At 34.6% G+C, this 57,671-nt stretch carries 54 protein-coding genes and 14 pseudogenes (2 of these 68 only partly in view); 48 read left to right on the top strand and 20 right to left on the bottom strand.

Annotated features, from left to right (window positions below; all coding sequences use genetic code 11):
* Positions 1-267, top strand: partial view of a hypothetical protein gene (locus AAGD89_RS01750; protein ID WP_341808584.1) — the end only. 468 nt of this gene lie to the left of the window's left edge; the window shows 267 of its 735 coding nt (coding positions 469-735); its start codon lies off the left edge, out of view; it ends in the stop codon at positions 265-267.
* A gap of 35 nt (positions 268-302) precedes the next feature.
* Here AAGD89_RS01750 and AAGD89_RS01745 read toward each other — a convergent pair whose 3' ends face one another.
* Together AAGD89_RS01745 and AAGD89_RS01740 are read right to left on the bottom strand one after the other, a co-directional pair.
* On the bottom strand, positions 303-779 hold the full coding sequence (locus tag AAGD89_RS01745; protein ID WP_341808583.1) for a hypothetical protein: 477 nt from the start codon (positions 777-779) through the stop codon (positions 303-305).
* Between the two features lie 388 nt (positions 780-1,167).
* Positions 1,168-1,332 (bottom strand): hypothetical protein, encoded by a 165-nt coding sequence (locus AAGD89_RS01740; protein ID WP_341808582.1) that lies wholly within the window; start codon positions 1,330-1,332, stop codon positions 1,168-1,170.
* An 806-nt stretch (positions 1,333-2,138) separates the two neighbouring features.
* Between AAGD89_RS01740 and AAGD89_RS01735 the strand changes: the two genes are divergently transcribed.
* The 4 genes from AAGD89_RS01735 (at position 2,139) to AAGD89_RS01720 (ending at position 6,764) form a co-directional block, all read left to right on the top strand.
* Positions 2,139-3,377: a hypothetical protein gene (locus AAGD89_RS01735; RefSeq protein ID WP_341808581.1), complete on the top strand. Its 1,239-nt coding sequence runs from the start codon at positions 2,139-2,141 to the stop codon at positions 3,375-3,377.
* Positions 3,378-3,470: 93 nt separating this feature from the next.
* The gene (locus AAGD89_RS01730) at positions 3,471-3,689 is read left to right on the top strand and encodes a hypothetical protein (protein ID WP_341808580.1); all 219 of its coding nucleotides are present in this window, start codon (positions 3,471-3,473) and stop codon (positions 3,687-3,689) included.
* Between the two features lie 82 nt (positions 3,690-3,771).
* On the top strand, positions 3,772-6,111 hold the full coding sequence (locus tag AAGD89_RS01725; protein ID WP_341808579.1) for a hypothetical protein: 2,340 nt from the start codon (positions 3,772-3,774) through the stop codon (positions 6,109-6,111).
* A 107-nt stretch (positions 6,112-6,218) separates the two neighbouring features.
* Positions 6,219-6,764: a latrotoxin-related protein gene (locus tag AAGD89_RS01720; protein WP_341808578.1), complete on the top strand. Its 546-nt coding sequence runs from the start codon at positions 6,219-6,221 to the stop codon at positions 6,762-6,764.
* Positions 6,765-6,955: 191 nt separating this feature from the next.
* Here AAGD89_RS01720 and AAGD89_RS01715 read toward each other — a convergent pair whose 3' ends face one another.
* A complete protein-coding gene (locus AAGD89_RS01715) occupies positions 6,956-7,921 on the bottom strand; it encodes a transposase (RefSeq protein WP_341808577.1) in 966 nt (321 codons plus the stop codon).
* A gap of 297 nt (positions 7,922-8,218) precedes the next feature.
* Positions 8,219-8,773, bottom strand: a complete 555-nt coding sequence (locus AAGD89_RS01710; RefSeq protein ID WP_341808576.1) for an XRE family transcriptional regulator — start codon at positions 8,771-8,773, stop codon at positions 8,219-8,221.
* Between the two features lie 291 nt (positions 8,774-9,064).
* Between AAGD89_RS01710 and AAGD89_RS01705 the strand changes: the two genes are divergently transcribed.
* The 4 genes and pseudogenes from AAGD89_RS01705 (at position 9,065) to AAGD89_RS01690 (ending at position 12,083) form a co-directional block, all read left to right on the top strand.
* Positions 9,065-9,736, top strand: coding sequence for a RadC family protein (locus AAGD89_RS01705; RefSeq protein WP_341808575.1), 672 nt, complete (start codon positions 9,065-9,067; stop codon positions 9,734-9,736).
* Between the two features lie 25 nt (positions 9,737-9,761).
* Positions 9,762-10,748: a hypothetical protein gene (locus tag AAGD89_RS01700; protein ID WP_410541860.1), complete on the top strand. Its 987-nt coding sequence runs from the start codon at positions 9,762-9,764 to the stop codon at positions 10,746-10,748.
* Between the two features lies 1 nt (position 10,749).
* Positions 10,750-11,088, top strand: coding sequence for a helix-turn-helix transcriptional regulator (locus tag AAGD89_RS01695; protein ID WP_341808573.1), 339 nt, complete (start codon positions 10,750-10,752; stop codon positions 11,086-11,088).
* A 161-nt stretch (positions 11,089-11,249) separates the two neighbouring features.
* Positions 11,250-12,083 (top strand): annotated as a pseudogene (locus AAGD89_RS01690) (transposase).
* A gap of 199 nt (positions 12,084-12,282) precedes the next feature.
* On the opposite strand, the gene recO reads toward AAGD89_RS01690, so the two are convergent.
* On the bottom strand, positions 12,283-13,005 hold the full coding sequence (gene recO / locus AAGD89_RS01685; protein ID WP_341808572.1) for a DNA repair protein RecO: 723 nt from the start codon (positions 13,003-13,005) through the stop codon (positions 12,283-12,285).
* A 219-nt stretch (positions 13,006-13,224) separates the two neighbouring features.
* On the opposite strand from recO, the pseudogene AAGD89_RS01680 reads away from it, so the two are divergent.
* Positions 13,225-14,511, top strand: a pseudogene (locus AAGD89_RS01680) (IS4 family transposase).
* A gap of 165 nt (positions 14,512-14,676) precedes the next feature.
* On the opposite strand, the pseudogene AAGD89_RS01675 reads toward AAGD89_RS01680, so the two are convergent.
* Positions 14,677-15,510 (bottom strand): annotated as a pseudogene (locus AAGD89_RS01675) (transposase).
* 38 nt (positions 15,511-15,548) lie between these two features.
* Between AAGD89_RS01675 and AAGD89_RS01670 the strand changes: the two are divergent.
* The 20 genes and pseudogenes from AAGD89_RS01670 to AAGD89_RS01575 all read left to right on the top strand — a co-directional run bounded on the left by AAGD89_RS01670 (position 15,549) and on the right by AAGD89_RS01575 (position 30,034).
* Positions 15,549-15,719 (top strand): hypothetical protein, encoded by a 171-nt coding sequence (locus tag AAGD89_RS01670; protein ID WP_341808571.1) that lies wholly within the window; start codon positions 15,549-15,551, stop codon positions 15,717-15,719.
* A gap of 18 nt (positions 15,720-15,737) precedes the next feature.
* Positions 15,738-16,619 (top strand): ankyrin repeat domain-containing protein, encoded by an 882-nt coding sequence (locus tag AAGD89_RS01665; RefSeq protein ID WP_341808570.1) that lies wholly within the window; start codon positions 15,738-15,740, stop codon positions 16,617-16,619.
* A pseudogene (locus tag AAGD89_RS01660) lies at positions 16,619-18,445 on the top strand (phage terminase large subunit family protein). Before AAGD89_RS01665 ends, AAGD89_RS01660 begins: the two are co-directional and overlap by 1 nt.
* A 1-nt stretch (position 18,446) precedes the next feature.
* Entirely contained in the window at positions 18,447-18,680 is a 234-nt protein-coding gene (locus AAGD89_RS01655) for a gpW family head-tail joining protein (protein WP_341808569.1), read from the top strand.
* A 40-nt stretch (positions 18,681-18,720) separates the two neighbouring features.
* Entirely contained in the window at positions 18,721-18,981 is a 261-nt protein-coding gene (locus AAGD89_RS01650) for a hypothetical protein (protein WP_341808568.1), read from the top strand.
* Positions 18,972-19,247, top strand: coding sequence for a type II toxin-antitoxin system RelE/ParE family toxin (locus tag AAGD89_RS01645; protein ID WP_341808567.1), 276 nt, complete (start codon positions 18,972-18,974; stop codon positions 19,245-19,247). Before AAGD89_RS01650 ends, AAGD89_RS01645 begins: the two co-directional genes overlap by 10 nt.
* A gap of 132 nt (positions 19,248-19,379) precedes the next feature.
* A pseudogene (locus AAGD89_RS01640) lies at positions 19,380-20,803 on the top strand (phage portal protein).
* On the top strand, positions 20,800-21,894 hold the full coding sequence (locus AAGD89_RS01635) for a S49 family peptidase (RefSeq protein ID WP_341808566.1): 1,095 nt from the start codon (positions 20,800-20,802) through the stop codon (positions 21,892-21,894). Before AAGD89_RS01640 ends, AAGD89_RS01635 begins: the two are co-directional and overlap by 4 nt.
* Before the next feature lie 66 nt (positions 21,895-21,960).
* Positions 21,961-23,427: an AAA family ATPase gene (locus tag AAGD89_RS01630; protein WP_341808565.1), complete on the top strand. Its 1,467-nt coding sequence runs from the start codon at positions 21,961-21,963 to the stop codon at positions 23,425-23,427.
* A 110-nt stretch (positions 23,428-23,537) separates the two neighbouring features.
* On the top strand, positions 23,538-23,912 hold the full coding sequence (locus tag AAGD89_RS01625; protein WP_341808564.1) for a head decoration protein: 375 nt from the start codon (positions 23,538-23,540) through the stop codon (positions 23,910-23,912).
* A gap of 53 nt (positions 23,913-23,965) precedes the next feature.
* Positions 23,966-24,967, top strand: a complete 1,002-nt coding sequence (locus tag AAGD89_RS01620) for a major capsid protein (RefSeq protein ID WP_341808563.1) — start codon at positions 23,966-23,968, stop codon at positions 24,965-24,967.
* A gap of 87 nt (positions 24,968-25,054) precedes the next feature.
* Positions 25,055-25,369, top strand: a complete 315-nt coding sequence (locus AAGD89_RS01615; RefSeq protein ID WP_341808562.1) for a hypothetical protein — start codon at positions 25,055-25,057, stop codon at positions 25,367-25,369.
* Position 25,370: 1 nt separating this feature from the next.
* The gene (locus tag AAGD89_RS01610; RefSeq protein ID WP_341808891.1) at positions 25,371-25,886 is read left to right on the top strand and encodes a phage tail protein; all 516 of its coding nucleotides are present in this window, start codon (positions 25,371-25,373) and stop codon (positions 25,884-25,886) included.
* Entirely contained in the window at positions 25,883-26,356 is a 474-nt protein-coding gene (locus AAGD89_RS01605; protein WP_341808561.1) for a hypothetical protein, read from the top strand. Before AAGD89_RS01610 ends, AAGD89_RS01605 begins: the two co-directional genes overlap by 4 nt.
* On the top strand, positions 26,343-26,807 hold the full coding sequence (locus AAGD89_RS01600) for a phage baseplate assembly protein V (protein ID WP_341808560.1): 465 nt from the start codon (positions 26,343-26,345) through the stop codon (positions 26,805-26,807). The genes AAGD89_RS01605 and AAGD89_RS01600 overlap by 14 nt, the downstream gene beginning before the upstream one ends.
* Before the next feature lie 7 nt (positions 26,808-26,814).
* The gene (locus AAGD89_RS01595) at positions 26,815-27,069 is read left to right on the top strand and encodes a hypothetical protein (protein ID WP_341808559.1); all 255 of its coding nucleotides are present in this window, start codon (positions 26,815-26,817) and stop codon (positions 27,067-27,069) included.
* Positions 27,070-27,157: 88 nt separating this feature from the next.
* On the top strand, positions 27,158-27,694 hold the full coding sequence (locus tag AAGD89_RS01590) for an ankyrin repeat domain-containing protein (protein WP_341808558.1): 537 nt from the start codon (positions 27,158-27,160) through the stop codon (positions 27,692-27,694).
* Positions 27,695-27,729: 35 nt separating this feature from the next.
* Positions 27,730-28,065, top strand: coding sequence for a GPW/gp25 family protein (locus tag AAGD89_RS01585; protein WP_341808557.1), 336 nt, complete (start codon positions 27,730-27,732; stop codon positions 28,063-28,065).
* 2 nt (positions 28,066-28,067) lie between these two features.
* The gene (locus AAGD89_RS01580) at positions 28,068-28,874 is read left to right on the top strand and encodes a baseplate J/gp47 family protein (RefSeq protein WP_341808556.1); all 807 of its coding nucleotides are present in this window, start codon (positions 28,068-28,070) and stop codon (positions 28,872-28,874) included.
* Positions 28,874-30,034, top strand: a pseudogene (locus tag AAGD89_RS01575) (phage tail protein). Before AAGD89_RS01580 ends, AAGD89_RS01575 begins: the two are co-directional and overlap by 1 nt.
* Here AAGD89_RS01575 and AAGD89_RS01570 read toward each other — a convergent pair.
* Positions 30,021-30,311 (bottom strand): HU family DNA-binding protein, encoded by a 291-nt coding sequence (locus tag AAGD89_RS01570; protein WP_341808361.1) that lies wholly within the window; start codon positions 30,309-30,311, stop codon positions 30,021-30,023. The pseudogene AAGD89_RS01575 and the gene AAGD89_RS01570 sit on opposite strands and share 14 nt — an antisense overlap.
* Positions 30,312-30,485: 174 nt before the next feature.
* Here AAGD89_RS01570 and AAGD89_RS01565 point away from each other — a divergent pair, with 174 nt between their 5' ends.
* The gene (locus AAGD89_RS01565; protein WP_341808555.1) at positions 30,486-30,851 is read left to right on the top strand and encodes an ankyrin repeat domain-containing protein; all 366 of its coding nucleotides are present in this window, start codon (positions 30,486-30,488) and stop codon (positions 30,849-30,851) included.
* 35 nt (positions 30,852-30,886) lie between these two features.
* Here AAGD89_RS01565 and AAGD89_RS01560 read toward each other — a convergent pair.
* Positions 30,887-31,720 (bottom strand): annotated as a pseudogene (locus AAGD89_RS01560) (transposase).
* A gap of 113 nt (positions 31,721-31,833) precedes the next feature.
* Here AAGD89_RS01560 and AAGD89_RS01555 point away from each other — a divergent pair.
* The 9 genes and pseudogenes from AAGD89_RS01555 to AAGD89_RS01515 form a co-directional block, all read left to right on the top strand.
* Positions 31,834-31,953 (top strand): annotated as a pseudogene (locus tag AAGD89_RS01555) (ankyrin repeat domain-containing protein); the annotation flags it as partial.
* The gene (locus tag AAGD89_RS01550; RefSeq protein WP_341808890.1) at positions 31,951-32,163 is read left to right on the top strand and encodes a hypothetical protein; all 213 of its coding nucleotides are present in this window, start codon (positions 31,951-31,953) and stop codon (positions 32,161-32,163) included. The pseudogene AAGD89_RS01555 and the gene AAGD89_RS01550, both read left to right, overlap by 3 nt.
* Positions 32,164-32,287: 124 nt before the next feature.
* On the top strand, positions 32,288-32,464 hold the full coding sequence (locus AAGD89_RS01545; protein WP_341808554.1) for a hypothetical protein: 177 nt from the start codon (positions 32,288-32,290) through the stop codon (positions 32,462-32,464).
* A 4-nt stretch (positions 32,465-32,468) separates the two neighbouring features.
* Complete coding sequence (locus AAGD89_RS01540; RefSeq protein WP_341808553.1) at positions 32,469-32,744, top strand: hypothetical protein; 276 nt, start codon at positions 32,469-32,471, stop codon at positions 32,742-32,744.
* A pseudogene (locus tag AAGD89_RS01535) lies at positions 32,737-33,275 on the top strand (DUF2924 domain-containing protein). Before AAGD89_RS01540 ends, AAGD89_RS01535 begins: the two are co-directional and overlap by 8 nt.
* 641 nt (positions 33,276-33,916) lie before the next feature.
* Positions 33,917-34,576, top strand: a pseudogene (locus AAGD89_RS01530) (reverse transcriptase domain-containing protein); the annotation flags it as partial.
* Between the two features lie 180 nt (positions 34,577-34,756).
* Positions 34,757-35,197 carry a group II intron maturase-specific domain-containing protein gene (locus AAGD89_RS01525; protein ID WP_341808889.1) on the top strand — a complete coding sequence of 147 codons (441 nt, stop codon included), beginning with the start codon at positions 34,757-34,759 and terminating at the stop codon, positions 35,195-35,197.
* Between the two features lie 7 nt (positions 35,198-35,204).
* The gene (locus AAGD89_RS01520) at positions 35,205-35,906 is read left to right on the top strand and encodes a recombinase family protein (protein WP_341808552.1); all 702 of its coding nucleotides are present in this window, start codon (positions 35,205-35,207) and stop codon (positions 35,904-35,906) included.
* Entirely contained in the window at positions 35,876-36,829 is a 954-nt protein-coding gene (locus AAGD89_RS01515; RefSeq protein ID WP_341808551.1) for a recombinase zinc beta ribbon domain-containing protein, read from the top strand. Before AAGD89_RS01520 ends, AAGD89_RS01515 begins: the two co-directional genes overlap by 31 nt.
* 831 nt (positions 36,830-37,660) lie before the next feature.
* Here the strand turns inward: AAGD89_RS01515 and AAGD89_RS01510 are convergent.
* Positions 37,661-37,960, bottom strand: coding sequence for a transposase (locus AAGD89_RS01510; RefSeq protein WP_341808550.1), 300 nt, complete (start codon positions 37,958-37,960; stop codon positions 37,661-37,663).
* Between the two features lie 38 nt (positions 37,961-37,998).
* A complete protein-coding gene (locus tag AAGD89_RS01505; protein WP_341808549.1) occupies positions 37,999-38,580 on the bottom strand; it encodes an IS110 family transposase in 582 nt (193 codons plus the stop codon).
* Between the two features lie 229 nt (positions 38,581-38,809).
* Between AAGD89_RS01505 and AAGD89_RS01500 the strand changes: the two genes are divergently transcribed.
* Both AAGD89_RS01500 and AAGD89_RS01495 read left to right on the top strand, forming a co-directional pair.
* The gene (locus AAGD89_RS01500) at positions 38,810-39,676 is read left to right on the top strand and encodes an ankyrin repeat domain-containing protein (protein ID WP_341808548.1); all 867 of its coding nucleotides are present in this window, start codon (positions 38,810-38,812) and stop codon (positions 39,674-39,676) included.
* A 56-nt stretch (positions 39,677-39,732) separates the two neighbouring features.
* Positions 39,733-40,566 (top strand): annotated as a pseudogene (locus AAGD89_RS01495) (transposase).
* A gap of 22 nt (positions 40,567-40,588) precedes the next feature.
* Here the strand turns inward: AAGD89_RS01495 and AAGD89_RS01490 are convergent.
* Together AAGD89_RS01490 and AAGD89_RS07245 are read right to left on the bottom strand one after the other, a co-directional pair.
* The gene (locus AAGD89_RS01490; protein ID WP_341808547.1) at positions 40,589-41,314 is read right to left on the bottom strand and encodes a hypothetical protein; all 726 of its coding nucleotides are present in this window, start codon (positions 41,312-41,314) and stop codon (positions 40,589-40,591) included.
* Positions 41,315-41,391: 77 nt separating this feature from the next.
* A complete protein-coding gene (locus AAGD89_RS07245) occupies positions 41,392-41,811 on the bottom strand; it encodes a hypothetical protein (RefSeq protein ID WP_410541869.1) in 420 nt (139 codons plus the stop codon).
* A gap of 434 nt (positions 41,812-42,245) precedes the next feature.
* On the opposite strand from AAGD89_RS07245, the gene nuoE reads away from it, so the two are divergent.
* Complete coding sequence (gene nuoE, locus AAGD89_RS01485; RefSeq protein ID WP_341808546.1) at positions 42,246-42,746, top strand: NADH-quinone oxidoreductase subunit NuoE; 501 nt, start codon at positions 42,246-42,248, stop codon at positions 42,744-42,746.
* A gap of 279 nt (positions 42,747-43,025) precedes the next feature.
* Entirely contained in the window at positions 43,026-44,255 is a 1,230-nt protein-coding gene (gene tgt / locus AAGD89_RS01480; protein ID WP_341808545.1) for a tRNA guanosine(34) transglycosylase Tgt, read from the top strand.
* Positions 44,256-44,313: 58 nt separating this feature from the next.
* Here the strand turns inward: tgt and AAGD89_RS01475 are convergent, their stop codons facing one another.
* The 4 genes and pseudogenes from AAGD89_RS01475 to AAGD89_RS01460 all read right to left on the bottom strand — a co-directional run.
* Positions 44,314-44,937: a Maf family nucleotide pyrophosphatase gene (locus AAGD89_RS01475; RefSeq protein ID WP_341808544.1), complete on the bottom strand. Its 624-nt coding sequence runs from the start codon at positions 44,935-44,937 to the stop codon at positions 44,314-44,316.
* Entirely contained in the window at positions 44,915-45,178 is a 264-nt protein-coding gene (gene infA / locus AAGD89_RS01470) for a translation initiation factor IF-1 (RefSeq protein WP_341808543.1), read from the bottom strand. Before infA ends, AAGD89_RS01475 begins: the two co-directional genes overlap by 23 nt.
* 88 nt (positions 45,179-45,266) lie before the next feature.
* Positions 45,267-45,484: pseudogene (locus AAGD89_RS01465) on the bottom strand (IS3 family transposase); the annotation flags it as partial.
* Between the two features lie 72 nt (positions 45,485-45,556).
* Positions 45,557-45,973, bottom strand: a pseudogene (locus AAGD89_RS01460) (transposase family protein); the annotation flags it as partial.
* Positions 45,974-46,221: 248 nt separating this feature from the next.
* On the opposite strand from AAGD89_RS01460, the pseudogene AAGD89_RS01455 reads away from it, so the two are divergent.
* A pseudogene (locus AAGD89_RS01455) lies at positions 46,222-47,386 on the top strand (Bcr/CflA family efflux MFS transporter).
* A gap of 371 nt (positions 47,387-47,757) precedes the next feature.
* Here AAGD89_RS01455 and AAGD89_RS01450 read toward each other — a convergent pair.
* The 3 genes from AAGD89_RS01450 to AAGD89_RS01440 all read right to left on the bottom strand — a co-directional run bounded on the left by AAGD89_RS01450 (position 47,758) and on the right by AAGD89_RS01440 (position 52,126).
* Positions 47,758-48,285, bottom strand: coding sequence for a CPBP family intramembrane glutamic endopeptidase (locus tag AAGD89_RS01450; protein WP_341808542.1), 528 nt, complete (start codon positions 48,283-48,285; stop codon positions 47,758-47,760).
* Between the two features lie 489 nt (positions 48,286-48,774).
* On the bottom strand, positions 48,775-49,767 hold the full coding sequence (dusB, locus tag AAGD89_RS01445) for a tRNA dihydrouridine synthase DusB (RefSeq protein ID WP_341808541.1): 993 nt from the start codon (positions 49,765-49,767) through the stop codon (positions 48,775-48,777).
* 19 nt (positions 49,768-49,786) lie between these two features.
* Positions 49,787-52,126, bottom strand: coding sequence for a hypothetical protein (locus AAGD89_RS01440; protein ID WP_341808540.1), 2,340 nt, complete (start codon positions 52,124-52,126; stop codon positions 49,787-49,789).
* Between the two features lie 241 nt (positions 52,127-52,367).
* Here AAGD89_RS01440 and serS point away from each other — a divergent pair, with 241 nt between their 5' ends.
* On the top strand, positions 52,368-53,645 hold the full coding sequence (gene serS, locus AAGD89_RS01435) for a serine--tRNA ligase (protein ID WP_341808539.1): 1,278 nt from the start codon (positions 52,368-52,370) through the stop codon (positions 53,643-53,645).
* Between the two features lie 34 nt (positions 53,646-53,679).
* The gene (gene purD, locus AAGD89_RS01430; RefSeq protein WP_341808538.1) at positions 53,680-54,951 is read left to right on the top strand and encodes a phosphoribosylamine--glycine ligase; all 1,272 of its coding nucleotides are present in this window, start codon (positions 53,680-53,682) and stop codon (positions 54,949-54,951) included.
* Between the two features lie 112 nt (positions 54,952-55,063).
* On the opposite strand, the gene AAGD89_RS01425 is transcribed toward purD, so the two are convergent.
* On the bottom strand, positions 55,064-55,714 hold the full coding sequence (locus tag AAGD89_RS01425; protein WP_341808537.1) for a hypothetical protein: 651 nt from the start codon (positions 55,712-55,714) through the stop codon (positions 55,064-55,066).
* A 290-nt stretch (positions 55,715-56,004) separates the two neighbouring features.
* On the opposite strand from AAGD89_RS01425, the gene AAGD89_RS01420 reads away from it, so the two are divergent.
* A protein-coding gene (locus AAGD89_RS01420) for a DEAD/DEAH box helicase family protein (RefSeq protein ID WP_341808536.1) crosses the window boundary here: on the top strand, positions 56,005-57,671 show its start. 3,940 nt of this gene lie beyond the right edge of the window; only the first 1,667 of its 5,607 coding nucleotides appear in the window; its start codon is at positions 56,005-56,007; its stop codon lies beyond the right edge, outside the window.

Below are 57,671 nucleotides of genomic sequence, written 5' to 3'. Positions count from 1 at the left end.
TGTAGTCTCATAATAGAGCTTGGTACAAATAACAATGTAAAAGTTATAGATAATAATGGTGTGACTATAGAAGATCTAGAAGCACATAATGATGTAAGAATAGGAAGTAGACCACTTGCTAATTCTAAGGAAGATTATTCTCTGTCTTTAGTTGAAGCAGTAAAAAAATCACAAATGAAGAGTGATGAAACGATATCACTACCACAATCAAAATTATCTGGGTTAAAGGAGCCAGAGCAAGCACAACAGCAGCCTGTAAGCAAGTAAAGTTGCAAGAAGTTATTAAAAGAGAAATTGGATGGTTATAGCCTTTTTGCAGAACAGAATTCCTCAACTTTGGTATTAGTGAATAGTGAACTAAGTTTTGTGCTTCCAGCTTCTATTAGCAGAGCTATTCCATAAACTGGAGCAGATATCATTAAAACAATTGCACCAATAATATAATTTTGAGCCTTCAATAGCTGATCTGGAAAGCAATCATCCAATTTTTTGTAATCGTTGATTTCTGGTTGTATATACAAATTTTCTTGTTTAGTAAAAGGATATACGATGGTAGATATTATTTTATGAATCATAAAAATTGGCATCGTGATAACTGCAACCAAAGCTGAAATCATGTGAAGTACCGGATAGATAAATAAATTATCAACAACATCATTTGTAAATCGATGATTATGTTTACTGCATCTTTTACCTTCATGTCCTTTTACAAGGCTTCCCAATCCTCGTATTATACAATAAGGTATAGAAAGGATATGCATTATAATGTCAGAAAGCAAAGTACAAAAAGTTCCAATTATTTGATCAACATAATAAGCTACTTTTTTACCTTTTTAAATCATTAAACAAGAAATAAGACCTTCTACCAATCCAATTCTGAATAAATAGTAAGCCTTTTATGAATATCAGAAAGAAAACGTCTCATACTTATGTCTTAAATGATATATCCTAATACTAGCATCCTAAAAGTCAAGAAAAATAAGAACATTCTATGCAAAGAGCCAAAAATTAAGATATGCTAATCTTGAAAACGAAGGTTTGAGTAGGAGAATGTAAGCTCCTTAATAAAGAGAAAGACCTTACGATAAAAGAGAATATAAAATTGCTAACCAACCAATGTTTACATTGAATTATCAAAAGTAATTAAAGAAGTAATCACTATCATCTCTATAGCATTATACCTTTATCCATAATATATCTTACTATGTCTAGATGGCCATATTCAGCTGCTAACAGTAGAAGAGTTAGGTTATTATTTTCAATACTACCTTTGCTAATAAATTCCCTAACTTTTTTTATAGCACGAAGCAATTCATCATTACATAAAGCCATACTTATTATTATTAGATATGCTCAATTTAGTATTTTCAAAATTCATTTACAAAGCAACATTTTTTTTGAATAAAATATTTTTTAAAAGAACCATTATCTTTAGGGCTATCTTAAATTCTTTTATTTACTTATTTACTTTTAATTTTCTCAAAAAAGGGCAAAAAAGATACAATACGCTGAGAACATTTTACATAAAATATGCATTATGAAAGCACTGTTAATAGATTACGGAAAGAAAATCACCCTATGTGGCTAAAGTATATTGGGGGAAAGTAGGCCAATGGCGCGGGTTTTAGGACTATGTTAAATTTGGTATAGATAAGTTCGTGAAATAACGTGGCTGGGGTGACCTTTCAAATAAAACTAGTTCTCACGGGCATTATGTAAAATGACTGAAATAGGCTATATTCCTTAAGTTTTTGATAACATCTATTTACATAAAAATACCTACCTACTTGAGAACTGAGATCAAAAAATAAAGTGAATCTATAATAAAACCAAAATTACAGATAAAATAGTAAATATGATATTTTCAGCTGACTCTAACCTTACAGCCTTTATCAAGGTAAATCATTCACATTACCATCTCCTAATCCATATCTACTACACGAAAAACATTTAAATATGGCATCTAATAATCTTCATCAGTAATGCGTTTATACCCTCTACGTTATTCGTCACTATCTAGTTTGCGCTTTTAATTATCAAATTATTAGGCGATACAAAAACGATGGTTGAAACTTCTATATTTCTATATTATACATAGCATATACAAATAATGTTAGTTGGTATCAATTGGAGGAGTTATGGATTGCAAAAATGTAGAGAGGGTATTATTAACTGCTGTGAAAGAAGATGATCTTCATAAGGCATCTAAAGAACTGGAGATTAAAAGGTGGTGTATTACATATCAAACGTTATTGCGTGAATGGGACAGAACAATAATACCGCCTTTTCTTAAGAAGATTTTAGAGGATGAAACTTGTTGGCAAATACCAATAGGAGGTACTTCGGATCAGGTTAGGCTCAACAGGTATACTGTGGGGAGAAAATTGTTAACTTTGAAGTTTGAGGGTGGGCAAAAAAACCTCCTTGATAGTTCTGATCGCTATAGAATTGCTTGCTGGTGTTGTTTTGAAGAAGAGATAAAATCTATTTTTGAGGAGTTTAAATCAATATTAGGTAATAAACCAGTAGAAAATTTGATAAAAGGATGTGGTAAAGGAGCTTTAATGATTTACTGGTCACATGCTATAAATAATCAGGAACATCAGTTAGAGTTAAATAATGAGCATCAATATGTTTATGCTTTTAGGTGTGCAATGGTGGAAAAACACATAGAAGCTTTGGAGTTCTTTTGGAACAAATTGCAATCAATTGATTCTGTATCTTCAGAAAGGAAAGAAGATTTATTAATGCAGGCAGCATATAATAAAGGACATTTTTCTACTGATGATGTTGGTATGGTTGACTTTTGTCTACGTCATCTTAACCCTAGTAGATATTCTGAATTATTGAAAAGAGATTCTGGGCAAAATGGATGCCACTATACTTTAAGCATATTGAGAAGAAATTACTCTTTTGAAAGTGCTAAAAAGCTATTTAAACATTTAAAGCCAGAAGATTTATCTCCTGAAGCTTATAGTACATCAATGTTTTCAGCATTAGACTCGCTTGTTTCTGCGCCAGATGATAATTTTGTTAAATCTGGTAGTGATATGCTTACCTCTATGTGGAATAGTTCCGGCTTTGATGCTCATAGACAACACTATTTACATAATTTAAGCATAAGGTTGTCATCTAGAGATTTAATTGTTCGTCTTATTAAGGAGAATAAAGCTGTTAAAGTATTATCAGAAATTATCAATTCTCTTAGTCAAGAGCAAATGCAATCTATTATGGAACTCGATAAGTCAGAATATGAGGTATTTATTAAAGTTAGAAACAAGCAATTAGATGGTGGAGGTGATAGTCAGTTACTAAGTTCATTACTAGATGTAGAAACTATACAGCAGAAGGTGACTGATGTTAGAAGCAAAGTGTAGTGTTTCTATTTTGGAAAATTCAGTTACTTAGACTTAAGCAAAAGTAGGCAAAGAGTTTAGGTAAGAGTAAAAGGTTAAAATAAGGAGGCAGTTATGGTTAATAGTGATCAACAACAAGAAAAACCGCAGGATTTTGAGTTAATAGAGTTACTTTTCCAGAGAGTGGACTCTACAGGTTCTAATGCAGCAGACCTACTAGATAAATCGTTCAAAGCAAGATTTCAATCACTGGTTGATCAAATACAATCTTATCTGCACTCTAGTGAAAAGCCTGGCTTTTTTCCTCATCGGTTTTTTAGGTTGGTTTTCTAGTGTGTTGGACACTAGGCTTAATCAAAAACTAGGTATAGAGAAATTACACTTTTGCTTTAAGGGAGCAAGAACTTTAAAAATCGTGGCCCAAACAAAACTCAAAACGCATGTTTTTATCTTCACTGAAGATGTAGAAGCTCAACATTCTGACTCTCCAATAACACGCACTAGAAATTTTGAATTCACTAAGGGTGAGTGGAAGAATGTAATGGGTAAAGATTATACTGAATTAGATGCACGTAAGCTTCAAATTGATGTAATAACAATTTTGAAAGATAAGTATGAGCTAGTGAAGCGCAGGCCGGAATCAATAACTAATCCTGAATCAAAAAAATTATACTTATACCTTAAGAGGGATGGTGTGTTAGAGTATGTAGCTAAGGACGTGCATGGACGCATTCGAACAATACAAATTAGTCGTGGTGAAGTAAAAGGTAATTATGCGTTTCAAAGTACGTTTTTTAATGAAATTAAGGAGTTTCTGGGTCGATCAGGTAAAGATCTTAGTGGTAATGTTAGAAATGAATTATTAAGAATTACATCAGCAAAGGGATATACTTTAAAGAGTGGTGAAGAAGATGAAAAAATAAATATTGAAGTAGAAAATAACAAGAAAATCAAAAACGAACCTGCCACTTCTCCAGAAAAGTTTTCATTTGAAAAAGTGACAAAAAAGCTAGATAAATCTGTCTATCTAGAGGATTATATAGAAAAGCTTGCTAATCCAGATACAGAAATAGATCAGGTTCAGGACAATCTTAAAGAAATTCTAACTTACATTAAAAAAATTCATACTGATCTAAAATTAAAAGATAATGTTTATGGCATTGAAGCTCGTGAAGCTGATCAACATGGTTTTACAGCAGGAATATTTGATCATTTTCGATATCGTGACAATACTAAGATCTACCTAGAACAATTTTCTGGTAGGGGTTATGCTGATGTTATTTTGCTCGTTCGTGGGCCTGATCGTGCTGTTGATTCAGTGCCAATTCTTATTGAACTTAAAACTGGCACTGAAGGGAAGAAAATAACTCCAAGTTATGCACTGGAGGAAGCTAAAGACTATGTTAAAGGTTTTAGATCAAATAAGATGCGGATTTTAACCAATGCAAATAATGTCGTTGTTGTTGGGTTAAATTTGGATTTCAAAGAATCATTTGAAGTTAAGGTAGAACCTATTAAACAACCATCTTCTCCTTTGATGGAGGAATTTATAAAATTAGCTAACAGATGGAATAATCAACAAGTTTCTGAAGAAGATTTTAAACAAAAGATAGTAGATTTGTTATCGAGCGAATACTATACTTTTCCAGGAAATAAAGAAACAAGGGACATTTTCTATTTTAGCAGGTACATTCTAGGCCAATCAATCTTAGTTAACGAACTTGATCGAACTGATGTTAAAAAATATGTATTTTCTTATAACGAGTATCCATTAGAATCCAAGACAAAGGGCAGAGCGCAATCAAAAGAAAAACCTGTAACTACCTTAGTATTTATAAAGGGTAACAAAGAACAAGATAAAATAGCATTTGTTTTTCATATAATTGAACAAGAAACACAAATAAAAAACCTTAATTCCAAAAAAATTCCAGTTATAGATATACCTGAAGTGGGAAAAATAGAAAATGTCATAGAAATTCAAATGAGTTTAAAAAAATATAAAACAGGTTTGTCTTTTAAAGATCTTTTTCAAATAGAACAAGTAAGTCAATATCGTACAAGTGATACTAATCAGCAGTTTACAGGTGATTTTTCTGAGATACCTAATTCTGATGAATTAAAGAAAAAATTCAACCAAACAATAACTTCTCAATATATTAATTCTTCTGACAGTGACTCATTGAAACAAGCTTACAGAGAGTTGTTTGCTGCAATAGCTGATGCAATTTACCCTATCAGGGGTCTAATTACTAATGAGGCCAGGTTACAGGCTATTCTTAATGGCTTATTTAGTAGTTACAGTGATTTAAAATTACAAGAGACTTCTAGTTCACCATCTAATTCTGCAAAAGTTGTAATTATACCTGAATTTCAAGTAGGAGCAGGTGGTCGTGTTGATATGGTAATTCAAGGTATTGGTCCTTCGCTTCAGGGCACTAAAGAATATACTCCTATAGCGCTAGAATTTAAGCTTATAAATAAAAACTTAAATCAAGATCAGCTGAAACAGGAAGTTAATAAATTAACAGAAGAACAAAACACTAGATATGCTAAAGGGGCGGCACTGAAAGCAATCACAGATAGTGACAAAATGTTTTTCATGGGTGTAGTCGTTAATGTGGGAGCTAAAGATAAAAATTCTTTAATATCAACGAGTGATGAGCTTATTTCTGCTAAAGTGAGCCATAGTTCTATTCACGTAGTTAAGGATGTAAAAGTGGAGAAAGTGCAGCAACAAGAACTGTATCATAAATAAATGATTTATTTGGACGAAAAAGTTCTATAGATGGGTTATTTAACTCTAAAACTGCTTTACCTGAAAACAATACAACCCAAAGCTCACTATCACAAGTAGATGCGCAAGTGAATGTTGATGGTACAATAATGTTACTTGATTTATTGATTAGAAAAGTTACAGATCAAAAGCACATCTCTATAGAAGGTCAATCTATATCCTTACTAGAAGCACAAGGCTATGCGTCAAGTATTACCCTAGGATTCGATACATTACTAAAGCGTACAGCAAGGAGTTGTGGTATACAAGATAACAGTTCGAATTTCAATCCTATAGAAGTACAATCAACTATAGTTGGACAAATAATGAATGGTAAGTTTTCTGAAATATCAAAGACTTTATACTCACCTGCAAAAGAAGCATGTCCAGAGTTTAAACAAACTGATAAATTTCTCAATTGTTTAGATGGTCGTCTAAAAGAGGTCTTAGCTGAAAAAGAAGTTGAGTTGTTTGTAGGAAAACAAAAAAGCTCGCCTAAGGCAATAACTAATAACAGGTTAGTGGAAAAATCAGTACCTCAAGTTAATGAAGATAAACCTAACACTTTCTTAAATGATACATCAACATCTAAACGATTAAGCTATGCTGAAAGCAGTTGTGTTAAAAGTCAATAGAAAAATGAAAAATACTAAAAATAATTTTTACTTGATGGGCTATAAAACCAAAGATGTTTTTAACACATTTTACGTAATTTAAGTTGTAGTATCTGGTTTAAATTCTTTTAAAAAGTGTGGATGTGGATAAGTGCTTTCAGTCTGTGTAAGCGCACTTATCCACAACCACACTAATCTGCTAATATTTAGATCTAAACAGACTTAGGGTTATATTCCTCAATAAAAATCCTGCCATCTCTTACTAAAGAGTTAGCAAGTATAAGAAATTTTCTCATTGCAGCAGTAGAAGCAACCTTATATGGCTTTTTATATTGATCATACAATCTATCAAAGAAAATTTTTATATAAGAATTCCATTCCCTGGCGCTAAGAATGCACATATGTAAAACTTTCCTAACTTGTGATCTACCACCCTGAATACACCTTTTTCCTTTACTAGAACCACTGTCTCGATTAAATGGTGCTGTTCCGGCAAGACTAGATATTTCTTTATGTCGGATACTTCCTAGCTCTGGCATATAACAAATCATAGTAATAGCTGTGATTTTACGTGCACCTGGTATACTGGTTATTGGTATGTATTTTCTTTTAAGCTCTTCACTTTTATCAACCAATGCCATCATCTCATCTTCTAGGGCTTGGATTTGATTTTGCAAAACAACTAGCAGTTCTTCCATTTGTTTGATTATGGATATATCAGTTACCTGATGAGCTTGGGTTTTTTGTATTTTTGCTATTTCTACTAGTTGATTTCTGCGAGAGAGCTTTTGCTTCAAGCAATCAATATTATTGTTACTAACTTTTAAAGGAGTAACACGCATATCTGTATTACTAACATAACGTGAGATGATGCTACAGTCCATTTTATCAGTCTTAGTAGCAATACCAAGGCTTTTTGCATAGTCTCTCACCCATCTTGGTTGAATGACATATACTTTGAAACCATGGCTTAGTAAAGTATAAGCACATAATTTTTCGTACCCACCAGTTGCTTCAAGTCCAACTTTGGTTACGTTATGTAAACGCAAAAAGTCGAGTATTTGATCAATAGCTTGAACGTTATTTTCAAATACTTTATGATATCCAAGTGGATGAATGTGGATGTCTAGTTTATTTTTGCTAACATCAATGCCAGCAATAATATTTGATGGATTCATAATTCCTCCATAGAATAATATGTAATACTGCATTTTCCACCCTTATATACGAGCCTCAAAGCTCAATCAGTTGTTCGGAACTTTCAGTATAATAAACCAGAGAAGAGAACCTTGCTTTCAGACGGTCCTTATGACCAAGAGTTAAAACGGTTCCTCTCCTCCGTGTGTCCTTAATATTACCACTTTGTAATACTTATGAACTTATTTTTAACATATAAGAGTTAGGGCTGCATCTTCAGAGGTAAAAGCTGGAGTAAGAGCAGGATAAAACAGCTAATTTCACCGGTATTTTGGTAATCATATATTAAATGTTTCTGGTGAAGTTTTTAATCTTTCTTTTGTTTTTATTATTATCTCTACGGTACAGCCCAGTCTAGCCGTGAGGGTCAAAAGATGCTCTATGGCAAAATTGTCAGTTTTCAGCCTATTTATATTAGACACCTTAGGTTGATCAATCTTCATTGCCTTTGCTGCTTCTATTTGTGATAAGTGATATTGAGTGATTATATTGACAATGAAGCACATTATTGCTATTTTCACATCCTTAATATTGGATTGTATGTTTATAGTGGTTCTGCCTTCTAGTAAAGTTATTGCCAATTCCATATCACAGTTCAGCCTGAGTAGAAAAAGGAAAATTCGCTCCAAAGCAAAGCCATGAGTTTTCAAATGTTTAATGTAGGAAATTTTTGATTGGTCAGTACCAAGAACCCGTGCTGCTTCTCCTTGAGACCAAGAATTTCTTTCTATTATTGCATTAATTATTTGCAACAATTCTATTTTCACTTTTTTAATATCGTCAAATTGTATAGTTTGTGAAAAATGTGTTTCGGTAGTAATGCAGTTATTCATGATGTTAACCTCACCAAAAAAGCCTATATATCCATTTTATACTAACCTATTGCACTAGGTCAATTTAATTATTCTATTATTGATTGAATCAAGTTGTATTTTAACGTATTTATCCTTAATATAATTGCTAAAAGATTAATTATACTTACTATTTTTATTAATAAATAAAATTGCAAAAAAAATTCAAAAATGACTTGACCTTTTGGGAAATCGATGGCTCTATAGCGACCACTGCTAAAAAAGCAGAGTAAATAATTAAAAAGGTTTAGTCATTAATAAATGAGGAATTTTATGAATAATAGTAAAAATGAAAGAGAAAAATTAGAGACAATAGTATTATTAGGCAAAGATGGAGTAGAGGATCATGAGCTACTAGGATTAGCTATATGTTCAGGACAACGCGTGGAAAAAAGTATAGCTATTGCAGAAAAGTTAATACAGCTTTTTAGTGGTATAGGAGGAGTAATCAGCTCTGATTATCATCAACTTATAAGCGTAGACTCGGAAATGACAGACTCAATGGTTGCGATAATTTATTGCATCAAAGAAATCTTAGGCAGAATATTAAGAGGTAAGTTAAAAGAATTACCCATTATTGATAATGAAGTTATACTAAGGGATTATTTGAAATTAGTAATAGGACAATCAAGAAAAGAGCGCTTACGGGTAATGTACTTAAACCAAAGTTATCATTTAATACATGAGTATATTCAAGATTTTGGCACTGTAGACAGCACACCAATGTACTTAAGAGAGATAATTGGGAAAGGATTAAATTTTAACGCAACGTCTATTATAGTTGCACATAATCACCCCAGCCAAGATCTAAAACCTACAAAGGAAGATAAAGAAAGTACGTTAGATTTAGTTTTGACATGCACGAAATTAGGGATAGAATTTGTGGATCATATAATTGTAACAGAAACAGGTTATTTCAGCTTTAAAGAAAATAATCTGCTATAGCATAAAGAAGTGAGAAATGGAGTGTTTGTTGTATTCTGATGAGCAGCTAAAGCAGCACCGCCAAGGGTTAAATGATAAGGAAAGACAAGATCTTTATTATCAGGTACTGGCTAGAGCTAAAGAAGCAATGAGAAGTACCAAAGAAATTAACCAAATAAAAATGTTAAGCAGGGCTGCAGTTGCGATAGAGGAAATAATAGGCAAAGAGTCAATCGAATTGTCTAATGCAGACCATCCATTTCGAAACGTGAATATAGTCACTAATACTCCTGAAGGTAATGTAAATTATCTATTCAGTACATGTGACTCCTCAGAATTATATGATGTGAGAGAAGATAGGGAGAAAGCACTATATCAAGCAATAAAGTCAAATGATGTAGAAATAGTAAGACATCTACTTATGATACTTGTTCCTGAGGGTATTTGTTTAGAACGTCCAATAGAATTAAAAATATCAATTTATGGGAAATGCACTAAAACAGACAAAATAAGGGATGTAGGAACTGATGAGATCAGAGTAATAGACCTGAAATACTTGAAAAAGCTAGAAACATTATTGCAAAAGTTTTGTGAAGAGTTAAAACCGGATCTTACAAAAGACATGGAAAATTATCTTCAGAAAAAGTTAATATTTTATCATTTTTTGTATGAAGCAAGAGTTGGTGAAAAAACTACAATTGACCTAATCAAGCTATTTACTGCTCAAAGTGAAATAAACTACCAGATAGACCTGTTGTTACTGTCGTTAATAGAAGATAGTATCAAAGAAGAAGAGTTACGTGAAAAAATCAATAATATGATAGATCTACTAGGAAAATATAGAAAATTCGAAGAGCTAGAGTATAAGGTTAGAAGATTAAAATTAGAACTCGCAAATGGAAAAGCAGACAAAGACAGTTTAGAGAGACGGGAAGATGAGATGAGAGAAATAGAAGAAAAATATATCAAAGTGACCAACTTAGCTAGTGAAAGAAAGAAATTGATAAAGCAGTTACAGCAAATATTAAACTAGTATGTCAAATCTTAGTATACAGCTAGGAAGAAAAATAAAACACTTTAGGTTACTCCGTGGACTTAATCAAACTCAGCTTGGAGAAAAAGTAGGTGTTTCATATACACAAATACAGAGATATGAAAATGGCTCAAACCAGGTTTTGGTCGGTAGGCTATGTGAGCTGGCAGAAGCTTTATCAGTTGATATTTTAAGTTTCTTCACTGACAGACATATAGAGTCAACAGATCCATGGGATGAAGAGAGTGAAGATGTATTGAAAGAATATAGCAAAATTAAAAGTAAGAAGTCACGTGATTTTGTGTACTTATTAACCAAGTTTTTATCTCAGCTTTTGTAGTAACTTGCATAAAAATCGAAATTGCTTTAATATTTTTACTCTTTAGCATTTCTACTATGGCTTCAACCATTGACATACAAATAGAGACCCCCTGCGAAAAGGTAGAAAGTAGGTAAAAACGACTAAAAAGCATGTAAAATGAAAGTTTTAGGAGAGGGAAGATGGCAATAAGTTACGTAAAAATAGCAAGAACACCATATATTTTTAGACAATTGACAGGGCCCACAACATCTGAATTTGAAAAAATTGTGGCAAAAGTGCGTCCAGAGTGGGAAAAAATGGAGGCGAAAAAGAAATGTCACGGAAGAAAATCGCATGTTGAGGAGCTAGAAGACAGGATTTTATGTGTTCTAATTTATTACAGAACGTACATAACGCATCCATTTTTAGGGTTTTTGTTTAATTTGCACAACTCAAATATTTGCCGACTTTTTAAGAAAATGTAGCCATTATTGGCCAAAAAAATTACTATAAAAAAGGATAGAACGCTGACGCCAGAAAGGATTTTAAAAATTTTAGCAGACGTCACGGAGCAACCGATACAGCGGCCGAAAGACAGCAAAAAACGTAAGAAAAGTTATTCCGGAAAAAAGAAAGCAACCACAATAAAAACCGAAATTGTGATCGAGGGAAATGGGCAAATTCTGTCGATTTCGAAGTCGCATAGAGGTCGAATGCATGATTTTCGCATAAGGAAACAGGAAAAATTGTTGGCCAAAGATAGCATAAAATATGCCGATTCTGGGTATCAAGGTTGGCAAAAACTGCAGAAAAACGTTGTGATTCCGTACAAAAAACACCGTAAAAAGCCACTAACGGAGGAGCAAAAGGAGCATAATCGGAAGCTGGCATCGTTCAGGATGCGTGTGGAAAATAAGATTCGCGAGATAAAAATCTTCAAAATAATGTCAAATGTTTACCGCAATTTTCAGAAGAAATACAACATGAGATTTAATATTATAGCAGGAATTGTGAATTTGAGGCATAGTTTTTAATAATTTTTGGGCTGGGGATTTCTTACCAGATTTTATCAGCAACTTGCTTCACGTTGTTTCGCAGGGGGGCTACTGTTGGTATCTTTACATATATGCTTTCAAAGCCCAATACTTGAAACAGAAGGACAAAATGTAAATCAGCATGTATCTAAGGAAAACAAGTAGAAGTTTAATTAATTCTCGTTGCTTTTTGAGCTACTTAAAATGACAGCATGAGACTCCTGGACTCCGGGAGTTTCATCTCTAACTGCAAAAATAGATATTTATTTAGAAAATAACCAGTGACTTTTAGCCCTAGTTGAAATTCTTGAGCTGAATAACTGTTTTGCAGGTTATTATTATATACGTTGTATAGCATTTGTGGAAAAGGTAACAATTTATCTGCATAATAACTACCGGCTTCTTTTGATACTGATCTACCAGTTTTTGGGGAGATAAATTGTAAATTTTTTGTCATTCCTGTTACAGCACACTTGGACAGGTCTAATTTGAATCCCATCTGAGTAAGAAGCAAAAGTTCTAAATTGAGATAATGACTTTGCCAAGATAGATTCTCATGTTTCATTATATCGATAAAATATCGAAAGTTATCATATAACACTGGGAATCGTTCGCTTTCTGGCAGCACCTTTTCTAAAATGGAGAAAAAAGCAACAATAGCAATGTTTTTTAATCTATCATGAAAAAAATGATGAAATGAAGATTCGATTAATTCACACTTAAAAAATCCCAGATTTTCAAGTAGCTTAGCACTCCACTCAACATCTAATAGATTACTTACTTGAAATTTAAGGTTATTACTATTTGTTAATCTAATCAACCCTCTACGTTTTCCATGATTTTTCGTAAACAAAGAGAGAATTAAATTCTTATCTCCATATTTTTTAGTGGCTATAATAATGCCCTCATCTTTCCATCTCATTTTGGATAATTAACCATACCGACTGCATGGTATCACAGGACAGAAAAATTCATACAGCAAAAATTACGGTAATGCCCAACAACTCATGATAAGAAGTTTTTCGGGAGCGTCATGTCAATAGCACTGCCATTAAGTTAAGAGAAAAGGATGGACTATATTAATAAATCAAGTAAAATTCCTAAACTTAAAGGAAAAATAATATGAGTAAAAAAAACAATAATCGAATTCATAAAAAATAAATTGATAAGTTTAAACTTTATAAATGATCACAAAGTATCACCAAAAGACTTTCTACGAAAAAGAAAATTGCCTTTTATTGATGTATTCATTTTGATTTTCAGAAAAAGTGTGAAATCATTACAAGTGATGCTCAATGAATTTATTCTGTACACGATGAGAGATTATACAGTTACTGCAAGTGCTTTTACCCAAGTAAGACAGAAGCTAAAGTATACTGCATTTTCAGAACTTAATGATGATGTAGTTTCCCTATATTACCAGGATCAGGAGTTTAAAACTCACCATGGTTTCAGGGTACTTGCATTTGATGCTTCTATATTAATTCTACCAAAAAGTGATGAGGTAATAGAGTAGTTTGGCTTAAGAGCAGTATGGAATGGAGTTCAGAGGTTTGAAGATTATACAAGTGCAACCTTTGAAGCTTGTTATGATGTGCTAAATAATATTGCAATAAAATCGGTGTTAAGTAGAGGTGACAGTTATGAAGTTGATTTAGCAACCGATATGCTTGAAGGCCTCAGTTCAGATGACTTACTAATCTGTGATAGAGGGTATGTATCTTATCGATTTATTGCCGAGCTTACGGAAAGGAAAATTAATTATGTAATTCGTTGTCCAAGTTCATCTTTTAGTGAAGTAAACGATATGTTTAAGCCGGGCAGTCCCTCTAGTACAATAGCAGTAGCTACTGCACCTATTAAAGTGGCAAGGCAGCTAAGAAAGCTAGGATTACCTGATGAAATGGAATTTAGGCTAGTTAAAATCATACTTTCCTCTGGTGAAATTGAAGTGCTAATTACATCATTATTAGATGGGCAGCAATTTAAGGTTGAGGAATTTGAAGAGTTATACTACTTACGTTGGGGAATAGAAACATTTTTTTCTAAACTCAAAGGAAGGTTAGGCTTAGAGAATTTTACAGGTAAAAGTGTTGAAACTATTAAGCAGGATTTTTGGTCAACCATTTTTATTAGCAACCTAGAAAGTATTATGACAGAAGATGTAGAAGAGGCATTGAATGCAGACCTAGCTGATAGTAAGCTTGAAAAAAGCATTAATAAATCTGTTTCATTTAATGCAATTAAAAACTTAGCTTTCGATATTTTTTCTACAGAATCGGACATGGATTGCGTTATGGAGCAATTATCTAAGTTATTTTTAACAAACACTTTAGTTGTAAGGAAGGGGAGGAAAGTTGATCTTCATAAGATATCTGATGTTCGTTCACTCAATTACCAAAAAAGGGCTAGAAAACACGTATTTTGAATACTACCCTACTCATTTCTGAAAGACAGTATTCCTGGAGCAACTTTTGTCAAATCTTCTGTAAAATGACTTTTAAATAAGCTATTTCTTAACTAGACCCCCTGCGAAACAACGTGAAGCAAGTTGCTGATAAAATCTGGTAAGAAATCCCCAGCCTAAAAATTATTAAAAACTATGCCTCAAATTCACAATTCCTGCTATAATATTAAATCTCATGTTGTATTTCTTCTGAAAATTGCGGTAAACATTTGACATTATTTTGAAGATTTTTATCTCGCGAATCTTATTTTCCACACGCATCCTGAACGATGCCAGCTTCCGATTATGCTCCTTTTGCTCCTCCGTTAGTGGCTTTTTACGGTGTTTTTTGTACGGAATCACAACGTTTTTCTGCAGTTTTTGCCAACCTTGATACCCAGAATCGGCATATTTTATGCTATCTTTGGCCAACAATTTTTCCTGTTTCCTTATGCGAAAATCATGCATTCGACCTCTATGCGACTTCGAAATCGACAGAATTTGCCCATTTCCCTCGATCACAATTTCGGTTTTTATTGTGGTTGCTTTCTTTTTTCCGGAATAACTTTTCTTACGTTTTTTGCTGTCTTTCGGCCGCTGTATCGGTTGCTCCGTGACGTCTGCTAAAATTTTTAAAATCCTTTCTGGCGTCAGCGTTCTATCCTTTTTTATAGTAATTTTTTTGGCCAATAATGGCTACATTTTCTTAAAAAGTCGGCAAATATTTGAGTTGTGCAAATTAAACAAAAACCCTAAAAATGGATGCGTTATGTACGTTCTGTAATAAATTAGAACACATAAAATCCTGTCTTCTAGCTCCTCAACATGCGATTTTCTTCCGTGACATTTCTTTTTCGCCTCCATTTTTTCCCACTCTGGACGCACTTTTGCCACAATTTTTTCAAATTCAGATGTTGTGAGCCCTGTCAATTGTCTAAAAATATATGGTGTTCTTGCTATTTTTACGTAACTTATTGCCATCTTCCCTCTTCTAAAACTTTCATTTTACATGCTTTTTAATGTTTTTCATCTGTTTTTTACCTTTTCGCAGGGGGTCTAATAAAAAACTGGAAATAGTAAAATTGCTTCTGAAACTTGGAGCAGATGCTAACAGAGTACGCAAAGGCCAAGGCTCGATGGAGTTATCACCTCTTCACAACGCAGTAAATGCCAGTAATTACGATGAATGAGACTTATGCTTGGATATTGTGAAATGCTTAATAAATGCTCCAAACTCTAAAATTAACTTACAAGATTATGAAAATAAAACACCCCTACATTACGCTGATAGGCTCAAAACCATAGAAGTTTTACTAACCCGAGAAGATATTGATCCTTTAGTAAAAGACGATAGCGGCAAAACACCTTTTTGTTATGCAAAAGAAGGAAATAGACCAGAAATAATAAAAGCCTTGATAAGTAATAAATATGGATCTGAAAAAAACAGTTTATTACACCTGGCAGCAGAAAGAGGATATGTTGAGCTACTGGATGATATTTTAAAAGAAGGAATTAATGTAGATATTTTAAACGGAAAAAATCAATCACCAATCTATCTTGCTGCAGAGCGTGGAAACTTAAACGTTGTAAAATCATTGCTTAAAAAAGGAGCAAATCCTATTTCAGCAGTTGATTATGGAATAAAATCAAATAATTTAGAGCTACTAAAGATTTTGCTTGTGGGAAGAAATATATCCCTATTGGATAGAACATCTGGAATAGATTTTCCCACATTTCATGCTTTAAGCAATAGATATATAGAGCGTAGAAAAGTGGCCAATAAAAAGGTGAAAAAATGCAACAAAATTATCGGTGTTTCTGTTGCAGTAAGTGGAGTGGCAGCAGCAATATACATAGGTTTAATAACAACAACAATAAGTAGTGCTATCATTTTTGTAACAATAACGGGAGTGCTTGCACTTATTGTAGCAATAATCATCAGTGATCTTGCTAGACGTTATATCGAAAATGAATTTCAAAAGAAGATGTTTATGGAATTGGAAGAGTATAAAGAAACAGAAAGTAGCGTAACAAAAATTGATGATGTTGAAGTAGAAAGCTTACGCAGCAAGTGTTTGGGCGGAGCATAATGATATACAGTACCAGCTTTTATTCAGGATTAAAGCCAGATCCACTACTTAAAGTTTCAGAGTGGGCAAATGAATATCAAGTGCTTTCACAAACTGCATCATCAGAGCCAGGAAAATGGAGAACTGAGCGAACTCCATATCTAAAAGAAATCATGGATTCACTTTCACCGTCTTCCGCAATTGAAAAAGTAATATTCATGAAAGGAGCACAAATTGGCGGAACAGAGGCTGGAAATAACTGGATTGGCTATGTTATTGATCAAACTCCAGGTCCAATGCTAGTAGTTCAACCAACTGTAGAGATGGGAAAACGCTGGTCCAAAGGAAGATTTGCTCCACTTATTGATAGCACGCCATGCTTAAAAAGCAAAGTAAAAGATCCAAGGTCAAGAGATTCTGGTAATACTGTGTAAAGTAAAGAGTTTCCAGGTGGTATGGTAGTAATCACTGGAGCAAATAGCGCTGTTGGCCTTCGCTCTATGCCAGTAAAATATCTCTTTCTTGATGAGATTGATGCATATCCAGGAGACTCTGGTGGTGAGGGTGATCCAGTTCTTCTCAGTATTGCACGCACTAATACTTTTACTCGGCGAAAGATCTTTTTGGTATCAACGCCAACAGTCCATGGAATGAGCAGAATAGAAAAAGAATTTGAAAGCTCTGACAAACGTTACTTTTTTGTGCCATGTCCACACTGTGATCATTATCAAGTTTTAAAATGGCCACAAGTAAAGTGGGAAGATAAAGATCCAAGAACAGCACATTATGTTTGCATAGAATGTAAAGGCAAAATAGAAAATCATCAAAAGACAGAAATGCTTAGTTCTGGAGAGTGGAGAGCTACTGATCCAACAAAAGATGGAAAGACAGCAGGGTTTCATATTTCAAGTTTATATAGCCCAGTTGGCTGGTATAGATGGAGTCAAGCAGTACAAGATTTTCTCCATAGTCAAGATAACGAACAACTACTCAAAGTCTGGATAAATACCACGCTTGGAGAAACCTGGGTTGATAAAGGAGAAGTACCAGATTGGAAAAAGCTTTTTGAGCGTAGAGAATCTTACCCAATCGGTACAGTACCAGAAGGAGAAGTGGTCCTCACTGCTGGAGTTGATGTACAAAAAGACAGATTAGAAGTAGAAGTTGTTGCTTGGGGAAGAGGTCGAAGGAGCTGGTCAATTGATTATCAAGTATTTGAAGGAGACCCTGGGGCTGATGTTATCTGGAATAAGCTTTCTGAATTACTGAATCATCATTTTCTGGGGGAGAACGGTCTTGAATACACAATCAGTATGATGGCAGTGGATGCTGGGTATAGAGGACAGGAAGTATATAATTGGGCGAGAAGTCATCAAGGCTCTGGGAGAGTAATGGCAGTTAAGGGCGTAAATAAAGCCTTAGTACCGCTCAGTAGCCCAAGTAGAGTTGATATTACAGTGAGTGGGAAAAAACTACGTAGAGGAATGAAACTCTGGCCAGTTGGAGTATCAATATTAAAGTCAGAGCTTTTTCAGCTACTTAATGTGTTAAAAGATGAAGAGAAGACTCCACCGGGATATTGTCATTTTCCAGAATATGTTCCTGAATATTTTAAGCAGCTCACAGCAGAACAATTAATTACCAAAGTAGTAAAAGGATATACCAAACAAGAGTGGCAGAAGATCAGAGACCGTAATGAAGCGCTTGATTGCCGAATATATGCTAGAGCTGCATCTATTGCCCTTGGAATTGATCGTTGGTCGGAGGATAAATGGAATGGTTTAGTAGGTAAAAGGGCTGAAAATAAAAAGTCAAAGGTAGTCAAAAGTAAATGGATAGAAAAGTAAAATGTATACTGAAGATTATTTAGCCCAAGTTGAAGAAGCGATTCAAAAACTCCAAAGCGGGGAAAGAGTGGTTTCAATTGCTTATGGTGACCATGTAGTCCGTTATGCAGAAGTCCAAATAAATGATCTATTGAATTTAAGGCAACGTATTAAGACTGAACTAAAGGTTGCAGGGGTAAAACCAAAAAGAAGGATTGTTTTTTCGACAAATAAAGGGATTGACAAAATTATGTAAAAATGTTATAGTTTAAGGTTGATGTTTTGTGGTGAATAGTATGGCTCAAGAAGTGCTCAATGTTAATGTAAGTTTTGAGGGTGAATTGGCTCAATATCTTACAGATATGGCAGAAATAGAAAACAAGACTATACAAGAAGTCCTAGTGGATTTCGTAAAAGAAGAAATTGAAGCAAGAAAACTAGATGAAGAAGATGATGATGGAATAGATGAAGCGGATATAGCTTTAGCTAGACTTGCTGCTAGTCGTAATGTTCCAGGTGCAAAGAGGGTTAAATATGAAGATGTCAAGTGGAGATAAAACCATACGAAATTGAATTTTTAGATAATGTTACTAAGAATGATATTCCAGCCTTACCAGTTACAATAGAAGGGAGAATAAATAGAGCAATACGAGAACGCCTTACGGTTAGTCCAGATAAACTTGGAAAAGCGTTACATCATGAATTTAAAGGATCTTTCAGATTGCGTGTTGGTGACTACCGCATAATTTATGAGATAGAAATTCCAGAGCGTAAGGTTCTTATCACTGCAATACGGCATAGAAAAGACGTTTACGAACGTTAATTTATGCAAGAGCTTCTTGCACAATTCAAAAAAGTCAACATCTGTTGATCAAATTCTCCAGCAGCTTGCTGTAATTTTTCTATTGACTTTCAACACAACTGCTGCTGCATAATTAAAACCATCAAAGGCTCAATGTTATTAAAAACCTTCAAACAATTATTTCATAAATCACCAAAAACTAAAAGTTCAGCATGGGATGCGGCTGGCTCTGGTAGAAGATTATGTTACTGGCAACCAGAAAGAAGTAGCATAAATAGTTTGCTTGCCAGTAGCCTTGAACATCTACGCAGCCGTTCTCGTGATATGGTCCGTAAGAATCCTTATGCTGCAAATATCATTGACACCATAGTTAGCAACTCTGTTGGAACTGGAATAAAACCGCAATCAAAAGCTAAAGATGCTGAGTTTCGTAAAAAAGTTCAAGAGTTGTGGCTGCGTTGGACTGATGAGGCAGATAGCAATAATATTAGTGATTTCTATGGATTACAGGCTCTTGTTTGCAGAAGTATGGTCGAAGGTGGTGAATGTTTTGTTCGCCTACGTACTCGAAAACCTGAAGATGGATTTTCTGTACCATTGCAGCTACAAGTTCTGGAATCAGAGCACTTAGATAACAAGAGCAATCAAACTCTAGCAAATGGTAACATAATTCGAAATGGCATTGAGTTTAATAGACTGGGTCAAAGAGAAGCGTATTACTTATTTAGAGAGCACCCTGGTGAAGGCTCTTTTGGTGAGTCAGTTAGAGTTCCAGCAAATGATGTTTTGCATATTTATAAACCCTTAAGACCTGGCCAGATAAGAGGTGAACCATGGCTTTCAAATGTCCTGTTAAAACTCTACGAGCTTGATCAATACGATGATGCGGAGTTAGTGCGAAAGAAGACTGCTGCCATGTTTGCTGGATTTATTACAAGGCTCGATCCTGAAGCAAATATAATGGGTGAAGGTGAGTCAAATGAGCATGGGGTAGCATTATCGGGCTTGGAACCAGGAACCATGCAGCTCTTAGACCCCGGAGAAGACATAAAATTTTCAGAGCCATCGGATGTGGGAGGAAGTTACGAAGCATTCATGAGACAACAGCTAAGAGCTATAGCAATTGGCATGGGAATAACTTATGAGCAGCTAACAGGAGATTTAACTAATGTCAACTACTCATCAATTCATCAATTAGAGCAGGGCTAATAGAATTTCGCAGAAGATGCGCAATGTTACAACATAATATTATGGTATTTCAGTTTTGTCGTCCTATTTGGAATAGGTGGTTAGAGTTAGCCCTCTTATCAGGAAAACTTTCTGTGCCGAAAGATAATCAAACATTGAAAGATGTAAAATGGATACCACAGGGATTTGATTGGGTGGACCCGCTAAAAGACCAGCAAGCACAGCAAATGGCAGTAAGAAATGGTTTTAAAAGTCGCTCAGAAGTAGTTTCAGAAATGGGCTATGATGCTGAAGAAATTGATCAAGAAATAGCCGAAGATCAAAAGCGTGCTGATTTTTTCAACCTATTTTTTGACTCAGATACAAGGAGTACACAACAAAAATCATGACAAAACAAGCAGTATGGCTAAATAAGCCAATGATGGTAGAGACAAGAAGTTTTGAACTACTATCTTTATATAGCGGAAAACAAGCAAACTTTAAGAACTTAAAGCATAATACTATCAACTTAAAAGGAGTAGCAATTGTACCAATTTATGGAATTCTAACTAAAAACCCTGGAACTTTTGACGATATTTTAGGTATGACGTCATATGAAAGGATTCGCTTTCAAATAGAGGAAGCGTTGGGAAATGATAAGGTAGAAACCATTTTACTAGATATAGACAGCCCTGGAGGTGAGGTAAATGGTATTTTTGATCTAGCTGATTTTATTTACGAATCAAGGTCGAAAAAAAAGATTGTAGCAATAGCCAATGATGATGCGTACTCTGCTGCATATGCTATAGCTTCAAGCGCTGAAAAAGTATTCGTTAGCAGAACCTCAGGAGTAGGAAGCATTGGAGTAATTGCAAGTCATATTGATCAAAGTGGATTTGATGAAAAACAAGGTATTAAGTATACAACGATTTTTGCTGGAAGCCGCAAGAATGATTTAAACCCGCATGAACCTATAACTTCCGAGGGTCTTGCAAGTTTGAAAGGGGAAATAGATCGCTTATATGGAATGTTTGTCCAGCTTATAGCACGCAATCGAAATCTTTCTATAGAAGCTATCAAATCTACAGAAGCAGGGCTTTATTTTGGTCAAAAAGCGATTGAAACGGGTCTTGCAGATGAAATTACAACATTTTTTGAATTTATTAATCAATACAGGAGTACCACTATGACAGAGCAAACTATAGCTAATTTTAAAGAACAAGCGATAAATTCTCAAGAGGATCTAATTGGTCAGGTTGGTTATGAGGGCTACCGCAATGAAATTTTAGAGATAGCACGTTTGTGTAATTTATCAAAAATGCCAGAGAAAATAACAGGATTCATTGAGCAGGGTGTAAGTAGTAAACAAGCACAAGAAATCTTAATAGGGCTACTCGCAGAGCGGACAACAAAAGCCGAAATTTTTAGTGCATTACCACAAAACTCATCAGAAAGTCTGGTAATGAAAGCGGCTAAAGCTCGTGTACAGTTTGGCATTTAGGAGATTTAATAAGTTGCTTATTTTTTACCGCGGTATATAATGCTAACAAACTCCGCGGTAAAGTATATGAGCGAGCCAATCATAGGTAGAGAGAAAGAAATAGCCATTCTGCAAAATAAGCTTCTTTCTCAATCGGCTGAATTTATTGCAGTTTATGGTCGACGTCGTGTAGGAAAAACATATTTAATAAAACAATTTTTTAACAAACGTAATGTAATTTTATTTGAGCAAACAGGTCTTAATAAAGGTAATCTGCAGGAGCAGCTTAGAATTTTTACAGAATCATTGTCTAGTGCTTTTTATAATGGTGCTAAAATGGCTTTGCCAAAAAATTGGATGGACGCATTTCGCCAAATCAATATTGCAATTGATAATATATATAGGCATGAACAGGTTGTTTTGTTTTTTGATGAGTTACCATGGCTTGCTACGAGAAAATCTTATTTTTTAGCAGCGTTGGACCACTATTGGAATGTATATTGGACATATCGAAAAAGGCTTATATTGATTGTTTGTGGTTCAGCAGCTTCCTGGATGTTAGAAAATTTAATTTATACCAAGGGAGGATTACATAACCGTATTACTGCAAGAATACCTTTACAGCCTTTTAACTTAGGTGAAACTAAAGAATATCTAAAATATTTAGGAGTCAGCCTTAATCATCAACAGATATTACAGATCTATATGGCTATGGGAGGGATACCACATTACCTTAAGAATGTACGTAAAGGATTATCAGCAGCACAAAATATTGATATGATCTGTTTTCAGAAGAATGGTTTGTTATTTGATGAATTTGACATGCTGTTCCATTCTTTATATGAAGAGCCAGAAACATACATAAACATTATACGTGCAATTGCAAAAAAGCCAAAAGGAATCAGTAGAGAAGAAGTTATAAAAACGACTAAAATGACTGAAGGTGGTTATTTAACTACTAGACTAAGGAGTTTAGAAGAAGCTGGATTTATTGGTGGTTTTTTACCACTTAGTAAAGCAAAGAGAGGAGTATATTATAGGGTAATTGACGAATATGTATTATTTTATCTCACATGGGTTGAACCATTTAGAAAAGTAGCAAAAAGGACAATAATAAGTGATGCTCACTACTGGGAATTAGCAATAAAAAAACCAGCTTGGCTCACATGGACAGGACAAGCCTTTGAAGCAGTGTGTTTTAAACATGCCAATATAATTAGAAGAAAATTAAATATAGAGCATATAGCAGTTATATGTAGCGATTGGCAATATTACCCAGAGAAAAACAGTAAAGAAAGAGGTGCTCAGATTGACTTAGTTTTTGATCGAGAAGATGGATGTACAATACTGTGTGAAATAAAATATAGTGACAAACCTTACACAATAACAAAGGAATATATAGAACAATTAAGGAAGAAAGAGGCAATTTATAAAGAAAAGACTAAGTCTAAGAAACAGATATTTTGGGTGCTTATTGCTGCAAACGGAGCAACTGAAAACCAGCACTTGAAAGATATAATTAATGATGTGATTACATTAGAAGACTTATTTTAACTAAATCATTTAGCTTAGTAAAACGAGTAGTCTACTGCTGTAACGGCTTTTTTAAACACTAAAGTAAGTGAAAGAATTAAAATTTATAATAATTATAGGAGAAAATATTTATGACATGTATAACTGAACCAAATAATTTAGGCGATCTTCTGAAATACGAAGTATCCAATCTATACTTACGGGAACAAATTATTATTGCCAAAGGTCAGAATCTGAGCTTAGGAGCAGTAATTGCCAAAAAGACAGACGATGGTTTCATTAAAGCTTTAAATCCTGCAGGAACAGACGGCACTCAAACAGCTATAGGTGTAATTACAAGCGATGTAAATAGCAAAGACGCAGATACAAAAGCAGTAATAATTACACGTATTGCGCTGCTTGCGGGTCATGCAGTTGTTTGGCCAGCAAATATTACTGAAGAACAAAAAACAGCAGCAATAAAACAACTTGAAGAGCGCAGAATTATCGTCCGCAAGGCAGTCTAAACCTCAATCTATATTAATTTTTCTACATTAATTTTTAACAGGAGCTAAACATTATGCAAAATCCATTTTCAAATCCAGCATTCAACATGACAGCATTAACAGGTGCAATAAATATATTACCAATCAATTTTGGTCGAACTGAAAGTTTAAAATTATTTCCAAGCAAATCGGTGAGGTTTCGTCATATTGCCATTGAAGAGCAAAATGGGGTTTTAAGTTTACTGCCAACGCAAGTTCCAGGAGCTCCTGCAACGGTCGGAAAGCGTGGAAAGAGAAAGGTGAGAACGTTTACAATTCCGCATATTCCCCACGATGACGTTGTGCTACCAGAGGAAGTTCAAGGAATACGTAGCTTTGGTTCAGAAAACGAACTTGTAGCGCTTGCTGATGTTGTCACTGATCATTTACAGTCAATGCGAAACAAACATGCAATAACGCTGGAACACTTACGTATGGGAGCTTTAAAAGGGATAATTTTAGATGCTGATGGCTCTGAACTCTTAAACCTCTACAATGAATTTGGTATTACTCCAAAAGTAGTAAATTTTGCACTTGGAACTGCAACAACAGATGTAAAACGAAAATGCATGGAAGTACTTCGTCATATTGAAGATAGCTTAAGTGGTGAGTATATGACAGGGATTCATGCCCTGGTAAGTCCTGAGTTTTTTGATGCCTTAACTTCTCATGCTAAAGTGAAAGAAGCATATGAAAGATGGCAAGAAGGAGCAGCGCTAAGGAATGATATGCGTTCAGGATTTACGTTCTGTGGTATTACATTTGAGGAGTATAGAGGACAAGCAACAGACATGGATGGAAATGTCAGAAGATTTATCGAGAAAGACACCGGGCATTGTTTCCCATTTGGAACAGTAAATACATTTACAACTTACTTTGCTCCAGCAGACTTTAATGAAACAGTAAATACTTTAGGGCAACCACTTTATGCAAAACAAGAACCAAGGAGGTTTGATCGTGGTACTGATCTACATACTCAATCTAATCCACTACCTATGTGTCACCGCCCAGGTGTCTTAGTGAAGCTCACTGCTTGAGATAAGGCGAGGTAAAACTCATTACAGATTGCTTCCTACACCTGGGCACTGAGTATTATATCAATTAAAGAATATAAAACAAAAGTTATGTTTAAAAATATTCAAAAATTATTTATGGATTGCTTTGAATATCTAGGGATGGAAGCAACATATTGTAACAAAAATAAGGAAGCCATCTGTAAAATAAAAGCTCTGGTTAAACGTCCAGATAGCACGTACCACTTAGGAAATGATGGAACATTAACCCAGCAAATTGCTTCTATAGAAATACGTAGCCAAGACATTACTTTCCTTAGTGTAGGAGATTATATAAAAATTAGTGATAAATTCTATAGGATTTTTCAGCCACCACTAAAAGATCTTTCAAATAACTTATGGGAAATACAAGCGATTGAGGCTTAAAATATTTAACATTAAAACTAGCAATGTTAACCAAATTGTTAGTAGCATTGATAGCCAAGAATCAAAAGTAAGACTTGCGGCTGTAAGAGCACTAAACAAAACAGCACTTTGGCTAAAATCACAAGCTGCTAAAGAGATTAGCAAAGAAAAGCAAATAAAACTAACGGTAATGAGGAAAAGGCTGAGGATTATTAAAGCCAGAGCAAGCACGTTAGAAGTTATAATTAAAGCAAACCTTTATGATGTTAAAGCTCATTTACTTGGAAACATAAAGCAAACAAGCACAGGGTCAAAAGCCGGAAAACATATGTTCACTAATGCATTTATAGCAACTATGCCAAAAGGACACCGTGGCATTTTTAAACGAAAAGGGAAAACTGCATTACCAATTCAAGAGGTTAAACTACCACTAGAGCCTGAGGCTTCTAAAATAATTAAGGAGCTTGTAATTCATGAAGTTGAGGCGGTATTTGAAAAGTTTTTCCAGCGTGAATTGAATTATATTGCAAAAGTATGAATTGGGATGATTTACATAATGCAATTTGCTCTACGCTAAAGGCAGAAATACCTGCTATACAAACATGTGAAGTATATCCAACAATAAGGAAAGAATTAATAGCTCCAGCAGTATTCATAGAACTTAGCAGCTTTGAAAAAGGAAATGATCCTGGAACTGGTGAGTTTGCATTGAGGGCTAGGTTTGAGGCAAGGGTAGTTGTTGATTCTACGATAGAAAATGCTCCGATAGTTGTGAGATCTTTAGCTGCTGAGGTTGCAAAAGTTGTAAATAAGAACACCTGGGGAATGGGCGTCTCACCAGCAGAATTTATATCAGCAGAAATTGACGGATTTAGACCGGAATTGGATGCATATTTAGTGTGGCTTGTAGAATGGGTTCATGAAGTACACTTAGGACAATCGATTTGGGATGAAGGAAAAATAAAACCTCATGTAATTGATATAGGAAACGTACATGTTGGAAAGTAATTTTGCCATTTCAGAGTTACAGAGAAAATTAGCTAATATCGTTCGAATAGGTCTAGTCAAAGAAATAGATTATGAAACTGCAAAAGTAAGAGTGAAGATAGGAGAATTTTTAACAGATTGGATTCCATGGATAACAAGTAGAGCAGGAGAAGATAGAAGTTGGCTTCCACCGAGTATTGACGAGCAGGTAGTAGTATTATCGCCACTGGGTGAACTATCGCTTGGGATTGTATTACCTGCAATTTATCAGCAAAAGTATCCCGCGCCAGAAAGAAGCAAAATGATTAACAGTTTAGTGTTTCAAGATGGAAGCAAAGTATCATATGACAAAAAAGATCATCATTTAGAGATCACTGTAGCAGATAAAATCACTCTAAAAGTGGGAGAATCAGAAATAGAAATGACAAAGAATGGTATAAAACTTAAGGTAAAAAGAATAGATCTTAATTAGAGGAAAAATGAGCAAAGGAGTTGTACGTTTAGGAGATCATTGCACAGAAGCTTCACCACATTTTTGCATAGGTGGAAGTAATAATGTTTTTGTTAATGGAAAATCCATTTGTTGCCAAGGAGATAATTTTACGGAGGGCAAAACTTTAACAGGAGGGTCAAGGACAGTGTTTGCAAATGATTATGGAGTGGCAAGAATTGGTGATTTAGTTACCTGTGGATTCAAGGTAAAAAATGGGAGCAGCAATGTATTTGTAGGTTAGAAAATGCTAAATGAAATACATGAACTGTAAGGAAAAATTAAACAAATTTTGATTTTATATAAATTTAGGTATAAGAATAGGAGTATAAATGGCAAGTAATTTGAAAAAAGTCATACTATCTACAGTATATTGCACTCTATGTGTATTTTGCTTAAGTAGTAGTAAAGTTTTAGCCGTTTTTTGGGCAGACAGAAATCCAGTTGATAATTATGCTCATATAGCATATATTGCAGTAAAGCACTGCAACACAGAGATTCTAGAGTTTTTAGTAGGAAACTTAGTAGATGTAAATTATGGGGATACTAATAAAACAACACTTTTGCATTATTCTATGGGAAGAAGTTGTCATGAAGTAAAAGAAATCTTAATAAAGAAAGGTGCAGATGTTAATGCCATTGAATCTACAACTGGATTTACGCCATTACACAAAGCTGCGATGGAAGGTGATATAAGGGGCGTTAGACTATTACTAGAAAAAGGTGCAGATCCTTATATCAAAGAGAAATTTAATGGACTTATGCCACTAGACCTAGCGATGAGCACATTAAGGCATCTAGAAGGAAAAGAAGTAAGGCCTAATCAAGAACAAAGAACTCAGAGAAAAATAGTGGAGCTACTTTCTTAATTTTATCTTAAAAAACATCAATAAAGCTTTTACGAATGAAAGGGACGGATGCAAGAACTGGAAAGGAGTTGGAAGGGTTAGATCATCTAAAACAATCCATAGTTGATATCTTAACCACTCCGACAGGATCACGTATTATGCACAGAGATTATGGTTCAAGGTTGCTTGAGTTAGTTGATAAACCAATAAATAGAGACTGTTCTTTGGAACTCTATGCGGCTGTAGCAGAGGCTCTAGAAAAATGGGAAAGAAGATTTAAACTTGAAAAAGTAAAAATTACAGAGGTAAAAGAAGGAAGAGTAATACTGAATTTGGAAGGCATTTATCTTCCAGAAGGCAAATTCATAAATATTAGTGGAATAATTGTTTAGAAATGCAGACACCTAATGTTATTGAAAAGCTGAGCTATGAGGAGATCTTATCCAGGATGAAAGAAGAATTGATACATCGTGATCCAACGTTTTCAGCACTGACAGAAACTGATCCGGCAATAAAAATTTTAGAAATAGCGGCCTGGAGAGAGCTTTTGCTAAGACAGAGGATTAATGAAGCAGCAAAAGCAAATCTGCTCCGTTTTGCAACAGGAATTGACCTTGATCACTTAGCTGAATTTTATGGCGTTGAGCGAAAAGATGAGGAAGATGATGAGCGTTTTAGAAAAAGGGTTAAAGCTAAAATAGTTGGCTGGAGCACTGGAGGCAGTAAGGAACATTATCGCTTTTATGCACTCTCAACTGATATCAGAGTTAAGGATGCACTAGTTGAATCGCTAATACCAGGAAGTGTACAAATTTCAATATTATCTAAAGATGGAGTGCCTTCAGAAGAGCTTCTGGATACTGTAAGAAAACAAGTTAATAGGGATGATGTTCGTGTTCTAACCGATACAGTCGAAGTTGTTAGCTGCAAGATTATTCCTATAGACATTTATGCCAAAATTAGCATTCATCCTATGACACCACAAGACATTATTGAAGCAGCTAAAAGACAATTGATTGAAAAGTTTGAGTCATCCAAAGGTTTAGGTTGGGATATAACTAGATCGTGGATAATAGCCAGTCTTTTTGTGGAAGGAATACAAAATATAGAACTAGTAGAACCAAGTATAGATGTTACTGTTGAAGGCAATGAATGTTCTTGTTTAGATAACTTAAAAGTCGAATTAATGGGTAAAAATTAATGTTGTTACCTCCAAACAGATCAAAACTAGAGCAAGCATTAGTAGATGCAGTTGATTACAAAGTTGATCCAAATTGTGTAAGAGGGTTGAAATTCAGCCTTCAAGAAAAAACACTACCATGGCTAATTGAGGAATATGGGCTTGGAGAAGTTTTGTCGTGGGTAAAAGACAAAAAGAAAGCAGTAAGTGAAGGAGTAAAGTTTCAAAGATTAAGGGGAACACCTGCATCATTAAAAATAGCGCTGAAATGGGCAAATATAGAAGATATTTCGATTATTGAAGAGCCACCTGGCAAACACTTTTTTGAGCTGCAAGTAGGTATAAAGGATGTGCCAAATGATTTTTTCGTTGATACGGTTGTAGAGCTAGCAAAGCTTTCGTTGCCAGCAAGATCCAGGTTAATGAGGATTTTTAATAATCACTACAATATTCAAAGGTTCATACTGGATGAAAGTCCTTTTGGAAGTATATTGTCTGATTACTCTGGAATTCAGGTTGAAAAAGATGGGCCAGTGTTGTCGTTTGGTCGGAAGAATTCATTTGAGCTGAAAGTTTCGAATCCAACTTTTAAATTTAGTACATTTCGTTTTCATTATGAGCAAGCGTTAAGTAATGATCTGTATAGATTAGATGTTGCAATACTTGGAGAAACAGATCCACATACAAAGAACTATAATGGTATATATGAGCGAGATCACCTATAGTATAACTTTAAAGCCCTTTATCCTTTGCCACAAAGTGTATTGCCAGCAATTAAATTTTCTAAAGCACAAATAGTGTTATCTGATAGCTGGAATCTTGGAGACGTCAATGCCTGCCTACCTGTTTGCTATAATGAGGAAGTAGGAGATAAATTTACTTTAGGGAGTAGCAAGCTTTCTGAACAAATTTGGAATTTTAAATACACGCCAATTTTAGAAAGATTCAGCGTTACCTATCACTACAAGGCAGAGAATTTTACTGATCAGAAAATTACAGAATCTAATTTAACAGAATACTACGTTAGCTGTGAAAATAATTCAGATCCAAAACAAGATGATCCAATTCATGAGCTAGAAAACCATATTATAGTATTTTATCCGGGTGTAGTTTTATGGCACGAACATAAGCATTTGAATCGGCCTTGGAAAAACACACAATCAATTGTTATGTTTCGTTGATAGATTCTTTTAGTGCTTCACTTATGCTGAATTTGATTCCTTTATGTTGTGGTATAGTCATAAGCTCACCGGTCTGTGGATTACGTGATTTTCTTTCTTTGCGATCTACAGTATGTAAAGTGCCAATTTTTTGCAGATTAAGCCTATATCCGTCAGATAAAGCGCATTTCGCAACATCAAGGATAGCATCGTATATTTCATCTACAGTAGCTTTCTTGATAGATAATTTTTTTGCAACTTCATCAACAATGTAAGTTTTACCACAAATTTTACTCATAAGATCCACCAAATTTCTAGAAATAGGATATTTGTCTTCCATAGTCAAAGGTTTTTTCAGCTAAAATATCATTTATTCAATATGTTAATAATATATAACAATATCCTAATATATATTAAAAAAGTATTAGCGCGCACTCCCTAATTGTGAAAATAACTTGCTTTTCGCTTTTTGATGGAATATAATAAAATAATAGCAGTAAATAAAAGAAAAAAAGCTGCTGTTGAAAGAGGCAATTTTGTGAGGGTAATCATGAGTAAATTAGACAAAAGAATTCAAGAATTATTAGCAAACTCATTTCATGGAATTAATGAACAAGATGAGAGTGGCGAAACTGTACTACATTTAGCAGCAAGATTTTCTGATTATGAAAGAGTAAAACTGCTAATAGAAAAAGGAGCAGATGTTAACGCGAAGAATAATGAAGGAAAAACACCATTACATTCTGCTGCACTCAGTGGGAAAGTAGGAAGTGTGAGTGCAATGATAGAGGCGGGTAGCAATAGATCCCCTGCGAAACAACGTGAAGCAAGTTGCTGATAAAATCTGGTAAGAAATCCCCAGCCCAAAAATTATTAAAAACTATGCCTCAAATTCACAATTCCTGCTATAATATTAAATCTCATGTTGTATTTCTTCTGAAAATTGCGGTAAACATTTGACATTATTTTGAAGATTTTTATCTCGCGAATCTTATTTTCCACACGCATCCTGAACGATGCCAGCTTCCGATTATGCTCCTTTTGCTCCTCCGTTAGTGGCTTTTTACGGTGTTTTTTGTACGGAATCACAACGTTTTTCTGCAGTTTTTGCCAACCTTGATACCCAGAATCGGCATATTTTATGCTATCTTTGGCCAACAATTTTTCCTGTTTCCTTATGCGAAAATCATGCATTCGACCTCTATGCGACTTCGAAATCGACAGAATTTGCCCATTTCCCTCGATCACAATTTCGGTTTTTATTGTGGTTGCTTTCTTTTTTCCGGAATAACTTTTCTTACGTTTTTTGCTGTCTTTCGGCCGCTGTATCGGTTGCTCCGTGACGTCTGCTAAAATTTTTAAAATCCTTTCTGGCGTCAGCGTTCTATCCTTTTTTATAGTAATTTTTTTGGCCAATAATGGCTACATTTTCTTAAAAAGTCGGCAAATATTTGAGTTGTGCAAATTAAACAAAAACCCTAAAAATGGATGCGTTATGTACGTTCTGTAATAAATTAGAACACATAAAATCCTGTCTTCTAGCTCCTCAACATGCGATTTTCTTCCGTGACATTTCTTTTTCGCCTCCATTTTTTCCCACTCTGGACGCACTTTTGCCACAATTTTTTCAAATTCAGATGTTGTGAGCCCTGTCAATTGTCTAAAAATATATGGTGTTCTTGCTATTTTTACGTAACTTATTGCCATCTTCCCTCTCCTAAAACTTTCATTTTACATGCTTTTTAGTCGTTTTTACCTACTTTCTACCTTTTCGCAGGGGGTCTAATGTTAATGCCACTGATTATGAAGGATATACACCACTACACTTAGCAAGCATGATGAGCTGTACAGGTAAAGTAAGGGCACTAATCAACGCTGGAGCAAATGTTAATGCTAAAAGTCATATAGGAAGAACGCCACTACACCAAGCTGTAATTATGAGTGAATTAAAAAATGTTAGAGCAATACTGGAGGCAGGAGGTGATGTAGATGTCAGAGATTATAAGGGATATAGACCAATGGATGTAGCTTATATGGGAAAATTTGAGGAGATAGTGGAGGAGTTGATAGAATATGAAGATAGCAACGAGTTAGCATATAAAGATAGCACCGAATTAGTAGAGCTAAGTAGCAGACAGTACAAATTTTAAAAAAGGAGGGAAAGTAAATTCATATGAGCTTATGTTTTAAAAAACAATCTGTAGAAAAAGAGGTTTTGTCTTTGACAACAGCAAGTTTCATGAATGAAAAAGTGAAGTAAACGTGGGGGATCAAATGGAAATAGTAGGTTTATATATCGCATCAAAAAGGCAAAGGAAACAAATTGAAGAGTTGAAAAATAGGATTATCAAAGATGGACATCAGTTGTTAGAGGAAAATGAATTCATCGGTAAAGCTGATGGAAGTAGTAGGTTTATATATCGTATCAAAAAAGCAAAGGAAACAAATTGAAGAGTTGAAAAATAGGATTATCAAGGAAGGACATAATTTATTGGAGGAAAATGAATTCATCGGTAAAGCTGAGCTGGAGAGCTTAAGATATAAAATAGCGAAAGGTAGAATTGAAAAAATGTATGTATATTCACCAGAGGATTTAGCAAAAGAGTTTAAAGATCAAGTAAACCTACTCAGGGAATTTTGGAAGTCAGGAATAGATGTAATATTTGTAAGTGAGAAGGTAAGAGTAGCAGTTACAGAAGATCTCATTTCTTTCAGAAGCAGCTATGGCTAGTAGGAAAATGGAAATTCATGAGTACAGAGAACACGCAATTAAAAACAAAAATGGGGAGACAATGAATCAATCTGTAGAACAAGAGATTTCATCTTTGTTTGGAAAAACAGCACAAGAGTTACGTAAGGTATGGAAGAAGTATTTTCCATCAGAAGCACCGCCATATTATAAGAAATATTTGATAGATAAAATAGCATACAGGATGCAGGAGATAGAATATGGAAAATTATCTAAGGAGGAAGAAAGAAAGCTCAACTCTCTAGCTGATCGAGCAGAACAAGGTAAAAAGGTAAGTGGTGATGAACTTCTGGCAGGGACAAAGCTTATCAAAGAGTACAATGGGAAATACCATGACATTCTAGTAACATGGGGTTTATATATGAAGGGCAATTATTTACATCACTGTCAGCAATAGCAGGGAAAATAACAGGAATGAGCTATAATGGGCCAAAACTTTTTGGCGTGCGCTGCGCTCGATCGTCTAAGTCTTATAAAATTAAGGGAGGTAAAGATGATCTAGCTAATAAATGACCGGTAACTAAAGATGTTACCCCTCTATGACATGAGCATAGATGGAAGGGGATCGCTAGTCAAGACTCTTGATCCGGGAGTTTTGATGGGAAATAGCCGGGCGATCTTAAATGTCCTGAAATTGGGCTGTATACCTGATTGCGGGGCTACCACAGGACCTATGGCGAGGAAGTACAAAGTCTGTGTTGGATGCCTCTGTATTTAATTTCGAACCCTTATTGAGAATTCTTGATAACGGTACAGCGGAGGGAAAAGTGAGAGATCTGGAGTAGCTGCCAAAACTATTCTGGGCATATCCGATTTAGGGTATGACGTTTTACTTACTCATGATTTGTAAGACGGCAGGGTCACTCAGGGGTAAAGCAGACCACCTAAGGGTCCGTAGGTTGTTTATTGGAACGCAGGAACTTCTTTATTGCTGCCAGGTCTGGTAAACAGATTCGGCTAGCTCTTCGGAGTCGAGTGATGGCAATAAAGGAGGGCGGAGTTCTCGTAGTAGTCTGAGGTTGGGAAAGCCAACTACATGGCGAAGGGGAACAGATGTTTTGTAGAGATTATTATTAGTAGGTGAAACAAATGATGGACTTCATTTATCAAGACGACAAATCTTGGCTTCTTGCCAAACAACGTAAACTCTACACGTGGAGTCTAAAGATCGCATTGTCCAAGCTGCTGTTCTTCACTTCCTTGAACCAATTTTCGAGGCTGAATTTCTAGTAGTATCTTATGGTTTTCGCCCAAAGAAAGCCTGCAGAGATGCTATTGAGCATATTCGTAACGCTATACGTCCAACGAAAGCTACTTGTAAAAGTTTACAAGAGGCACCTTATCAATGGGTCATTGAAGGGGATATAAAAGGATGTTTTGACCATATTTATCACAGTCATGTCATGAGTAATCTGAGACGTTGAGTCAAAGATAACAAAGTATGCCGTTTAGTCAAAGCATTTTTGAAAGCCGGCATTCTTGAGGGTGGTGTATACCATAAAGCCCAAAAAGGAACGCCACAAGGAGGCATTTTATCACCACTTTTAGCCAATATTAGTTTATCAAATATTGAAAACTCATATGGTCGGTATGTAAAGTATCCAGTACAGAAAAATGGCCTTCCTTATAAACGCCCTGGAGATGCATTGCGAATATTTCGTCACCTTGAGCGCAAAGCTGGGCGTCCAGTCTATCTTCCTATCCGTTATGCAGATGACTTTGTCATTTTGGTAACTGGTACACAAGAGGACGCTATGCGCGAAAAGACACGTCTCAAGGACACTCTTCTCAAGGACTTAAAATTGTCCCTTTCTGAAGAAAAGACCAAAGTGACGCGTCTGGATGAAGGATTTACATTCCTTAGTCACCGCATACGCCTAAGGTGGGATGATCGTTGGGGATATTGGTCTCGAATCGAAATACCGAAAGAAAAAATTAAAGACTTTCGGTACCAAATCAAGCAGAAAACCCTACGGAAATATTCTCATCTCTCTATGGAAGAGGTCATTAGCATGATTAATCCACTTATACGGGGTTGGGGAAACTTTTATCGCCATTGTCATAACGCTAAACGTGTTTTTACAGCTCTTGATCACTATGTGTGGGATAGGCTGTGGCGATGGTTGAAGAAGAAAAATCCTTACACCTCACAGAGAGTTCTTTATAAACGCTACTGGCGGAAAATAGAGAACAGATCGAGGTATCGGTGGATGAATGTCACGCTGATGGCGGATATTAAAGTAGAACGTCACGATTTGGTTAAGCTACGCTACCCAGACTACGCGTCTGAAACATTGGAAAGCCCGGTGCATAACGAAAGGTGCACGCCGGGTTTGGGAATAGAGGAAGAGAAAACCAATATGAGTAATCATAGAACGGCGTCTCTTCCTCATATTCACTTGAAAAGCAGTAGGAAAGATCTAGCAAGAGTATGAGGAAATAATGGATAAAGAAATAAGATGTGCAATATATACAAGAAAATCTAAAAAAAGTGATCCTGAACAAATCTTGAACAGTTTAGAGGCGCAAAGGATGGTATGTGAAGAATATATCAAAAAGCAACAAGGATTTATAATATTACCAAAGGAGTACGATGATAATGGTAAGTCAGGAGAAAATCTAAAAAGATCAGCGATTAGTGAACTACTTTGTGACATCAAGAAAGGAGAAGTAGACTGTGTGGTAGTATACAAGTTTGATAGGTTATCACGAGATACAGATGACGGAGAAGATATTGGCAAGTTGTTAAGGAAACATAGAATTAGGTTGATAGCAGTAACCCAGCCATTTGACCTGGATACATCGATGGGAAGATTTATGCGAACGATTCTTGCAGGTCAAGCTCAGTGGGAAAGGGCAGTGATAATTGAACGAGTACTAGATAAAATAGCAATGTCCAAACAACAAGGGCTATGGATGGGAGGAACTGTACCACTTGGATATGATGCAAAAGATAAGAAGCTGGTAATCAACGAAGAGGAAGCAGAGGTAGTAAAGCATATTTTTAAAAGATTTATTGAGCTGAAATCAATGACTCTACTAACTAAAGAGTTAAATAACCAGGAATATAGAACAAAAATACGCCTATGTAATCAGGAATACAAGGAGGAAGATTGTTTGGAACAGCAGCAGTACGGGCAATAATAACAAATTTAACATACATAGGAAAGGTAAAACATAAAGATAAGTGCTACCAGGGAATACACGAAGCAATAATAGAAGAAGAAGTGTGGAATAAAGCACAAACTTTAATAGAGAAACGTCCGAATTACAAAGAAAAATATGAGGAAGGAATACTAAAGGGAATAATACGTTGTCAGATGTGTAATGCAAGTATGGTTCCAACATATACCAAGAAACCGAATAAACTCTATAGGTATTACGTATGCGATAATCATGTAGAAAGAAAGCTCTGTCCATTAAGGAACAGAACGATATCAGCAGGGGAAGTGGAAAGGATTGTGATAGAGAAAACGAGGTATGTTAACTCTATTAGAGGTTCAGGGGCATTAGAAGAAATATGGGAAAACTTGTTTCCAATGAAGCAAAAGGAAATAATCAGAAAGTTAGTCAGGATGGTATGGGTGAGAGAAGGTGGAATAGAGTTATTTATTGGAGTAAAGGAGTTAGAAGAGGTGAGAGAGGAGTACCCAACTGATATTGAAACTAAGACGAAACAGGGAGACCGTAGACAATTTGAGGAAGTAAATGGAGAAATATCGCTGTTTGTGCCATGTAAGCTAAGAAGAGAAGCAGGTAAGTGCACGATATTAGAACCAGAAAATGAGCAGTACACAAAGAAAGATAATATTTTACTAAAAGCGCTAGCAAATGCCCATCTATGGCAACGACAGCTCAATAGAGGAAAATATGCGAACATAAGGGAACTTAGGAAAGAAAAGAAGCAGGACCCACATAAAATCTTGAAGCTTAATCTTCTTGCTCCAGAAATAAAGAGGGACATATTAAATGGAAAACAACCAAGGCATTTGAAGTTGGCGGATTTTAAAAAGGAAAAAATACCAATTTTATGGAGTGAACAATTGAAAAAGTTTTATGGCCAATAATAGGCGTTCAAATAAATGTTAATATTCTATATGTTATTATTAATAAATATCAAAAAAAATTGTAAATATAAAATGAAAACCAGAGGAAGGTGAAGAGGCATATAGTGAAAAAACGCCAAGAACTATCAAGGATAAAAAAATACAAACTAAGCAGGAAAAACAGTCAGATAATATAGAATTAGATAATATTTCGGTAATAATAGATGAAATTAAAGAATTGAAAAATGAAACCAAGAAGCCACCGGCGGAGGTTACAGTAACAGAGCTTACGAGATAATAAAGAAGCAAAGTGCAGCCTTATTTCAAGTAAAAAAATAGAACTGGCTATGTTAGCAAGTGCCATAATATACCTGCAATACGGAGGCATGACTGCTCTATTGTTTGCGTGTGCTTTGGTATGCTTAGAAGTAGTTATGTCTAAAAAATCAGATATCTCAACGTCTGAAGTTAAAGAAATGAGTATACCTAAAGAGTATTATTACTGAAAATGAAATTTTGAAAACAGGAGAAATATATAGCAGGCAAAGTTTGTGAAGGTTATTAGATATCTTGTATTCTCATTAGCAGCTAATTTTTCCTATATAGCAGAGAAGCAAGCCCTGGCCTTAAATTGTACAATAAGATTTTCTCTTATCACATCAAAGTAATAGAAAATTTATTCTTAAGTTGGAATAATATGATATACTTATTATAGTATACTATATAAAAAGAATGTAGCAGTTGTGTTAAAAGTCAATAGAAAAATTGATGTAGCTGTGAATAAATACTTAAAGTTTGTGTGGACGTATTTATTCACAGCTACGCTATTACTAGATAGAAGCAGAATTAGGACTATGTTCCTTCTAAAGAGTTAGCAAGAATAAGTAATTTTCTCATGGCAGCAGTAGAAGCAACTTTATATGGTTTTTTGTATTGAACATATAGCCTATCAAAGATAGTTTTTATATAAGAATTCCATTCCCTAGCGCTAAGAATGCACATATGTAAAACTTTCCTAACTTGTGATCTACCACCCTGAATACACCTTTTTCCTTTACTAAAACCACTGTCTCGATTAAAGGGTGCTGTTCCGGAAAGGCTAGATATTTCTTTATGTCTGATAGTCCCTAGTTCTGGTAGATAACAAATCATAATGATAGCTAAGATTGTACCTGCACCTGGCATACTAGTTATTGATATGTATTTTTTTTAAGCTCTTGACTTTGATCAACCAATTCTATCATCTCATCTTCTAAGGATTGGATTTGATTTTGCAAAACAACGAGTAGCTCTTCCATTTGTTTGATTATGGATATATCAGTTACCTGATGAGCTTGAGTTTTTTGTATCTTTGCCATTTCTACTAGTTGATTCCTACGGGATAGCTTTTGTTTCAAGCAGTCAATGCTACTAACTTTTAAAGGGGTAACACGTATATCTGTATTATTAATATAACGTGAGATAACACTACAGTCTATTTTATCAGTTTTAGTAGCAATACCAAGGCTTTTAGCATAATCTCTAACCCATCTTGGTTGAATGACATATACTTCAAAGCCATTGCTTAGTAAAGTGTAGGTGCATAGTTTTTCGTATCCGCCTGTAGCTTCTAATCCAACTTTGATTACATTATGTAAGCGCAAAAAGTCGAGTATTTGATCAATAGCTTGCACGTTATTTTCAAATACTTTATGATGACCAAGTGGATGAATGTGGATATCTAGTTTATTTTTACTGACATCAATGCCAGCAATGATATTTGATAAATTCATAATTCCTCCATAAAAATAATATTTAATACTGCATTTTCCACCCTTATATACGAGCCTAAAAGCTCAATCAGTTGTTCGGAACTTTCAGTATAATAAACAGAGAAGAGAACCTTGCTACAATACGATCCTTATGATCAAGAGGATTGACGGTTCCTCTTCTCTAATATGCCCTTATATTACCACTTTGTAATGTTTATAAAGACTTACTTTTAACATATAAGAGGGTTGTATGGTTGATGAAAATAGAAAGGGTAATAAATTATTTCTAGAAAATATAAAGGAAATTTATTTTGATCATCCGCAGGCAAAAAACTCGACACTGTATGATTTAGCGTGGAGAGAGAAAATAGATGAGTGGCTTTCAGAGGAAGTAGTATTAACAGAAAATCAACACAAGCTAGATCAAGGGTTATTAACAGCACTGAAGAGCATTAATTGCTATTATTTAGATTTCTATAATCATAATGATTTCCTTTATGATCATGCTGATACTAAGCGGCTTGAAGAATTTTTGAATGCTAATAAAAATGATCCAGACCTGCAAGTAGTACTTAACCTAAGAAGAGGAGAAGGAAAAAGAACAGTGTTGGAGAAAATTGCAACACGCAATATTTCGGCAGTATATTTATTTTTAAAGGCGGGGGCAGATCCAAACATTGAAGATAAAAAGGGCAAAACTCCATTACACTGTGCTGCTAAGTATGATAATACCGGCATTGTGGATGTACTGTTGGCAGAAAAATCTATTAATGTGAATACAAAAGATAACCAAGGGAAAACCCCATTACACTATGCTGTCTTTCATTGCCACACCGAGGTTATAAGTAGGCTATTAACAGAAGAAGCTATTGATATTAATGCGCAAGATAACGAAGGAAAAGCACCTTTGCACCATGCTACTTTTTGGGAAGTAGATAATGAAATGATAGATATTTTAGTAAACGGAGGAGCAAAGGTTGATATTCCAGATAATGAAGGTAATACACCGTTACATTATGCAGCCAATTTTGGCTTTGTTGATTCGGTGGGACTTCTTGCAGCAAAAAGCAACAATGTAAATCTCATAAACAAGAATAGACCCCATGCGAAAAGGTAAAAAACAGATGAAAAACATTAAAAAGCATGTAAAATGAAAGTTTTAGAAGAGGGAAGATGGCAATAAGTTACGCAAAAGTTTCAAAGACCCAGTATATTTTCAGGCAATTAACGGGTCTGACAACAGAAGAATTTGAAAAAATTGTGGCAAAAGTGCGTCCAGAGTGGGAAAAAATGGAGGCGAAAAAGAAATGTCACGGAAGAAAATCGCATGTTGAGGAGCTAGAAGACAGGATTTTATGTGTTCTAATTTATTACAGAACGTACATAACGCATCCATTTTTAGGGTTTTTGTTTAATTTGCACAACTCAAATATTTGCCGACTTTTTAAGAAAATGTAGCCATTATTGGCCAAAAAAATTACTATAAAAAAGGATAGAACGCTGACGCCAGAAAGGATTTTAAAAATTTTAGCAGACGTCACGGAGCAACCGATACAGCGGCCGAAAGACAGCAAAAAACGTAAGAAAAGTTATTCCGGAAAAAAGAAAGCAACCACAATAAAAACCGAAATTGTGATCGAGGGAAATGGGCAAATTCTGTCGATTTCGAAGTCGCATAGAGGTCAAATGCATGATTTTCGCATAAGGAAACAGGAAAAATTGTTGGCCAAAGATAGCATAAAATATGCCGATTCTGGGTATCAAGGTTGGCAAAAACTGCAGAAAAACGTTGTGATTCCGTACAAAAAACACCGTAAAAAGCCACTAACGGAGGAGCAAAAGGAGCATAATCGGAAGCTGGCATCGTTCAGGATGCGTGTGGAAAATAAGATTCGCGAGATAAAAATCTTCAAAATAATGTCAAATGTTTACCGCAATTTTCAGAAGAAATACAACATGAGATTTAATATTATAGCAGGAATTGTGAATTTGAGGCATAGTTTTTAATAATTTTTGGGCTGGGGATTTCTTACCAGATTTTATCAGCAACTTGCTTCACGTTGTTTCGCAGGGGGTCTTGTGAATAAAGTAGGGTGTTTCCATTTAATACGAATTGATTGCCAGTATTACTTAACTGCAATAATTTTCTTTCTGTAATACCATTACTTCCGGCTAATGCTTCAAATTTTCCGTTTTCAGATTTTAAATACCAAGAAACTAAAGTTTTATCTTTTAAATTCTTAGCAATTACAACCACATCCCCATTATCAAGTGTTACTACTTGTGGATTAGAGTAGCGATTACCTGAATTTGCAAGATTGTTATTCTCCTTATTCTTTTGTAATTTTGTTGTACTTAAAAGCTCAACTAAAATAGCACCTGGTAGCTTAACTTCATAAATATTGAGTGATAATCCTTTATCTGTAGAAGAAATGATTGCAATTTTATCTGTTTCAGCTAAATCTTCTTTACCTGTTTCAACTGTATCTTTTATTAACTTAAGAGATAATTGATTTTTAAATTCACTTGGTACACTAATGCCTGTATCCCATTCGTATGTGTCTAATTGATATGATGGACTTATAAGTAATTTTACTTCACTGGTGCCATCATCTTTATCTTGATAGCCGAGTCCATAAGCAACATCATTTCCCTTAATAAATTTTGTGTCTACTGGATTAAAATTTTGAGGGATATAATTGAATGGATTAAAATTTGAGTAAATATAACTGAGCACTGTTCCTAATATATTCATAATCTTAATTAAAATATTAACAATATGCTATTATGACCATTTTAATATGCCAATGTCAATAAAAATCTTAAATAAGATTAAAGAATTAACATGCTTTTCTTAATATTCTTGGGTAATATGTCGATAAAACTGAAACTGCTCTGCTTGCCCTTCAGCACAAAATGGAATATTAAGTAGTATATAATGTAATCAATAAAAGAAATTGGTGTTTTAATTAAACTAACATTGAGTGCTAATACATAAGTCACTTCTTCGTAACGAAAAATTTTGCTTTTCAAATGGCATAATCTTATAGTTAAGCTAGGAATTCTCATTTTTTTTATAGCTGTTAAATAAAATAAGCACTCGCTCAGCCTTTCATTAAATTTTATACGTGCACACTGTTTATACCAACCACTTATAATAGAATTTATTCTCGTGTTGCTTAACGCAGATTTACTGTATATATGAACTATTCCATGATAAAGTTTTACATAATCTGAGTTAGATTTTACGATACAAAGTTTGAATTCTCTTCCAAGATAAATACATTTGGAATCAACAACAGAATTCAGTAAATGTAAAAAATATTCTTTCTTCCGTGAAATTAAATTAGCTTTTTTTTTATTATTAACCTGATATCAGAAATAGAAACTTTATTAGTTGTAAAAACAATGATGTTTAAGTATGGATCAAAGAGTATACATATGTTATCCTCTAACGCAAAGGCAGAAAAAATAGAAAAATAAATTCCAATTTTTCTATGCATTATAAACATTCAACGCTGTAAAAATGCCACATTTTATACTAAAAAGTGAATATAAGCCTACAAATGATTAAGGGGAGGAAGTTCTACTTTGGACGATAGTAGATTTTGATCTCCTAAAGAACCAACAATTGCAATTATTAGTTCTTCAGATATAATCTGTTAAAATTCACACGAGTCCCATTAATGGCCGAAAAAGAAGAACTATTTAGTTTTACAGCAGAGAATCTTAAGAAAGCAAAAAAGTTTATAGGGATGTACCCAAAAGGTAGAAAAGGCAGCGCTGTTATGCCTTTATTATATTTGGTTCAAGAGCAGTGTGGATGGGTATCTGAACCTGCTATGTGCTATGTTGCTGATATGTTAAATATTCCGCATATTCGGGTATACGAGGTAGCAAATTTTTACACTATGTATAATCTCAAACCTGTGGGTAAATATTTGGTGCAGGTTTGTAGAACTACTCCCTGCTGGCTCTGTAATAGCGAAAAAGTTTTAAACACTTTCAAGAAAAAGTTAAGGATCGAAGTTGGTCAGACTACTAAAGATAATCTATTCACTTTAAAAGAGGTGGAATGTCTTGGTGCATGTGTTAATGCTCCTGTTGTGCAGATCAACAATGATTTTTACGAAAATCTCACTCCTGAAAAAGTAGAAGAAATCATAACAGAACTTTCAAATGAATAATAATAGACCTATTGCAAAACCCTCTGTAATTACAGATACTACTCAAGTTTTGTCATCCCAGTGCCTTTTTTTCCTGTCGTCCCAGTGCTCCGACACTGGGATCCACCTTGTTTTCACCATGAACATTATTTTTACATACATTCCTAGAATCCGTTGTCTATTGTATAGTTTGCAAATGTTTTTATGCTTAGATCCCAGTGTCACGCACTGGGATGACAAGAGGATGGCTACTTGGATGACGTCAGGTAGGGCTGCTAATCTTTCACTAAAACTATGGTTATGCAAGAAATCAAAGAAGAATTCTCGTTTAAAATAACTAAGCAGTCAGGCTCTGCGAGAGTTGGTATAATAAGAACACCGCATGGTAATATAGAAACACCAGCATTTATATTCTGTGCAACAAAAGCTGCAATTAAAGCTACAGACATTGAAAGAATAAATGAAGCTGGCACTCAGATAATACTTTCTAATACTTATCATTTAATGCTTCAGCCAGGAGAGGATACGGTTGCAAAACTTGGCGGTTTGCACAAGATGATTGGGTGGAATAAACCAATGCTCACTGATTCAGGTGGATATCAAATATTCAGCTTGGGTCATGGATCAGTCTCAGAGGAGATTAAAGGGGTAAGGAAGAAACAAAAAACGCTCATAAAAATTAATGAAGATGGAGCAATTTTTCGCTCATATATTAATGGTAAAACTTATTGTTTAACTCCTGAGGAATCTATACAAATTCAACAAAAACTAGGTGCAGATTTAATTGTGGTTTTGGACGAATGCACTCCATTTCACGTAAGCAAAGAATACACAGAGAAATCTATGCTAATGAGCCACAGATGGGCTGAGCGTTCTTTAAAAGAATTTGAAAAAAATCACTGCGGTAAACAGAAACTTTATGGAATTAGCCAAGGAGGAGTATATCAAGATTTACGCGAGAGAAGCTGCGATTTCATTAATAGTTTACCATTTTTCGGTCAGGCAATAGGTGGATCACTGGGACAAAGTAAAGAGCAGATGCAAGATGTGGTTTCTTTTACTATGGAGCATTTGACAAAGGATAGACCTACTCATTTGCTTGGTATTGGTGGAATTGTAGACATTTTTAATGGAGTGAACCTTGGAATTGATACATTTGATTGCGTACATCCAACTCGTTTAGCAAGGCATGGCGGAGCATTAATTAAAGTGAAAAATAGGAATTCTATTTCTTCAAAGTGCAAAGAGCATATTAATTTGCGAAATCAGCAATTCGAATTGGATGATAATCCGATTGAAAGTGATTGTTTGTGTTTTACATGTAAAAAACATTCAAGAGCTTATATACATCATCTACTAAAAGCCAAAGAGCTGCTAGCCTATACACTCATTACTATTCACAACGTCTTCTTCATGAATAATCTGATGGAATCAATAAGGCAGGCAATATTAGATGATAGGCTTAATCAGGAAAAAAATAACTGGGTTAGTGAGCTGCAATTAATTGACTGCAAGTTAGAGCTAATATAGCCAACCCAAGAAAAGGTTTCCCTATGATCAAATTTTTATGATCAAAAGGTCTGTTGACTCAACCGCTATGAGCTACAAGTCCATGGCTTGAGGAATTGAGGCTAAAATAATTGCTTAGCAAGCAATAAGTTTCATGTAATGGCAAACCTATCACAGAAGAATAGGAGCCACGTAAAAATAATACAAACATTCCAGCAAGGCCTTGTATATTACACCCACCAGCTTTGTTTTCCCACTCTTTTGACATTAAATAGTATTGAATTTCTCGCTCACTTAAACACTTAAATTTTACTATTGTAACTACAGTTCTAAGATGCTGTTTAGCTCCACCTGTAGTTGATAAACAGATGCTAGTGTACACTCTGTGCCTTCTTCCTGACAATAAACGAATACATTTTTCCGCTTGATCAATATTTTCAGCCTTAGGCAATATTCTCTTTCCACAAGCAACAACCGTATCGACACCAAGCACAAAATAATTCGGTTTTAAGCTTTGCACCTTTTCAGCTTTACTTTTTGCGATGCGAATTGAGTAATCCTTTGGCAATTCCTTTTTTAAAGGAGTTTCATCTATATCTGCTGGCAAGATTAAGCCAGGTTTAATATTAATTTGTTCTAATAAAGCTATTCGCCTTTTCGATGATGAAGCAAGGATTAGATTACTTAGATATTGTTCTTTCACTTGTGCCTTTAAGCCTTCTGATTATTCGACCTTTTTTTGCATTCCTATCGTATATGCTCATTTCAACTAATACCCTATCACCTATAATGATGCGTATCTTACTCCTTCTTACTTTACCAGATACGTGACAGATAATCTCATGCTCATTATCCAATTTTACCCTAAATTCTGCTGCCGGTAGTGAAGCAGTTATTGCTCCTTCTACCTCAAAAATTGTTTTCAATTTCTCATCTTTTATCATGTGCTATGTTATAATTTAATAAATTTTTAAGTCTACCATAGATTTTAAATACTATAAACATAAATACAATAAATAGAGAATGCTAAAACTAATTCTGATAATGTAGAGCCAAGTTTCTGATATACAGTCCCAGAGTATGATGGCATGGATTAAGTATAAATAATTCTGTAGATAGCTGGTTACATATAAACTCATAAGGAGTCAGACCTTTAAGAGTTTTAAGTCTTTTGCGTAGTTATAGGCCATAACAAAGTTGTATAAGTGGTCTTTAAGCTGCTTATGGGACTTGTAGTAGTATTTCTTCACTAGACCCCCTGCGAAACAACGTAAAGCAAGTTGCTGATAAAATCTGGTAAGAAATCCCCAGCCCAAAAATTATTAAAAACCATGCCGCAAATTCACAATTCCGGCAGTAATATTGAATCTCAAGTTATATTTCTTCTGAAAATTGCGGTAAACATTTGACATAATCTTAAAAATTTTGATCTCTCTAATCTTATTTTCCACCCGCATCCTGAACGATGCCAACTTTCGATTATGCTCCTTTTGCACCTCCGTTAGTGGCTTTTTATGGTATTTTTTGTATGGAATCACAACGTTTTTCTGCAATTTCTGCCAACCTTGATACCCAGAATCAGCATATTTTATGCTATCTACTGGTAGTCGTTTTCTTTTTTCCGGAATAACTTTTCTTTTGCTTTTTGCTGTCTTTCGGCCGCTGTATCGGTTGCTCCGTGACGTCTGCTAAAATTTTAAAATCCTCTCTGGTGTCAGCGTTCTGTCTTTTGTAATGTTGTCAGACCCGTTAATTGCCTAAAAATATACTGGGTCTTTGAAACTTTTGCATAACTTATTGCTATTTTACTCTTCTAAAATTTTCATTTTATACACTTTTTAGTGTTTTTCATCTGTTTTTTGCTTGTTTTGCAGGGGGCTACTCAAATTAGTATACTAGTGAAAGAAATACGTTATAATTAAATCTCTTTGATCAGGTAAATCATTAAGTGACAGTAGTCCTTTCACAAAATATTATTTCTCTTATCATGATACTATCTGTTGCAGTTGCTGATATAGCAACTGACTTATACTCAGTGGCACTACCAAACATTGCCAGTTATTTTAACGTGAAAGGTAACATAGCACAACTTACAATTAGTTTTAATTTGGTAGGACTTGCAATATCAGGATTAATTTATGGACCATTATCAGACCATTATGGTAGGGGCCCTAATGTTGGTTGGTATGACAATTTTTACTTTAGCAAGCGTAATATGCTGCTTAGCTGACAATATTGTATTTTTTATATTCATTCGCTTTATACAAGGAATGGGAGCTGGTGTTGCAGGCGTTGTAGGATATGCAGCAATAAGAGATATGTATTCAGGTAGTGACTACTCAAGGGTAATTTCAAAATTGAATATGGTTGTAGCACTTTCACCTGGAATAGCACCAGTGGTAGGTAGTTATATAATATCACATGGGTATAGTTGGAGTTTTTTATTTCTTATTATATCACTCACAGCAATCATTATGCTAAGTCTGATTTATTTTAAGTTACAAGAAACACTGATCATAAATAAAACTAGTATAAGCCTTATAATTACTAATATCTTTAAATAATATATTCAAATCTCTAGAAATTACCGTTTTCTTGGATTTTCAGCTATTCACGGATTAACTTTTATGTGGCTTTGGGCATACATTGCTAACTATCCTTTCATATTTGAATCTATGGGTGTTGAAGTGCAATATTTCGGATATCTCATATCAATTATCGTTATATTTTATATAATCGGAACTTTTGTTAATAGAAGATATGTACCAAAAATAGGCGTTAGAAGGATGTTAATAATAGGCTTAGTGTTGCCAATAATATCTGATAGTTTAGTTATGTATTTTTATTTCATAAACAAGTTGAATGTGTTCACCCTTCAAGCTGCTTGGATTCCAAGCAATATAGGCTTAGCCTTAATAATAAGTAACAACGTCACTTCTGCTTTAGAAACAATTAAAAATATAGGACTTGGCAGTGCCGTTATTTCATTTTGCAATATGGCATTTGGAGCCATTGGAATCTATATAGTGGGAAGATTCTTTCACTGTGGTATTTTAGCGAATTTATTATTAACAATAACATGCTCTATTGCTGCAATTTTTATATATAATCTGCTTAGATATAATGAGAGAAACTTAGCAGCTAAACTATAAAATTCATTGTTTTTAATAATACAAGTATCTGTTCAGTCAATGACGTCAACTTAAGGGAAAATATAAGTAATTGTGTGTAAAGTCCCCCTCTAATTATTAAGTTATTATAGAGAATTCTTCTGGTATAAATTTAGAGGTTGTATAAGATGTACAGTCCCAGAATATGATAGCATGGATTAAGTATAAATAACTCAGAAAATTGTGTGCACTGGTTGCATATAAATTCATATGGGGCAAGACTCTTAAGAGTTTTAAGCCGCTTTGCTTTTACCTCTCCTTCCACATCTGGTAACCTGCTAATGCCGTGTCTTTGCAAACAACGTTCGCTGGATTCCAGTGTCGAAGCACTGGAATTACAAGTAGTGGTTAGCTTATGAATCACTCAAACAACGTCCCCTATTTTTATCAAACCAAATAACACCAATTGCAACGACGAAATAAGCAATCGCCATGAATATCTGGCTAATCACTGCAGTGGAAGTTGACATGGGAAAATAACTTCCCAATAGTATCATATCAACAGTGCACACAAAACAACTTACTGCCTGAACAATAATTACTGGCGAAATCGAGTTATCTTTTTCAAATAACCAGGTAAACAGTATAGACATTGCACAAAAACAAAGAATATGAGTCAAAATAATTGAAAATGTAAGTCCATCCTTAAGCACAGTTGAATTGCTAACTTGATATAGTATCGGTATGTACCATATTCCCCAAATAAGACCTACAACGACTGCTCTCACATAAAAATTCTGTATTTGGTTTTTAAGATTTTTCAGCAGATAACCGCGCCAACCAATCTCTTTGCTAATAAAAGTAATAACTATCATTACAAAAGTGATCAGTTCAATAATTAACATACTTTCTGCACTTAGATCTTTTACTTCTTCCAGCATGGAACGTCCTTGAAAAGACGAAAAATCTTAATAAATTAACGAAATACCATAGGAAATTAGTATAATCGCTATTGTGATCATAGCACCTAATAAACAGTTTTTAGCGAACTACGTTCAAAAAGGCTTTTCACCTTTTGCTTATTACAAATTGTTAAAAAAATCGCAACTGTGCCTGGAACGAATGCTGCGAGTAATGTTACATATTGTGGAGGTAAGCTCCAAGCTACAATACATGTCAATAAATATGTGATTACAACAAACAATATACAATTAATAGTGATTTAATTCATATGCACCTCACAAATTCCCTGCATATATTATAGATATTTATTCAGAAATTGTCAATAGAATGTGTCTTCAAGGATGAATGGAGTATTTTTTCTTTTTGAACTGCCACTAATAGTTGAATTTCTACCTATTCTTTCAAGAAAATGGACTCCAGTGTCACGCTATTTACATGACAACTGAAGACATAATCTACAATTATAGCTAATAGCCAACAGAAGCATTCGAATCTGTAGAGATCATGTTTTTACTAAAAAAGTCAATAATACTTTCTTTTACTTCCTTGCTATCTACCATATTATTTACTCTCACGCGAAACTCAGACGAACCTTTAAGTCCACTACTATACCAACCTATGTGCTTGCGGGCCATTTTTATTCCTGGATCATTTCCATAGTACTCAAGGATACTATCATAATGCTCAAGTATGGTGTTTAACTTTTCTGAAGGCGGTGGCTCAGAAACTTCATTTCCATTTAAAAAGTTCATTACTTGATTAATTAGCCAAGGCTTGCCGTAAGCACCACGTCCTATCATTACCCCATCTGCTCCTGACTCTTTTAAAGCAGTTTGAATATCATTTAAATTTTTAATATCACCATTTACTATCACTGGAATTTTTACTTGCTCTTTGACATTTCTGATGAATTTCCAATCTGCTTGACCATTATAAAGCTGCGCCCTCGTCCTGCCATGTACAGTAATCATTTGTGCTCCTAAATCCTCGGCAATTTTTGCTAAGCGTGGAGCATTACGATTTTCGTCATTCCATCCTGTGCGCATTTTCACGGTAACTGGTATATTTACTGCATTGACCACAGCTTCAATTATTTCAGCAGCTTTTTTCTCATCTTTCATTAAAGCTGACCCTGCATAACCGTTTACAACTTTCTTAACAGGACAACCAAAATTTATATCTATTATTTTAGCTCCCATATCCTCGTTGAGCTTCGCAGCCTCTGCCATAACATCCGGTTCGCATCCAGCAAGCTGTACAGCAGTTAACTCATCAACTTTTGCTTTTTGTAAACTCTGGCGAGTTTGCATAATCATTGCTCTGCTTGCAATCATCTCTGAAATCAACAAGCTTGCACCGAGTTTTTTAACCACAGCTCTGAATGGATAATCAGTCACTCCAGACATCGGAGCCAAGATTACCGGGGAATCAATTGTCAGGTTTCCTATTTGTAGTGGCATAAGTTGTATCGATTTTAAATTACATTATAGGACAATAAGATACAACACTTTTCAAAGATGAAACACTTTCAGTTCTTGAGGGAGGCGGTGTTAATGGCACAACTTCAGCTCTCTCGTAATGACCAGGTTTTAAGTATATTGTTTCCTGTTTTTTGTCACCCCATAATTCGCCATTTCTTTTGTAAACTTCTGTATGGACTTCATCTACCTCATCAAACATGTTCATTTTCATCATTTCTGGATTTGGTTTGAATACTTCATGTACATTATTACCATTATCCTTATGATGAACCGTAATCTTAATACCAGCTAAAGAAGCTAAAATAGGAATTTCTTCAGCAAAAACATAATAGTTTTGTTTGCTTATTGCTTCTAGATAAGATTTATAGAGAACTTCATCGTTAAGAAATGAGTTTGTCATAGTGTCACTGTTATATTTTTCGTTGTATTCCTCTTCAGTAAACTCTGAACAAAGCAATTGCACATACCTTTTTAGATTACTGATAGCTTCATTCTGTGGTATACTAAAATCGTTAACAATTTTACTTACTAGTGTTTTAACATTATTTTCAACATTTTCAATTTTTTTCTTTGTCTGTTCAACCAATCCTTCTATCATGTCTGACCTACCGGTTAAATCTCCTGGCTTTTCTAAAAACGCACCGAAAACTTTCTGTAACTGCTCTTTAAGAGCTTTTGGCATTCTTGGATCATTTAAAGATGTAAACTGACTTAAAAATTTGTGCCACTCTTCTCTCATCTCTTGTGCTCTTTCATCTCTATATACACCATCCTTATATACTTCAGGCATATATGTATAATCCTTCTTACCAAAGACAGAATGGAAAAAGCAATTTCCATCTCCTACTGTATCATACGCTTTAACTTCTGTTTTTTGAGTTTGCTTACCTTCTTTTGAACCTACACTTATACCGCTATCTAATGAAACAGATGAAGCAGAAGAATTACCAGAACTTCTGCGATTTCTCTTATTTGGCACGCTGGCTATGCTTTGCTCACCTTTCTTCAAGGCCTCTGCAAACTCTTTTCTCTTCTCTATTAATTGCTTTGGACTAAGTGTATATTTTAGCTTAGCATCAATTTCATCAAATGATTCACCTGCTTTCAGCGCATCTGTAATTATTTTAGCATTTTTCGGTGCAAATATCCCACAATTCCACGTATCTTTTTGTTGTTCAGCTTTTGAACTTCTGATATTATCATCGCTTATTTCGAGAATTTGTTGTAATAAGTATGTAACATAGTCTTTATCGAGACTTATTACGTTATTTTTTTTAGACAATGCATGCACTCTATTTTTAATAGAATCCAGATCTTCTGTAACTCCATCTTTTCTTTGTTGTATTAAATCATCAATTAATTTACTTAAAGAATCGATCCACTCTTGTAAGATTTTATTACTAATCCCCTTGCTAATTAATTTATCTATTTGCTTTCGCACATAATCTAATCTTTCTTTGACATGTTCCTCTTTTTCTCTTTGCCATATCAGATTTTCATCAAACAAATTACTTGAAAAACTCATATATTCTTGAAATTCTTTTAAGGCAGATGGATCCTTCAATACGGATGTACGATCCTTTTTCTGCTGATCAATATGTGACAATTTAGGCAATCCATTTCCAAATGGGTCACAATAGTAAGCTCTAAATTGTTTGTCCTTTGGATTATAGGCAACAACCAATGTCACCCAGTGATTGCCATTTATGTTAAGAACTGAGGCGAATAATAAATTGCTATCTCTTTCAACTTTAACTTTATATTCCTCTAGTTCGCACTTTAATGTTTCGATTTCACCAAGGCAAGTAAAAATCACACTTTTATGAGGGTTTCTTAAACCTTTTCTATCTAAGTGCGCTTTCCATCCGTAGTGAACTCTTGCAATGTTTGCAATGTCACTATGACTTAGCCAACAATTATAATCTCCGTTGTTTGTTTTATCTACAAAAGAATCCTTAGCTATAGCTGTTTCGGGTGTAACAGTACCGCTATCCCTGTCTGGAGTTTTTGACCTATCCGGAACTACTGACCTTGCTTGATTTTCTGGAATTTTCTCCTGCAAGCCTTTTAATTCTGTAACTTTTTCCTCACCATTTTCTTTCTTTTGAGCTCTTCTTTCATTAATAAAATCCTTGGCCAAGTGAAATAAAGGTTTAGCTATACTCATAACCACTGCAGATACCACTATAAAAATGACTCCAATTGCAGCCCAGGCTACAAAATTAGTAATTAGCATAGCAAGTGGTAAAATTAAAAAATTAGCTAGGTTAACAGCACCGAAAATAAGCAATAACGGACTTATAAAACCAGCAACCAAGCCAGCAATAGTGGTGTCCATATAGAAATAAGCTGCATACTTCAAACCGGATTTAAAACCACTTGGAAAGTATTTTTTTATATAATTATCATACACATTCAATCTATCCTTGTTTATAGCTTACTCCACACCACTAACATGTTAACATTTTAGCACATCCTAGTAACAAAATCAACATGCAATAGCTATTTTGGAATATTATTATCATGTTGAGTGTTGAAAGCTTTTAAAGTAAAATAATAGCGTTGATAAGTATGAAATTATGCATGATATAGAACATATACGTAAAAATCTCGCAGAATTTAATGAGGCAATGAAGAACAGGGGAGTAAAAGAATTTCCTGAGGAAGAAATATTAGGAATTGATCACGAAAAAAGGTCATTAACCACTCAGCTGCAAGATTTGTATAGGAAGCGCAACGAAATTACAGGGGAAATAAAGAAGCTCAAAATGAGCAAAAGCCCTTGTGAAACACAAATAGAATTATCAAAGAATATCACAAATGAAATAGAGTCCATTAGTTTAAAAGAACAAATGGAAAAAGGTAAATTAGCTAATGCATTGTCAAATTTACCGAATATTCCTGCACAAGACGTGCCAACAGGCGAAGATGAGAGCTCTAACGTAGAAGTTAGAACATACGGAGAAAAAAGACAATTTAACTTTATGCAAAAGTCTCATTATGAGTTGGGGGAAAAATTAGGTTTAATGGATTTTGAACAAGCAGTAAAAATTTCTGGGTCAAGATTTGCAGTGCTAAAAGGGCAATTAGCCAAGCTTGGAAGAGCATTAATAAATTTTATGCTTGAAACGCATGTAAATGAATTTGGCTATGTTGAGGTATATCACCCAATTTTAGTAAAGGATGAGGCTATGTATAATGTCGGACAACTACCGAAATTTTCTGATGATTCATATTTAACTACTGATGGGCTAAGATTGATTCCCACAAGCGAAGTAGTATTGACAAATCTAGTTGCAGGTAAATTTATGAATGAAAATGAGCTTCCGGCCCGTTTTACCGGGTATTCAGAGTGTTTTCGCAAAGAAGCAGGTAGTGCTGGTCGCGATACCAGAGGTATAATAAGACAGCACCAATTTGGCAAAGTAGAGTTAGTTAGCATTACAACTGAAAGCCAATCAAATGACGAACTTAAACGTATGACAAATGCTGCTGAAGAAATATTAAAAAAATTAGAATTACCGTATAGAGTTATGCTATTATGCAGTGGCGATATGGGCTTTGCTGCACAAAAAACTTACGATATAGAGGTATGGCTACCTGAACAAAATAAATACAGAGAAATATCAAGTTGCTCAAATTGCGGCACATTTCAGGCGAGAAGAATGGGCACTAAATATTCTTTGAATGCTGATAAAAAAACAAAAAAATACGTTCATACCTTAAATGGCTCAGCCTTAGCAATAGGCAGGACTATTATCGCCATAATGGAAAATTATCAGAATTCTGATGGGTCGATTGCAATACCAAACGTGTTGCAAAAATACATGGGTAATGATACTGTTACATGGCAGTAATAATTTTGGCATACAAAAAATCGAGGAAATAAAGATGAAGGTTTTAGTTATAGGTTCTGGTGGACGTGAGCACGCTCTACTTTGGGCTTTTAAAAAATCTCCTATGTTGACTGAGTTATATGTCACTCCTGGTCGCAGGGCTATGGAAAATTTTGGAATTCTTGTGGATATAAATATTCAAGATTCAATGGATGTTACACAATTTTGTAAGAGGGAAAATATAGACTTGGTGGTTATCGGTCCAGAACAACCAATAATTAATGGTCTCGCTGACGATTTAGCTGCAGAGGGAATAAATGTCTTTGCACCGAGTCAAGCAGCTGCAAAACTTGAGGCGTCAAAGTCTTTTACCAAGGAGCTATGTAAACAATATAGCATACCAACCGCAAAGTATGACCGTTTTGTTGATGAGACGTTGGCTAAAAATTTTGTACAGAGCAATAAAGTAAAATTTCCGCTTGTAATTAAAGCAAATGGACTTGCAGCAGGGAAAGGCGTAATAATATGTTACACAGAAGATGAGGCTTTTTCTGCAATAGATAAAATGTTGGTAGAGAAAAATTTTGGCGAGTCAGGTGAAGAAATAATTATAGAAGAATTTTTAAATGGCGAAGAAGTAAGTTTTTTTGCACTTGTCGATGGACTGAAGGTGGTAATTCTTGGATGTGCAAGGGATTACAAGAGAGCTGATGAAAACAACGAAGGTCAAAATACTGGAGGTATGGGGTCATATTCCTCACCTTCAATTATAAGCAAAGATATGGAACAAAAAATTGTTCAAAAAATAATACAGCCTACAATTCAAGCATTGGTTAACATAGGTACACCTTATAGGGGAATATTATTTGCTGGTTTAATGATTTGCAAAGATGGTCCAAAACTTCTTGAGTATAACGTTAGATTTGGAGATCCAGAAACACAATCCATATTGCCTAGGCTTGATTCCAGTTGCGATTTGTTAAAATTGATATTGTCAGTTGCAGAAGGAAAATTAAGCACAAAAGCAGTGGAACTTAATAATAAATCTACAATTTGTGTGGTTGTAGCTAGCAAAGGATATCCTGGTGAGTATCAAAAAGGAGAAGTAATTAACGGATTAGATAAAATCGAAAGTATTCTTGGCATATTGATATTTCATGCTGGTACAAAACTCGATGCCAACGGTAATTGGGTTTCAGATGGCGGAAGAGTGTTAAATATAGTAGCAGAAGGAGATACGATAGAAGAAGCAAAAAGTAAAGTGTATTCAGCATTAAATTTTTTAGAGTGGCCAGGTGGTTTTTTCAGATATGATATAGGCGGATGAGCTAATGGAGTAGAATTTATCAAGAGATCTAATAAAATTTCTTTTCATCCACTCCTCCTTTAATCGTCATTTCTCATCTATCATACACTCTGGAAGTGTATAGCTAAGGCAATTATGTACTTACGTTGAATAGATCTTGATAGAAAATTTGTCCATATGCACTTTCTAGTTTGCTGCTAGGCAATGCAATGTCTTTTATTAATTCAACAACAACACTAGTAATACAAACTCCAAGAAGGATAGTGAGAAATATTTCTGAGCTGAGAGTCAACTCTCCAACTATACCGAGTATCAAAAATACAGCACCTGCCTTTGCTTGAAGTAGAAAAGCTTGTTGTAAAGATGAGAGCTCTTTTTGAAGATCTTCTGGATTTGTAAGGAATGTTTCGATAAGACCAGAAATAAGATCAGAAAATCCTTTATTTCGCTTTCCTTGATAAAGTTCATATATACTACCAACTAAACCTACAGCACACAATTGTGCATATACCTTGAGCATAAGAGATGAGTAACATAAAGCTGAAAGTGGCAAAAAGATTGCTGAAGTTAATGCATAAAACTTCATTGCACAACCACGATCAAAACGATTCTCACTATTTTCAGTTATTTTTTTGATAGCCCAGAAAAGACCATAAGCTCCAGATATAACCGGAAGGATCCAAAAACTGATCATACCAAAATGAAACATGTATAAACTTGCATAGTACACAATTAAAGCTAAAGCTTCTGCGATGCTTACCGTTATGATTTTCTTCCTACTCATTTTAACTCATTTTTAATAATGAACTAAGATTTTAATGTAAAATCACTGTTAAATCAACCAAAGCAGGGATAGCATGGTTTACATGCCAAGAAAGACAACATGAGCCTAACTTTGTACGATTAGTACAATTAAATCAAGCTTTGTAACTTATAGAAACTAATACAACATTGAAACACTCATCTAAAGACGAAAGATTAATTCATTCTATTCATAGTATAAAATGCTGATACTTGACGTTAGTTATTACAAAATATATAATAAACCATTAACATCACAGTGAGAATCGTATGGTGGCTATATTTTACCTCAATCAAGTAAGTGAGCTAATTAAAAAAGTCATACAACAAGAAGATAACAGTATTACACAACTTCTTAAAAAGAATATACAATTATTAAAGAGCACTGTCGAGATACTTAACGTAATAAAGAAAAGTAATAGCAATGATGTCAATGATCTTGTACAAGAAATTCAAACAAAAATTAAGAACGGAAAAGTAGGAGAATCTGAACCCAATGGAGTAAGAATTAATATAACAAAACAAGACGATAAATATGTTATTGACTTTTTAGAGGTCAAGGATGGTAGTGCAAAAACACTAAAGCCACTCCAAGGACTCAAATTAACTGTCCAAGAAAAAGATGAACAATATAAATGGGGAGCAAGTTTTGGAGAAGGAAAACAAGGATTTCACATAGGCGGGCTGAATGATAAGCTACCACGCCCATCGCAAGTAAGTGCTTTGGAAGGCCTTACTAAGCCTTTGGTATTAATTGCAACACCAACAGGGTCTGGAAAGACAATTACAAAGTTGATGTTTGCTCTTACAGCGTGGTTATCTGGACTGAGGGTTGTGTCGGTTGATCATCGTGATGATCTAGTTGTGCAAGAATACACAGATCAGCAAGGAGCGGTTTTATTTAACAGTACTGAGCATCTTGCTTCTGATAATAATAAAGGATATAATGAGAATAAAGCTCATAACATACTAAGCCTTGATAAGTTTTTTGCTGCTTCGAATAAAATAGTAAATCTCGATAAACTTTCTCAATTAATAAAAGAAAATCATGCTGAAAATGAAGGATTCAAAGTAGATCTAAAGAACAAGAAAATAATAATCGGAAAAAACATTGAAATTGATCGAGATAGCTACAAAGTTAATGGTAAAGTAGTTCACGAAAGCATTTTTGATGATGAAAAGCTGCTTGTGATCTTGGATGAAATACAAGAAATGGTAAGGCAAGGACAAGCATACTCTGTTGAAATTGATTTGCTTTTACTACTTGCAAGTTGGAAAAAAATAAAATTAGTAGTAGCAACAGCAACGCCCCCTAAAAGGGTATTAGATTTTATAAGAGAAGAAGAAAGAGAAAAAGGAGAAGAGAAAGAAAAAAATGCATATATCGAAGCAAAACCACTCTCTCAAAGAGAAGATTGTGGAACAATTCGCATTACAGTGCAAAAAAAATTGAATGCTGAAAAATTCGTAGAAGACTATGTAAAATATCATAATGGTGAAATATTAAAAAGAGCTAAAGGTGAAGATTACTATTATGATCCTGAAACAGATAATAAAAGTGATATAAAGCAAAGAATAAGAGAGTTTGTTAAGCATAATTTACAAAGTCCACGTAATAGAATGACTCTTGTATGCAGTGATTGTAAGAACTCCGAGCAGCTGCTTAAAGATAAAGTATTAAGCCCAGAGAAGCAGCTTGAAACATTAAAAAGTAAAAAAAATTCGCAAGGTGAAAAAAATCCGCTATTTGATAAAAAGTTTCATAATAAATGCGATTTTTATCAAACGGCTAATTGTGAGAATTTGGGTGGAAGTATTAGTAGTAATTTGAGTGAAAATATTAAGAAAAAACTTATTAATACATTTGGAGATGCTAAAGCAACTATAATAGATGAGGTTCTTAAGGAATTTAATTTGACAAGCAGTATAGCTGATAGTGG

This window comes from Wolbachia endosymbiont (group E) of Neria commutata (genome assembly GCF_964026735.1).
Lineage (GTDB): Bacteria > Pseudomonadota > Alphaproteobacteria > Rickettsiales > Anaplasmataceae > Wolbachia.
This window is presented reverse-complemented; position numbering and strand designations above follow the sequence as displayed.

What these genes read in the sequence shown, in the direction of transcription:
- AAGD89_RS01730 (WP_341808580.1), top strand. Translation starts at nt 3,471, where the DNA reads ATGGTTAATAGTGATCAACAACAAGAAAAACCGCAGGATTTTGAGTTA.
- AAGD89_RS01510 (WP_341808550.1), bottom strand. Translation starts at nt 37,960, where the DNA reads ATGATTTGTTATCTACCAGAACTAGGGACTATCAGACATAAAGAAATA.
- AAGD89_RS01550 (WP_341808890.1), top strand. Translation starts at nt 31,951, where the DNA reads ATGAGTGAATTAAAAAATGTTAGAGCAATACTGGAGGCAGGAGGTGAT.
- AAGD89_RS01710 (WP_341808576.1), bottom strand. Translation starts at nt 8,773, where the DNA reads ATGAATAACTGCATTACTACCGAAACACATTTTTCACAAACTATACAA.
- AAGD89_RS01630 (WP_341808565.1), top strand. Translation starts at nt 21,961, where the DNA reads ATGAGCGAGCCAATCATAGGTAGAGAGAAAGAAATAGCCATTCTGCAA.
- nuoE (WP_341808546.1), top strand. Translation starts at nt 42,246, where the DNA reads ATGGCCGAAAAAGAAGAACTATTTAGTTTTACAGCAGAGAATCTTAAG.
- AAGD89_RS01635 (WP_341808566.1), top strand. Translation starts at nt 20,800, where the DNA reads ATGACAAAACAAGCAGTATGGCTAAATAAGCCAATGATGGTAGAGACA.
- AAGD89_RS01590 (WP_341808558.1), top strand. Translation starts at nt 27,158, where the DNA reads ATGGCAAGTAATTTGAAAAAAGTCATACTATCTACAGTATATTGCACT.
- AAGD89_RS01650 (WP_341808568.1), top strand. Translation starts at nt 18,721, where the DNA reads ATGGCTCAAGAAGTGCTCAATGTTAATGTAAGTTTTGAGGGTGAATTG.
- AAGD89_RS01565 (WP_341808555.1), top strand. Translation starts at nt 30,486, where the DNA reads ATGGAATATAATAAAATAATAGCAGTAAATAAAAGAAAAAAAGCTGCT.
- recO (WP_341808572.1), bottom strand. Translation starts at nt 13,005, where the DNA reads ATGAGATGGAAAGATGAGGGCATTATTATAGCCACTAAAAAATATGGA.
- AAGD89_RS01655 (WP_341808569.1), top strand. Translation starts at nt 18,447, where the DNA reads ATGTATACTGAAGATTATTTAGCCCAAGTTGAAGAAGCGATTCAAAAA.
- purD (WP_341808538.1), top strand. Translation starts at nt 53,680, where the DNA reads ATGAAGGTTTTAGTTATAGGTTCTGGTGGACGTGAGCACGCTCTACTT.
- AAGD89_RS01705 (WP_341808575.1), top strand. Translation starts at nt 9,065, where the DNA reads ATGAATAATAGTAAAAATGAAAGAGAAAAATTAGAGACAATAGTATTA.
- AAGD89_RS01545 (WP_341808554.1), top strand. Translation starts at nt 32,288, where the DNA reads ATGGAAATAGTAGGTTTATATATCGCATCAAAAAGGCAAAGGAAACAA.
- AAGD89_RS01525 (WP_341808889.1), top strand. Translation starts at nt 34,757, where the DNA reads ATGGAAGAGGTCATTAGCATGATTAATCCACTTATACGGGGTTGGGGA.
- AAGD89_RS01585 (WP_341808557.1), top strand. Translation starts at nt 27,730, where the DNA reads ATGAAAGGGACGGATGCAAGAACTGGAAAGGAGTTGGAAGGGTTAGAT.
- AAGD89_RS01715 (WP_341808577.1), bottom strand. Translation starts at nt 7,921, where the DNA reads ATGAATCCATCAAATATTATTGCTGGCATTGATGTTAGCAAAAATAAA.
- AAGD89_RS01735 (WP_341808581.1), top strand. Translation starts at nt 2,139, where the DNA reads ATGGATTGCAAAAATGTAGAGAGGGTATTATTAACTGCTGTGAAAGAA.
- AAGD89_RS01625 (WP_341808564.1), top strand. Translation starts at nt 23,538, where the DNA reads ATGACATGTATAACTGAACCAAATAATTTAGGCGATCTTCTGAAATAC.
- infA (WP_341808543.1), bottom strand. Translation starts at nt 45,178, where the DNA reads ATGATAAAAGATGAGAAATTGAAAACAATTTTTGAGGTAGAAGGAGCA.
- AAGD89_RS01500 (WP_341808548.1), top strand. Translation starts at nt 38,810, where the DNA reads ATGGTTGATGAAAATAGAAAGGGTAATAAATTATTTCTAGAAAATATA.
- tgt (WP_341808545.1), top strand. Translation starts at nt 43,026, where the DNA reads ATGCAAGAAATCAAAGAAGAATTCTCGTTTAAAATAACTAAGCAGTCA.
- dusB (WP_341808541.1), bottom strand. Translation starts at nt 49,767, where the DNA reads ATGCCACTACAAATAGGAAACCTGACAATTGATTCCCCGGTAATCTTG.
- AAGD89_RS01505 (WP_341808549.1), bottom strand. Translation starts at nt 38,580, where the DNA reads ATGAATTTATCAAATATCATTGCTGGCATTGATGTCAGTAAAAATAAA.
- AAGD89_RS01440 (WP_341808540.1), bottom strand. Translation starts at nt 52,126, where the DNA reads ATGGACACCACTATTGCTGGCTTGGTTGCTGGTTTTATAAGTCCGTTA.
- AAGD89_RS01615 (WP_341808562.1), top strand. Translation starts at nt 25,055, where the DNA reads ATGTTTAAAAATATTCAAAAATTATTTATGGATTGCTTTGAATATCTA.
- AAGD89_RS01600 (WP_341808560.1), top strand. Translation starts at nt 26,343, where the DNA reads ATGTTGGAAAGTAATTTTGCCATTTCAGAGTTACAGAGAAAATTAGCT.
- AAGD89_RS01450 (WP_341808542.1), bottom strand. Translation starts at nt 48,285, where the DNA reads ATGCTGGAAGAAGTAAAAGATCTAAGTGCAGAAAGTATGTTAATTATT.
- AAGD89_RS01570 (WP_341808361.1), bottom strand. Translation starts at nt 30,311, where the DNA reads ATGAGTAAAATTTGTGGTAAAACTTACATTGTTGATGAAGTTGCAAAA.
- AAGD89_RS01670 (WP_341808571.1), top strand. Translation starts at nt 15,549, where the DNA reads ATGTTTTTCATCTGTTTTTTACCTTTTCGCAGGGGGTCTAATAAAAAA.
- AAGD89_RS01605 (WP_341808561.1), top strand. Translation starts at nt 25,883, where the DNA reads ATGAATTGGGATGATTTACATAATGCAATTTGCTCTACGCTAAAGGCA.
- AAGD89_RS01520 (WP_341808552.1), top strand. Translation starts at nt 35,205, where the DNA reads ATGGATAAAGAAATAAGATGTGCAATATATACAAGAAAATCTAAAAAA.
- AAGD89_RS01695 (WP_341808573.1), top strand. Translation starts at nt 10,750, where the DNA reads ATGTCAAATCTTAGTATACAGCTAGGAAGAAAAATAAAACACTTTAGG.
- AAGD89_RS01740 (WP_341808582.1), bottom strand. Translation starts at nt 1,332, where the DNA reads ATGGCTTTATGTAATGATGAATTGCTTCGTGCTATAAAAAAAGTTAGG.
- AAGD89_RS01620 (WP_341808563.1), top strand. Translation starts at nt 23,966, where the DNA reads ATGCAAAATCCATTTTCAAATCCAGCATTCAACATGACAGCATTAACA.
- AAGD89_RS01595 (WP_341808559.1), top strand. Translation starts at nt 26,815, where the DNA reads ATGAGCAAAGGAGTTGTACGTTTAGGAGATCATTGCACAGAAGCTTCA.
- AAGD89_RS01425 (WP_341808537.1), bottom strand. Translation starts at nt 55,714, where the DNA reads ATGAGTAGGAAGAAAATCATAACGGTAAGCATCGCAGAAGCTTTAGCT.
- AAGD89_RS01490 (WP_341808547.1), bottom strand. Translation starts at nt 41,314, where the DNA reads ATGAATATATTAGGAACAGTGCTCAGTTATATTTACTCAAATTTTAAT.
- serS (WP_341808539.1), top strand. Translation starts at nt 52,368, where the DNA reads ATGCATGATATAGAACATATACGTAAAAATCTCGCAGAATTTAATGAG.
- AAGD89_RS01580 (WP_341808556.1), top strand. Translation starts at nt 28,068, where the DNA reads ATGCAGACACCTAATGTTATTGAAAAGCTGAGCTATGAGGAGATCTTA.